This is a genomic window from Bacillus salitolerans (genome assembly GCF_042680805.1).
GTDB lineage: Bacteria > Bacillota > Bacilli > Bacillales > SA4 > Bacillus_CJ > Bacillus_CJ salitolerans.
On record NZ_JBHUEM010000046.1, the window covers coordinates 128,085 to 180,860 of the forward strand.

General features: G+C 36.8%; 67 protein-coding genes and 1 riboswitch (1 of these 68 cut by a window edge). Of the genes, 54 read left to right on the forward strand and 13 right to left on the reverse strand.

All coding sequences use genetic code 11. The annotated features are described in order from the left end of the window. The 3 genes from ACFSCX_RS19730 to ACFSCX_RS19740 all read left to right on the forward strand — a co-directional run. Positions 1 to 75: the 3' end of a hypothetical protein gene (locus ACFSCX_RS19730; protein WP_377929969.1), read on the forward strand. Its footprint begins 105 nt before the window's first position; only the last 75 of its 180 coding nucleotides appear in the window; the start codon falls outside the window, past its left edge; it ends in the stop codon at positions 73 to 75. Positions 76 to 201: 126 nt separating this feature from the next. Continuing rightward, complete coding sequence (locus tag ACFSCX_RS19735) at positions 202 to 1,464, forward strand: Y-family DNA polymerase (RefSeq protein WP_377929970.1); 1,263 nt, start codon at positions 202 to 204, stop codon at positions 1,462 to 1,464. An 18-nt stretch (positions 1,465 to 1,482) separates the two neighbouring features. Next, positions 1,483 to 1,809, forward strand: a complete 327-nt coding sequence (locus tag ACFSCX_RS19740; RefSeq protein ID WP_377929971.1) for a YolD-like family protein — start codon at positions 1,483 to 1,485, stop codon at positions 1,807 to 1,809. Positions 1,810 to 1,916: 107 nt separating this feature from the next. On the opposite strand, the gene ACFSCX_RS19745 is transcribed toward ACFSCX_RS19740, so the two are convergent. Then, positions 1,917 to 2,159, reverse strand: a complete 243-nt coding sequence (locus ACFSCX_RS19745) for an HPr family phosphocarrier protein (protein ID WP_377929973.1) — start codon at positions 2,157 to 2,159, stop codon at positions 1,917 to 1,919. Between the two features lie 288 nt (positions 2,160 to 2,447). Here ACFSCX_RS19745 and ACFSCX_RS19750 point away from each other — a divergent pair, with 288 nt between their 5' ends. From ACFSCX_RS19750 to ACFSCX_RS19760, 3 genes are all read left to right on the forward strand, one after another. Then, complete coding sequence (locus ACFSCX_RS19750) at positions 2,448 to 2,579, forward strand: hypothetical protein (RefSeq protein ID WP_377929974.1); 132 nt, start codon at positions 2,448 to 2,450, stop codon at positions 2,577 to 2,579. Positions 2,580 to 2,673: 94 nt separating this feature from the next. Beyond that, on the forward strand, positions 2,674 to 3,501 hold the full coding sequence (locus tag ACFSCX_RS19755) for a TIM barrel protein (protein ID WP_377929975.1): 828 nt from the start codon (positions 2,674 to 2,676) through the stop codon (positions 3,499 to 3,501). Between the two features lie 85 nt (positions 3,502 to 3,586). After that, a complete protein-coding gene (locus tag ACFSCX_RS19760) occupies positions 3,587 to 4,168 on the forward strand; it encodes a hypothetical protein (RefSeq protein ID WP_377929976.1) in 582 nt (193 codons plus the stop codon). A 422-nt stretch (positions 4,169 to 4,590) separates the two neighbouring features. Here the strand turns inward: ACFSCX_RS19760 and ACFSCX_RS19765 are convergent, their stop codons facing one another. The 6 genes from ACFSCX_RS19765 to ACFSCX_RS19790 form a co-directional block, all read right to left on the reverse strand. Beyond that, complete coding sequence (locus ACFSCX_RS19765; RefSeq protein ID WP_377929977.1) at positions 4,591 to 4,797, reverse strand: CDGSH iron-sulfur domain-containing protein; 207 nt, start codon at positions 4,795 to 4,797, stop codon at positions 4,591 to 4,593. A gap of 218 nt (positions 4,798 to 5,015) precedes the next feature. After that, positions 5,016 to 5,144, reverse strand: a complete 129-nt coding sequence (locus ACFSCX_RS19770; RefSeq protein WP_377929978.1) for a YjcZ family sporulation protein — start codon at positions 5,142 to 5,144, stop codon at positions 5,016 to 5,018. Positions 5,145 to 5,272: 128 nt separating this feature from the next. Next, complete coding sequence (gene hpaB / locus ACFSCX_RS19775; protein ID WP_377929979.1) at positions 5,273 to 6,730, reverse strand: 4-hydroxyphenylacetate 3-monooxygenase, oxygenase component; 1,458 nt, start codon at positions 6,728 to 6,730, stop codon at positions 5,273 to 5,275. 183 nt (positions 6,731 to 6,913) lie between these two features. Continuing rightward, positions 6,914 to 7,825: an alpha/beta hydrolase gene (locus tag ACFSCX_RS19780; RefSeq protein ID WP_377929980.1), complete on the reverse strand. Its 912-nt coding sequence runs from the start codon at positions 7,823 to 7,825 to the stop codon at positions 6,914 to 6,916. Between the two features lie 110 nt (positions 7,826 to 7,935). Continuing rightward, positions 7,936 to 8,076 (reverse strand): hypothetical protein, encoded by a 141-nt coding sequence (locus tag ACFSCX_RS19785; protein WP_377929981.1) that lies wholly within the window; start codon positions 8,074 to 8,076, stop codon positions 7,936 to 7,938. An 87-nt stretch (positions 8,077 to 8,163) separates the two neighbouring features. Further along, positions 8,164 to 9,048, reverse strand: a complete 885-nt coding sequence (locus ACFSCX_RS19790) for a hydroxymethylglutaryl-CoA lyase (protein WP_377929982.1) — start codon at positions 9,046 to 9,048, stop codon at positions 8,164 to 8,166. Between the two features lie 155 nt (positions 9,049 to 9,203). On the opposite strand from ACFSCX_RS19790, the gene ACFSCX_RS19795 reads away from it, so the two are divergent. From ACFSCX_RS19795 to murA, 11 genes are all read left to right on the forward strand, one after another. Continuing rightward, entirely contained in the window at positions 9,204 to 10,388 is a 1,185-nt protein-coding gene (locus ACFSCX_RS19795) for an acetyl-CoA C-acetyltransferase (protein WP_377929983.1), read from the forward strand. A 45-nt stretch (positions 10,389 to 10,433) separates the two neighbouring features. Continuing rightward, complete coding sequence (locus ACFSCX_RS19800; protein WP_377929984.1) at positions 10,434 to 11,123, forward strand: CoA transferase subunit A; 690 nt, start codon at positions 10,434 to 10,436, stop codon at positions 11,121 to 11,123. Between the two features lie 16 nt (positions 11,124 to 11,139). Next, positions 11,140 to 11,793, forward strand: coding sequence for a CoA transferase subunit B (locus ACFSCX_RS19805; protein WP_377929985.1), 654 nt, complete (start codon positions 11,140 to 11,142; stop codon positions 11,791 to 11,793). A 64-nt stretch (positions 11,794 to 11,857) separates the two neighbouring features. Continuing rightward, a complete protein-coding gene (locus ACFSCX_RS19810) occupies positions 11,858 to 12,112 on the forward strand; it encodes a YqkE family protein (protein ID WP_377929986.1) in 255 nt (84 codons plus the stop codon). 162 nt (positions 12,113 to 12,274) lie between these two features. Then, positions 12,275 to 12,682, forward strand: coding sequence for a hypothetical protein (locus ACFSCX_RS19815; RefSeq protein ID WP_377929987.1), 408 nt, complete (start codon positions 12,275 to 12,277; stop codon positions 12,680 to 12,682). Positions 12,683 to 12,716: 34 nt separating this feature from the next. Continuing rightward, positions 12,717 to 13,679: an ABC transporter permease subunit gene (locus tag ACFSCX_RS19820; protein ID WP_377929988.1), complete on the forward strand. Its 963-nt coding sequence runs from the start codon at positions 12,717 to 12,719 to the stop codon at positions 13,677 to 13,679. After that, positions 13,676 to 14,716 carry an ABC transporter permease subunit gene (locus tag ACFSCX_RS19825; RefSeq protein ID WP_377929989.1) on the forward strand — a complete coding sequence of 347 codons (1,041 nt, stop codon included), beginning with the start codon at positions 13,676 to 13,678 and terminating at the stop codon, positions 14,714 to 14,716. Before ACFSCX_RS19820 ends, ACFSCX_RS19825 begins: the two co-directional genes overlap by 4 nt. Positions 14,717 to 14,812: 96 nt before the next feature. Beyond that, positions 14,813 to 15,367 (forward strand): sigma-70 family RNA polymerase sigma factor, encoded by a 555-nt coding sequence (locus ACFSCX_RS19830; RefSeq protein ID WP_377929990.1) that lies wholly within the window; start codon positions 14,813 to 14,815, stop codon positions 15,365 to 15,367. A 2-nt stretch (positions 15,368 to 15,369) separates the two neighbouring features. Further along, a complete protein-coding gene (locus ACFSCX_RS19835; protein WP_377929991.1) occupies positions 15,370 to 15,582 on the forward strand; it encodes a hypothetical protein in 213 nt (70 codons plus the stop codon). An 843-nt stretch (positions 15,583 to 16,425) separates the two neighbouring features. Continuing rightward, on the forward strand, positions 16,426 to 17,220 hold the full coding sequence (locus ACFSCX_RS19840; protein ID WP_377929992.1) for a DeoR/GlpR family DNA-binding transcription regulator: 795 nt from the start codon (positions 16,426 to 16,428) through the stop codon (positions 17,218 to 17,220). A gap of 3 nt (positions 17,221 to 17,223) precedes the next feature. After that, positions 17,224 to 18,519: a UDP-N-acetylglucosamine 1-carboxyvinyltransferase gene (murA, locus tag ACFSCX_RS19845; protein ID WP_377929993.1), complete on the forward strand. Its 1,296-nt coding sequence runs from the start codon at positions 17,224 to 17,226 to the stop codon at positions 18,517 to 18,519. Positions 18,520 to 18,562: 43 nt separating this feature from the next. Here the strand turns inward: murA and ACFSCX_RS19850 are convergent, their stop codons facing one another. Beyond that, the gene (locus ACFSCX_RS19850) at positions 18,563 to 19,363 is read right to left on the reverse strand and encodes an MBL fold metallo-hydrolase (RefSeq protein ID WP_377930037.1); all 801 of its coding nucleotides are present in this window, start codon (positions 19,361 to 19,363) and stop codon (positions 18,563 to 18,565) included. A gap of 97 nt (positions 19,364 to 19,460) precedes the next feature. Here ACFSCX_RS19850 and ACFSCX_RS19855 point away from each other — a divergent pair, with 97 nt between their 5' ends. Further along, on the forward strand, positions 19,461 to 19,976 hold the full coding sequence (locus tag ACFSCX_RS19855) for a GrpB family protein (RefSeq protein WP_377929994.1): 516 nt from the start codon (positions 19,461 to 19,463) through the stop codon (positions 19,974 to 19,976). Between the two features lie 19 nt (positions 19,977 to 19,995). Here the strand turns inward: ACFSCX_RS19855 and ACFSCX_RS19860 are convergent, their stop codons facing one another. Next, positions 19,996 to 20,895: an aldo/keto reductase gene (locus ACFSCX_RS19860; protein WP_377929995.1), complete on the reverse strand. Its 900-nt coding sequence runs from the start codon at positions 20,893 to 20,895 to the stop codon at positions 19,996 to 19,998. Positions 20,896 to 21,027: 132 nt separating this feature from the next. Here ACFSCX_RS19860 and ACFSCX_RS19865 point away from each other — a divergent pair, with 132 nt between their 5' ends. Together ACFSCX_RS19865 and ACFSCX_RS19870 are read left to right on the forward strand one after the other, a co-directional pair. Beyond that, positions 21,028 to 21,567 (forward strand): cysteine hydrolase family protein, encoded by a 540-nt coding sequence (locus tag ACFSCX_RS19865; protein ID WP_377929996.1) that lies wholly within the window; start codon positions 21,028 to 21,030, stop codon positions 21,565 to 21,567. A 95-nt stretch (positions 21,568 to 21,662) separates the two neighbouring features. Further along, positions 21,663 to 21,977: a DUF5634 family protein gene (locus ACFSCX_RS19870; protein ID WP_377929997.1), complete on the forward strand. Its 315-nt coding sequence runs from the start codon at positions 21,663 to 21,665 to the stop codon at positions 21,975 to 21,977. On the opposite strand, the gene mciZ is transcribed toward ACFSCX_RS19870, so the two are convergent. After that, positions 21,974 to 22,153, reverse strand: coding sequence for a Z-ring formation inhibitor MciZ (mciZ, locus tag ACFSCX_RS19875; RefSeq protein WP_377929998.1), 180 nt, complete (start codon positions 22,151 to 22,153; stop codon positions 21,974 to 21,976). The two genes, ACFSCX_RS19870 and mciZ, sit on opposite strands and share 4 nt — an antisense overlap. Before the next feature lie 73 nt (positions 22,154 to 22,226). Here mciZ and ACFSCX_RS19880 point away from each other — a divergent pair, with 73 nt between their 5' ends. From ACFSCX_RS19880 to ACFSCX_RS19890, 3 genes are all read left to right on the forward strand, one after another. Further along, positions 22,227 to 22,787 (forward strand): NUDIX domain-containing protein, encoded by a 561-nt coding sequence (locus tag ACFSCX_RS19880; RefSeq protein WP_377929999.1) that lies wholly within the window; start codon positions 22,227 to 22,229, stop codon positions 22,785 to 22,787. Beyond that, positions 22,780 to 23,946 (forward strand): endonuclease Q family protein, encoded by a 1,167-nt coding sequence (locus ACFSCX_RS19885; protein WP_377930000.1) that lies wholly within the window; start codon positions 22,780 to 22,782, stop codon positions 23,944 to 23,946. The genes ACFSCX_RS19880 and ACFSCX_RS19885 overlap by 8 nt, the downstream gene beginning before the upstream one ends. A 403-nt stretch (positions 23,947 to 24,349) precedes the next feature. Beyond that, positions 24,350 to 25,180, forward strand: a complete 831-nt coding sequence (locus tag ACFSCX_RS19890; RefSeq protein WP_377930001.1) for a sugar nucleotide-binding protein — start codon at positions 24,350 to 24,352, stop codon at positions 25,178 to 25,180. Between the two features lie 154 nt (positions 25,181 to 25,334). Here ACFSCX_RS19890 and ACFSCX_RS19895 read toward each other — a convergent pair whose 3' ends face one another. After that, a complete protein-coding gene (locus tag ACFSCX_RS19895) occupies positions 25,335 to 25,895 on the reverse strand; it encodes a GNAT family N-acetyltransferase (RefSeq protein ID WP_377930002.1) in 561 nt (186 codons plus the stop codon). 149 nt (positions 25,896 to 26,044) lie between these two features. On the opposite strand from ACFSCX_RS19895, the gene spoIIM reads away from it, so the two are divergent. From spoIIM to lysA, 20 genes are all read left to right on the forward strand, one after another. Continuing rightward, positions 26,045 to 26,689, forward strand: a complete 645-nt coding sequence (spoIIM, locus tag ACFSCX_RS19900) for a stage II sporulation protein M (RefSeq protein ID WP_377930003.1) — start codon at positions 26,045 to 26,047, stop codon at positions 26,687 to 26,689. Between the two features lie 109 nt (positions 26,690 to 26,798). Continuing rightward, entirely contained in the window at positions 26,799 to 27,257 is a 459-nt protein-coding gene (gene fur / locus ACFSCX_RS19905; RefSeq protein WP_377930004.1) for a ferric iron uptake transcriptional regulator, read from the forward strand. Positions 27,258 to 27,368: 111 nt separating this feature from the next. Then, a complete protein-coding gene (locus ACFSCX_RS19910) occupies positions 27,369 to 27,596 on the forward strand; it encodes a YqzK family protein (RefSeq protein ID WP_377930005.1) in 228 nt (75 codons plus the stop codon). Between the two features lie 7 nt (positions 27,597 to 27,603). Further along, complete coding sequence (xerD, locus tag ACFSCX_RS19915; protein ID WP_377930006.1) at positions 27,604 to 28,491, forward strand: site-specific tyrosine recombinase XerD; 888 nt, start codon at positions 27,604 to 27,606, stop codon at positions 28,489 to 28,491. 261 nt (positions 28,492 to 28,752) lie between these two features. Then, positions 28,753 to 29,937, forward strand: a complete 1,185-nt coding sequence (deoB, locus tag ACFSCX_RS19920) for a phosphopentomutase (protein ID WP_377930007.1) — start codon at positions 28,753 to 28,755, stop codon at positions 29,935 to 29,937. Between the two features lie 12 nt (positions 29,938 to 29,949). Then, positions 29,950 to 30,777, forward strand: coding sequence for a purine-nucleoside phosphorylase (locus ACFSCX_RS19925; RefSeq protein WP_377930008.1), 828 nt, complete (start codon positions 29,950 to 29,952; stop codon positions 30,775 to 30,777). Beyond that, the gene (locus ACFSCX_RS19930) at positions 30,777 to 31,601 is read left to right on the forward strand and encodes a purine-nucleoside phosphorylase (protein ID WP_377930009.1); all 825 of its coding nucleotides are present in this window, start codon (positions 30,777 to 30,779) and stop codon (positions 31,599 to 31,601) included. The genes ACFSCX_RS19925 and ACFSCX_RS19930 overlap by 1 nt, the downstream gene beginning before the upstream one ends. 44 nt (positions 31,602 to 31,645) lie before the next feature. Then, the gene (locus ACFSCX_RS19935) at positions 31,646 to 32,956 is read left to right on the forward strand and encodes a pyrimidine-nucleoside phosphorylase (protein ID WP_377930010.1); all 1,311 of its coding nucleotides are present in this window, start codon (positions 31,646 to 31,648) and stop codon (positions 32,954 to 32,956) included. Positions 32,957 to 33,432: 476 nt separating this feature from the next. Then, positions 33,433 to 34,548, forward strand: coding sequence for a D-alanyl-D-alanine carboxypeptidase family protein (locus ACFSCX_RS19940; RefSeq protein ID WP_377930038.1), 1,116 nt, complete (start codon positions 33,433 to 33,435; stop codon positions 34,546 to 34,548). Positions 34,549 to 34,657: 109 nt separating this feature from the next. Beyond that, positions 34,658 to 35,008 carry an anti-sigma F factor antagonist gene (gene spoIIAA / locus ACFSCX_RS19945; RefSeq protein WP_377930011.1) on the forward strand — a complete coding sequence of 117 codons (351 nt, stop codon included), beginning with the start codon at positions 34,658 to 34,660 and terminating at the stop codon, positions 35,006 to 35,008. Continuing rightward, complete coding sequence (gene spoIIAB / locus ACFSCX_RS19950; RefSeq protein ID WP_377930012.1) at positions 35,008 to 35,448, forward strand: anti-sigma F factor; 441 nt, start codon at positions 35,008 to 35,010, stop codon at positions 35,446 to 35,448. The genes spoIIAA and spoIIAB overlap by 1 nt, the downstream gene beginning before the upstream one ends. Before the next feature lie 12 nt (positions 35,449 to 35,460). After that, the gene (sigF, locus tag ACFSCX_RS19955) at positions 35,461 to 36,222 is read left to right on the forward strand and encodes an RNA polymerase sporulation sigma factor SigF (RefSeq protein ID WP_377930013.1); all 762 of its coding nucleotides are present in this window, start codon (positions 35,461 to 35,463) and stop codon (positions 36,220 to 36,222) included. Positions 36,223 to 36,424: 202 nt separating this feature from the next. Then, a complete protein-coding gene (locus ACFSCX_RS19960; RefSeq protein WP_377930014.1) occupies positions 36,425 to 37,045 on the forward strand; it encodes a stage V sporulation protein AA in 621 nt (206 codons plus the stop codon). Continuing rightward, positions 37,035 to 37,457, forward strand: coding sequence for a stage V sporulation protein AB (locus tag ACFSCX_RS19965; protein ID WP_377930015.1), 423 nt, complete (start codon positions 37,035 to 37,037; stop codon positions 37,455 to 37,457). The genes ACFSCX_RS19960 and ACFSCX_RS19965 overlap by 11 nt, the downstream gene beginning before the upstream one ends. Positions 37,458 to 37,490: 33 nt before the next feature. Then, positions 37,491 to 37,934, forward strand: a complete 444-nt coding sequence (gene spoVAC, locus ACFSCX_RS19970) for a stage V sporulation protein AC (protein ID WP_377930039.1) — start codon at positions 37,491 to 37,493, stop codon at positions 37,932 to 37,934. Positions 37,935 to 37,946: 12 nt separating this feature from the next. Next, positions 37,947 to 38,969, forward strand: coding sequence for a stage V sporulation protein AD (gene spoVAD / locus ACFSCX_RS19975; protein WP_377930016.1), 1,023 nt, complete (start codon positions 37,947 to 37,949; stop codon positions 38,967 to 38,969). Next, positions 38,969 to 39,319, forward strand: a complete 351-nt coding sequence (gene spoVAE / locus ACFSCX_RS19980) for a stage V sporulation protein AE (protein ID WP_377930017.1) — start codon at positions 38,969 to 38,971, stop codon at positions 39,317 to 39,319. The genes spoVAD and spoVAE overlap by 1 nt, the downstream gene beginning before the upstream one ends. 5 nt (positions 39,320 to 39,324) lie before the next feature. Further along, positions 39,325 to 39,891, forward strand: coding sequence for a stage V sporulation protein SpoVABEA (spoVAEA, locus tag ACFSCX_RS19985; protein WP_377930018.1), 567 nt, complete (start codon positions 39,325 to 39,327; stop codon positions 39,889 to 39,891). Further along, positions 39,888 to 41,366 (forward strand): spore germination protein, encoded by a 1,479-nt coding sequence (locus tag ACFSCX_RS19990; RefSeq protein ID WP_377930019.1) that lies wholly within the window; start codon positions 39,888 to 39,890, stop codon positions 41,364 to 41,366. The genes spoVAEA and ACFSCX_RS19990 overlap by 4 nt, the downstream gene beginning before the upstream one ends. Positions 41,367 to 41,504: 138 nt before the next feature. Then, positions 41,505 to 42,827, forward strand: a complete 1,323-nt coding sequence (gene lysA, locus ACFSCX_RS19995) for a diaminopimelate decarboxylase (protein ID WP_377930020.1) — start codon at positions 41,505 to 41,507, stop codon at positions 42,825 to 42,827. Between the two features lie 215 nt (positions 42,828 to 43,042). Here the strand turns inward: lysA and ACFSCX_RS20000 are convergent, their stop codons facing one another. Then, entirely contained in the window at positions 43,043 to 43,909 is an 867-nt protein-coding gene (locus tag ACFSCX_RS20000; protein WP_377930021.1) for a DUF1002 domain-containing protein, read from the reverse strand. A 210-nt stretch (positions 43,910 to 44,119) separates the two neighbouring features. On the opposite strand from ACFSCX_RS20000, the gene ACFSCX_RS20005 reads away from it, so the two are divergent. From ACFSCX_RS20005 to ACFSCX_RS20035, 7 genes are all read left to right on the forward strand, one after another. Continuing rightward, positions 44,120 to 44,557, forward strand: coding sequence for a peptidylprolyl isomerase (locus tag ACFSCX_RS20005; protein ID WP_377930022.1), 438 nt, complete (start codon positions 44,120 to 44,122; stop codon positions 44,555 to 44,557). 79 nt (positions 44,558 to 44,636) lie between these two features. Then, the gene (locus ACFSCX_RS20010) at positions 44,637 to 44,759 is read left to right on the forward strand and encodes a hypothetical protein (RefSeq protein WP_377930023.1); all 123 of its coding nucleotides are present in this window, start codon (positions 44,637 to 44,639) and stop codon (positions 44,757 to 44,759) included. A gap of 96 nt (positions 44,760 to 44,855) precedes the next feature. Then, positions 44,856 to 45,007, forward strand: a riboswitch (FMN riboswitch). A gap of 327 nt (positions 45,008 to 45,334) precedes the next feature. After that, on the forward strand, positions 45,335 to 46,420 hold the full coding sequence (gene ribD / locus ACFSCX_RS20015; RefSeq protein ID WP_377930024.1) for a bifunctional diaminohydroxyphosphoribosylaminopyrimidine deaminase/5-amino-6-(5-phosphoribosylamino)uracil reductase RibD: 1,086 nt from the start codon (positions 45,335 to 45,337) through the stop codon (positions 46,418 to 46,420). A gap of 14 nt (positions 46,421 to 46,434) precedes the next feature. Further along, complete coding sequence (gene ribE, locus ACFSCX_RS20020; protein WP_377930025.1) at positions 46,435 to 47,085, forward strand: riboflavin synthase; 651 nt, start codon at positions 46,435 to 46,437, stop codon at positions 47,083 to 47,085. Between the two features lie 20 nt (positions 47,086 to 47,105). Next, a complete protein-coding gene (locus tag ACFSCX_RS20025; protein WP_377930026.1) occupies positions 47,106 to 48,299 on the forward strand; it encodes a bifunctional 3,4-dihydroxy-2-butanone-4-phosphate synthase/GTP cyclohydrolase II in 1,194 nt (397 codons plus the stop codon). Between the two features lie 92 nt (positions 48,300 to 48,391). Beyond that, entirely contained in the window at positions 48,392 to 48,859 is a 468-nt protein-coding gene (gene ribH, locus ACFSCX_RS20030; RefSeq protein WP_377930027.1) for a 6,7-dimethyl-8-ribityllumazine synthase, read from the forward strand. Between the two features lie 132 nt (positions 48,860 to 48,991). Next, a complete protein-coding gene (locus ACFSCX_RS20035) occupies positions 48,992 to 49,351 on the forward strand; it encodes a GNAT family N-acetyltransferase (RefSeq protein ID WP_377930028.1) in 360 nt (119 codons plus the stop codon). 15 nt (positions 49,352 to 49,366) lie between these two features. Here ACFSCX_RS20035 and ACFSCX_RS20040 read toward each other — a convergent pair whose 3' ends face one another. Further along, complete coding sequence (locus tag ACFSCX_RS20040) at positions 49,367 to 49,882, reverse strand: DUF309 domain-containing protein (protein WP_377930030.1); 516 nt, start codon at positions 49,880 to 49,882, stop codon at positions 49,367 to 49,369. Positions 49,883 to 50,068: 186 nt separating this feature from the next. Here ACFSCX_RS20040 and ACFSCX_RS20045 point away from each other — a divergent pair, with 186 nt between their 5' ends. The 4 genes from ACFSCX_RS20045 to ACFSCX_RS20060 all read left to right on the forward strand — a co-directional run bounded on the left by ACFSCX_RS20045 (position 50,069) and on the right by ACFSCX_RS20060 (position 52,449). Then, the gene (locus ACFSCX_RS20045; RefSeq protein WP_377930040.1) at positions 50,069 to 50,821 is read left to right on the forward strand and encodes a segregation/condensation protein A; all 753 of its coding nucleotides are present in this window, start codon (positions 50,069 to 50,071) and stop codon (positions 50,819 to 50,821) included. A gap of 20 nt (positions 50,822 to 50,841) precedes the next feature. Continuing rightward, positions 50,842 to 51,432, forward strand: coding sequence for an SMC-Scp complex subunit ScpB (gene scpB, locus ACFSCX_RS20050; protein WP_377930031.1), 591 nt, complete (start codon positions 50,842 to 50,844; stop codon positions 51,430 to 51,432). A gap of 45 nt (positions 51,433 to 51,477) precedes the next feature. Further along, the gene (locus ACFSCX_RS20055) at positions 51,478 to 51,894 is read left to right on the forward strand and encodes a hypothetical protein (RefSeq protein WP_377930032.1); all 417 of its coding nucleotides are present in this window, start codon (positions 51,478 to 51,480) and stop codon (positions 51,892 to 51,894) included. 63 nt (positions 51,895 to 51,957) lie between these two features. Beyond that, on the forward strand, positions 51,958 to 52,449 hold the full coding sequence (locus tag ACFSCX_RS20060) for a YpuI family protein (protein ID WP_377930033.1): 492 nt from the start codon (positions 51,958 to 51,960) through the stop codon (positions 52,447 to 52,449). The last annotated feature ends 327 nt before the right edge of the window (positions 52,450 to 52,776 follow it).

Here is a 52,776-nt window from a genome sequence, read left to right on the forward strand (position 1 = left end):
CGTGATTTTTGTCTAAGTTTTATTGTCATTCACTTAATTGTAAAAACGACTTTATTAAAACCGAAGGATTCTTGAAGTCACTTCCACTCCTAGAAGTGACTTCAGGAATCCTTCATTTTCCATTTGAAAACGAACGTATATTCGCTTATTATAGTGAATAGAATAAAATAAGAACATACATTCTTATTGAGGTGTTTGAAAATGAAAGTGGACTACAGTCAATTTCCACACGAGAGAATCTTGTGTGTGGATATGAAAAGCTTTTATGCGAGCTGCTCAGCGGTGATGTTAGGACTTGACCCAATGACATGTTATTTAGCAGTAGTAGGAGATACAGACAGGCAAGGAAGCATTGTCTTAGCTGCTTCCCCAAAAATGAAGGAAGAGTTTGGAATCAAAACAGGCTCCAGGCTTTTTGAGGTACCAAAGGATCCACGCATTCAGCTAGTCAATCCTAAAATGGGCACATACGTCCGAATATCAACTGAGATTACACGGCTATTTCATCGATATGTACCGAAGGAAGCGGTTCATACTTACAGCGTGGATGAAAGTTTTTTGAAGGTGGATGGTGTTGAGAGGATTTGGGGGGATGCCACGACCATCGCCCATAAAATTCGAAATAGTCTCCAAGCAGAGTATGGTCTTCCTTGTGCAATTGGAATAGGTCCTAATATGCTTTTATCTAAGCTTTGTTTAGATTTAGAGGCAAAGAAAAAGGGAGTAGCAGAATGGACATTTGAAGATGTAGAGAACAAACTTTGGCCCCTCTCCCCACTTAGCAAAATGTGGGGAATCGGCACTCGAACGGAGCGTAATTTAAATCGTATGGGCATTTTTTCAGTTGGCCAGCTGGCGAATTATCCGTTAGAGCTGTTAGAAAAGAAATTTGGTGTAATGGGAAACCAGCTCTATTATCATGCACATGGTGTGGACCTCTCCCAAATCGGCGCGCCTATTATGCAAGGTCAAATTAGTTTTGGTAAGAGTCAAATTTTAATGAGAGATTATCCAGACCCAAATGAAGTAAAGCATGTCATTTTAGAAATTTGTGAAGAAGTTGGAAGAAGGGCTAGGCAGCATAAAAAAGCGGGTAGAACCGTTAGTCTTGGTATCGGCTACAGTAAAGATGAATTTGGTGGGGGCTTTCATCGGTCAAGAACTGTTGATTCACCTACAAACATCACACTCGATTTGTACAAAGTGTGTCTTGAGCTGTTTGAGGAAAATTACCGCGGGAAAACCGTTCGGAAAATAGCGATTGCTTTATCAAACATTGTAGATGATGACCAGATGCAGCTCAATTTATTTGATAGGAATAAACCAAAAAGACGTGCACTTGGATACACGATGGATGCCATTCGTTCTAAGTACGGATCCAGTTCAATCCTGCGTGCGGTTTCCTATACAAATGCAGGAACGGCAAGACATCGAAATAAGCTAATCGGTGGACACAAAACGTAAAACGGGAGGAGGAGTCGAATGATTCGAGATCGTGGAAACATTAAATGGACCTCAATGATGCTTCCAGAGCATGTAAAACTATTAAGAGATTGGGCGAAAGAAGATGAATATGAAACAAAGCCTGAACTTGATGAGCAACAGCTAGAACAAATGAATGCTGTTATTTGTGAATCAATGGCATATGGTACGGAACTAGCTATTACTTATTTTGAACATACGAGACACTGTACGGTGCGAGGTGTAGTGCACTACGTAGATGAAGTTCGGCAAAAATTGCGAGTCGTAGATCAAAGTGGTCGGATTTATTATATTTCTCTGACAGCCGTTACGGAAGTTTCGGGATAGTTTTTCCAGGCTCGCTAAGTTCTCGAAACGAGAAAAAGAGTTTCGCTATAATTTATTTTTTTTAAAAATAAGAAGTTAGGGTAGAGAGCATCTCACCCTAACCATTCCTATTTTTTCTCCTCAAAAAGTCCAATTGATAAAATAGCTTCAATTGCTTCAGGATTTTCCTCTGATTCAATTTCTACCTCTTGCCCAGGCTGCAGGGACAAAGCCAAAATTCCAAGTAAACTTTTAGCATCGACTACCCAATGCTCTTTCTTCAAAAGGACGGTTCCAGGAAAAGTGTTTGTTGTTGCTACAAGCTGACTTGCTGCTTCAGCAAAAACCGGCTTTAGTACAGTAACATTCATTTGGATAACTCCTCTCTAACATTCAAATGTATATAGTTAAGTATAGAAGGAGTACGATCCAATAAACAAGCGGAAATGGGAAAAATTCATCAAAAAAGTTGCTTGGAAAAAGAACATAGTAAAGTCGAAAAACTAGTAATAAAAAATATAAAAACCAAAGGTCAAATGAAAAAAGAAGTGTGTAAAGTAGCGATAAAATGGGTATAAAGAAGGAAAACAATCCATTTAATAGATGAGATTTGAAATTCTCTATCAAAATATACTATGATGAGAATAGGAGGTGGATAAATGAGGAAAAGGGTAGCCAAAATGTTAATAGGCTTTGTTGCAATAGCCATCTTTATTGGGTTAGCTGAAACTAGTACAGATTCAGCAAAGAAGCAGGAAGAAGTAGTCATAACAACTGAACATAATTTATAATTGATTATATAATCCATGGGTAACCCCATGGTTTTTTATATGTATAATGTAGACAAAAACAAAAACCGACTGGAAGAATAAGGAGATGGGGAATGTGTCACATGCAATTGGTATTTCAGGAAGTGTGATTATGTCAGACCCAAGCAAATATACAGAGTTATTTTTAGATTACATAGAGCACATTGAAATAGGGGAATTTCAAGATGAAGAAGCATTCCAAAGCTTCTTAGAAGCAAAAGAATCTAGGAAGATGACGTTCGGATTGCACTCTCCATTATATCGAAATCAAAGTAAATATGATTTATTAGAAAAGGTGCATTATGATCCCGAAAGGGCCTGGAAGCAATTTGAGGAAGAAGTGAAAAGAATGGCTGAATTAAATGCAGCGTATATACTTGTGCACTTCCCCTATTTTAAAGAACAAGGGGAGGGGAGCTACTTCAAACAAATAAAAGCTGGCCTAGAAAAGCTAGCAACCCTTCAAGAAAAGTATAACCTTCCAATTATTTGTGAACCAAAGCTAGGCTTTAATCGATCATCGGTTGGAATAGAAGCACTGCACCAATTTCCGTTCGAGGAATGGAGAAAATATAATGTGAAGTTATGTATTGATATTGGTGACTACTTGATGGCAGTTGGAGATCGAGCCTTGCATTATATATCAAAATGGAGGGAATTCATTAAAGTCGTTCATTTGCATAATGTTGAGTTTCATGCATATAAATATATTTGGGCTCCAGTTCATCCATCACATGAAGAGGACGACACTCATTTTAAAGTAAGAGAAATAATAACCACATTAATAGCGAGTAAGGGTATATTTTTCGTATTTGAACACACTCCTCATTCGAAGCCAACTAAAAGATTTGTAGAAGAGGGGATAGAATGGGTTAGAAATCTGATAAAACAAGAATCTTCTTAATAGATTCCTTTCGTCTTGCCTCTATGTAGAAACTTTTTCGACAATCTAACGTACATATAAGTAAGCTGCAAACAGGAGGGGTGTAATGGCTCATATTATAACAGGTCTTATTTTATTGCTAACAGGTTTGCTATTTATTTTTATAGATCGATATTTCCCATATGTGGAGCTCATGTCAGGTTTTACAGAGAAGGGGTTTAAACGAATTATTGGATCATTAATAACAATAGGTGTACTTTTGGTTAGCTTTGGAGTTTATACCTATGTAACGTATCAGCCTCCATTTATTGAAGTAAGAGCAGCTGGAGAAAAGTACTTAATTGATGGAGAAATTGGAACAGTAGGATATATACTAAACGAGATGGACATTTATAGAGAACATAAAGAGACTAGTATACACCTTGTTTTTTGGGACAGTATTGATGTAGAGAAGGTTACTATTTCTCTTACAAGCCCGAGCGGTACGGTTATAGAGTCAAACGGGAAGTTCCACTTGGTTCAAAATGAAATGTCAAAAGCAGTTAAGGAACAAATACAATTTGCAAGCGTTTATGAGTGGTCCCCTGTTACATTTAGTCAGAGCGGTAAGTGGAAGGTAACTGTAACAGGAGATGGGAAACACATGGCAAGCTGGACAATAAGTGTATTTCAAGAAATCAGTAGCTAGGTAAACAGCTACTGATTTTTTTAAAAAGATAAGAAATTATAAGTGTTGGATTGTATCTTATTACGGGTGTGCTTAGTAATCAGCGCTCCAGCGCCCAACCAAGGTGAAATGGCGACGATCTTTGCCATTTCAACCTAATCGAGGTCAGATACAGTTCAACTAACCATCAGTGAATTTTTCTGATGATTAGTTGAACCAATCGGACTCCAACTCGGTTTTGTTTTTTAACCGCCAGTTGGAGTGGGGTAACCCTAAATGAGTAAAAGGGGAAAGCGCCCTTTTTCAATGCTCTGCCTGAGGCTAAACGAAACGCCCTGAGCCTTCTGTTCGACTACAGAATGTAGTCAGCAAGGGAATGGACTCGGACGCTTCGGTTTTAGCCTGGGCATCCTAACTATCAAGCACTCTAAACCTTTCGCTTATCAGTCACCCTTCTCAGCGCGGACACAGGAAACAAATTGTCCTTTATGTGTTCCATCACAATAAGGAAGCTTTGATGATTTTGTACAGCGGCATAACGAAAAAGCTGGTTTTGCCTCAAACACATTCCCTTCGGCATCAATAAGCTCTACATCCCCAGTAACACGGTAAGGACCATTATCCATAATTTTGATTTGAACCTTTGACATAGTTGATCTCCTCCTATATAAGACTTATGTTCATAGTAAAAGGAAATGGATAAAAATTCAAATACTAGGGTGTTATAAAAAAATAATGGCTGTTAGGGAATCAGCAGGCATAGGCATAAAAGTGATTGAAAAATCACCAAACGAAAAAAACCAGCTTCAGGGCGGGAAGCTGGTTATCAAAGGAGGCAAACATCATGACGGTTAAACCAAACTTTTAATTAGTGTACGAAAGCTGCGCCAACGATAATTAAAAGGATAAACAATACAACGATTAGCACGAAGCTGTTACCATAGCTATTGCCGCCATAGCCAGCACCTGCTACGTTACCACCATATCCATAACCCATATATAACACGCTCCTTGACTATAAATTTTAGATAATACAATTTTACGTATTATCCACTAATACAATATGATAAGGAAGATTAGTTTGTAATGGACAAAAACACATGAAAGGGAGAAATGGTTATCAGTCTATTCATCTATCTTTTCACTTCCTAGGAAGTCCTTTACTCTTTTTACACAATGACTTCGCTCATAGCTTTTATAGAGATTATTTCTTAGGCGAACTGGATCACCAAAGAAAAAGCGTTCATACAACGTTTGTCTAGACCCAAAGGCACTCATGGAAAAGTCCCAAGCAAGCCTGAAGAGCTGTACTCTTTCTTTTGCTGGAAGTGAAGTCGATTGTAAATAGCGCTCTAGATCACGCTTGTTTACAGAGGTGAAATCTTTTTCGGTTGGAATTGAAACAAGACCACTTGCTCCTAATAGCTGAAGTATTTCTGTGTATCTTGGATAAAGTGTTGGGAAAATGGTTGTTGCTACATATAAAGGATTTATGTCAGGTATAAAAGTGCCGAAGCGGTCTACTTTAGCATGTAATTCAGAGGAGTCTAGTAGAGATTTTATGGTTTCAAGACCAATAATGATCTCACTCATTTTTCCTTGAACATGCTCATACTCCCCAATGTGTATACTATCGATTAACGTTTGGGCAAGGCCAACAAGAAATTCAAGCTTCGTTTGTCTTCTTGTTGTAACTTGATGTAACACGAGAGGAAAGAAGCTACTTTCACTATATAGTTTACCAACAATCGTCAAATCATTGTGGAAGAAGATACGATTCCATGGAACGAGCACATGATCGAACACGACGATGGCATCAACCTCGTCAAACCGAGAAGCTAGTGGATGATCAAAAGGAGATTCGCGATAAGAAAATGATTCTCGACAAATAAATTTCAATCCCTTTGTATTACTAGGTATAGAGAAAGCATAGGACATGCTATGACTATTTAGTCCTCCGCCTGAAGGGAAGACGATAATTTCGTCAGTAATTCCTCCTTGGGTTGCAAGGAGTCTAGCACCTTTTATCACAATTCCTTCTTCATTTTGATCAATAACTTGAGCAGCAATAATCTCATCTTCGAATTCTTCAAAATAATACGGAGAGCGGTTTACTTGAGGATTCAAAAAAGTATGTGTAAACGATAAATCCTGTTCACGTGCCATTTCATAAAAATTCCATATATTTTCTTCCCATTTAGGATTATGATCCCCAAACAGTCCTTTAGAAGCGGCGAAGGTCATTAAGGCTGTATTCATATAGTCAGGAGATCTTCCCATACAGCCTCCTGAAAGAGCTGCCCACTCCATAATCATGGATCTTCTACATGATAAATCTTCCTTTGATTTCGGAATTAAATATGAAACGCCAACACGATTTCCTGTCAACGGTGAAGAATAGGTCATTTTGCTACTATAATTCGGATGAACCTGGAGATCATATAACTCTGCTTGACTTTTCATAATTCCCTTAAAGGCAGGATGTTCTGAAATTTTACCAGTTACTTTTTCTCCATCAATCCACGTGTTGGTGTTAAGTTGATTAATTCTGTGTATATACTCTTGGCCCGAAATTACAGACATAAACTCACCTCATTTTCTTCCTTTCTTAACCTATGCATAAAGAGAGTTCATGTTTACAGGATTTAGTGGAGTAAGGATCATAAAAAAACTTCCCTTATAAGGAAGTTTCTATGGGAGAGAATAGATCCTAAAAGCCAATATTAAGTATAACCAGTAACTGTCTTGATTGTTTGTTGAGAAACATCAACTAAAATGGTGTTCCTTTAGAAACTCATCTACTATATTTTCGTACATTTCTTTATTAGAACCTAATGAATACGCATGAGATCCTTTCGGAGCAATAAATAATTTTTTTGCGCCTCTTTTTTTCTCATAGAGTTTCTCTGACATATTAGGTAAAATGTAGTCGTCTTCTTTACTGTGTATAAATAGAATAGGATTTTTGATATTCTCAATACAAGAAATAGGAGAGACGTCTTTTAGTGAATATTTATCTCGAATTTTTATAAAGGCTTTACCAAATGGTAAGACTGCCTGTTTGGGAAGCTTAAAGTCTTTCTTTAATAAATAAGCAAGCTGCTCTTCGAAATCAGAAAATGGACAATCGGCAATATAAAAATCTGCTTCATCTTCAAGCAGCCCTGCGTATAAAAGCAAGGTAACAGCACCCATGGATTCACCGTGAATCCCGAGTGTAATATCGTCCCCAAATCTATTCTTTGCCCAGTGAACTACAGCCTGAAGATCGAATTTTTCATAGTGACCATAGCTTGTTGTACGTCCACCTGTTTCACCATGTCTCCTGTGATCGTACATGATGACGTTCCAGTCACGGTTATGAAATAAATACATATATTTAATCGAGTTAACTCGGTTCATCGTCACACCATGACAGAGAATAATATATCGATTGGATTCAATCTTACTTGGGACAAATGTACCTTTAATTTGATATCCGAAAGGAGAAGAAAGAACAAAATCCTCCTTCTTTAGTTTGTCATAATCCTCAGGAACAAACCTATTCTCTTTCACTTCTCTGTCATATATCGTTTCATACGGTTTCTTTTTTATGTACATGGTCCGATTACTAAAGAAAAGGCCAATTGAAATGATATAGGCAAATACAACTCCTAATCCGATAAACAGCTTCCTCATATGTTTCCTCCAATTCATACAAATGATTCTTCCATAGTTTATCACGCCTTGCGGGAAAATTAAAAAAAGCACACCTATTTTTAGGTATGCTTCTTATTGGTTCTCCGACTTTATTGCGGAGAGTTTTGACGTCCAGTAGGATGGATGGCTTTATCCATTTCTTCAGCAGCCATTACGTTCTTTGTATTAATTGCCTCATTGGAAGGCTGTCCCTTCTGTCCTTTTTGCTTAGATTTTTCAGATCTTCCCATTGTTGCACCGCCTTTATACATATTTTTGCTTTATATAAGATTCCCAATCATACGAATCATATGTAAAAAACTAGCCAATTTGAGTGGCTAGTTTAGTCGGTCGTATTTACTCTCGATTGGTTTAGAGATGTGTGGTCGTATGATATTAACTGCCTTTTTTACACCATCCAGGTGAATGCCTGTCTCAATACCCATTTGGTTTAGCATAAACACCACGTCCTCTGTTGCAACGTTACCAGTTGCTCCTTTTGCAAAAGGACAACCACCTAAGCCTCCGGCAGAAGTATCAAATCTTGTAATCCCTGCTTGAAGTGACGCCAGGACATTTGCAAGGGCCATTCCTCGGGTGTCATGGAAATGAGCCGTTACCAGTGTGTCATTGAAATGGCGTAGTAGCGTTGAAAATAATTGGAAAGCTTCTTTTGGATTAGCCATTCCGATTGTATCCGCAACACTAAGTTCATCAACACCATACTGAGCAAATCGAGTACATAATTGTAACACATCGTCCATTTCTATTTTGCCCTCATACGGGCAATAAAATGATGTAGAAATGCAAGCGCGAACAAATACACCTTTATCTTTAAGATCAGCAATAATTGGCTTCAATTCTTGAAGACTTTCCTCGGTTGATTTATTAATATTTTTTTGATTAAACGTATTGCTAACACCTACAAAGACAGCAACAGCCCGACAGTTCGCTTCTAATGCACGGTCGACCCCTTTGCGATTAGGTGTTAAGACAATATTGCGTGTATGATCAGAAATAGCCTCAACAATCTCCATTGCATCCTGCATTTGAGGTACCCATTTCGGGGATACAAAAGAGGTTAACTCCATTTCCTTAATGCCAGCATCCTTCAATGACTGGATAAATTGAATTTTTACAGGTGTAGGCACCAGATTTTGATCATTTTGTAAACCATCCCGAGGACCAACCTCAATGATGGTCACTTCTTTTGGTAAGTTCATCGAACCCCTCCACTATGAAATCTTCATCATATCTATTCTAGTGAATCAGTTAACTATAAAGCAAGAATAATAGAAAAATTGACAAAATTAAAGGAATTTTGCAAAGAAAAGAGAAGTATTTATAGATATTGAATGGCTGAAAAGGAGGACAACATATGAGTTCAAGAGAAGTAGTAATCGTTAGCGCAGTGCGTACAGCAATTGGGAATTTTAATGGGTCATTAGCATCTGTAAAGGCCACAACCTTAGGTGCAACCGTGATAAAGGAAGCGTTAAACCGCATCGGCCTAGACAAAAACCAAGTAGATGAAGTAATCATGGGGAACGTCCTACAAGCTGGATTAGGTCAAAATCCGGCAAGGCAAGCTGCAATAGAGGCAGGACTGCCAATTGAAACATCATCCATGACCATTAATAAAGTATGTGGTTCTGGATTAAAGGCTGTTCATCTAGCTACTCAAGCCATTCTGTCAGGGGATGCAGAGGTTGTAGTAGCAGGTGGAATGGAGAATATGAGTCAAGCGCCTTATCTTCTGCAAGGTGCAAGAGATGGATTTAAAATGGGAGATCAAAAATTAAAAGATAGCATGATTCAAGATGGACTTTGGTGTGCATTTAATGACTATCACATGGGAATAACAGCAGAAAATTTATGTGATAAGTATGAGCTTACGAGAGAGGAACAAGATCAGTTTTCGGCTTTAAGCCAGCAAAAAGCAGTGGCTGCAATCGAATCAGGAAAGTTTAAAGATGAAATTGTGCCAGTAGAAATTAAAACAAGAAAAGAAACGATTATCTTTGATACAGATGAATATCCAAAGGCAAACACAACGGTTGAAAAATTAGGAGGCTTACGTCCAGCGTTTAAAAAGGATGGTTCTGTAACAGCTGGAAACGCTTCGGGTATTAATGATGGAGCAGCGGTAGTTGTGGTGATGAGTAAGGAAAAAGCAAATGAACTTGGCATTCAGCCGCTTGTGACTATTAGAGCAAATGCAAGTGCTGGGGTAGACCCTTCTACGATGGGAATTGGGCCAGTTCCAGCTGTTAAGCGTGTGTTGGAAAAATCAAAGCTGAATCTTTCCGATATTGAGTTAATTGAAGCAAACGAAGCGTTCGCAGCCCAATCACTAGCAGTAGGTCGTGAGCTACAACTCAATCAGGAAATCCTAAATGTTAATGGCGGGGCAATTGCACTTGGACATCCAATAGGAGCAAGTGGAGCTAGAGTACTTGTCACACTTATTCATGAGATGAAAAGACGTAATTCAAAAACAGGTCTAGCGACTTTATGTATTGGTGGCGGTCAAGGGGTAGCTACCATTGTTGAAAACGTATAGAAATCAAAATAAAGTAAGCGTTTACAGGGGAGAGGGAGTGAAAGCATGAAGCAAATGTATACGTCTTTTGCTGAAGCTGTGAAAGAAATTCAAGACGGCGCAACGATTATGGTTGGTGGCTTTGGTCTTTGTGGAATACCAGAAAACTTAATTCTTGCATTAGTGGATACAGGTGTGAAAGATTTGACGGTTATTTCAAACAATTGTGGAGTAGATGATTGGGGTCTAGGCTTACTGTTAAAAAATAAGCAAATTAAAAAGATGATCGGTTCTTATGTTGGAGAAAATAAAGAATTTGAAAGACAAGTCCTTTCAGGAGAGATTGAGGTGGAGCTTGTACCACAAGGAACACTTGCGGAGAAAATTCGCGCGGGAGGAGCAGGGATTCCTGCTTTTTATACACCGGCTGGGGTAGGAACACCAGTTGCAGAGGGAAAAGAATTGAGAGTTTTTAATGGTAAGGAATACTTGCTGGAAGAAGCGTACACAGCAGACTTTAGCCTAGTTAGAGCTTGGAAGGCTGATAAGATGGGAAATTTAATTTATAACAAAACCGCACGAAATTTTAATCCTATGATTGCTGCTGCAGGAAAAGTAACGATTGCAGAAGTTGAGGAGCTTTACGAGATAGGTGACCTAAATCCAGACCATATTCATACACCAAGTATTTACGTTCAAGGTCTTATTATCGGTCAACAAGATAAACGAATTGAACGCTTAACGGTGAAAAACTAAGAAGGGAGGGACCAACATGAATACACGTGAAAAAATCGCAAAACGTGCAGAACGAGAAATTGAAAATGGCTTTTATGTTAACTTAGGAATTGGGATGCCGACACTAGTAGCAAATTTCATATCTGATAATAAACAAGTTGTCCTTCAGTCGGAAAATGGGTTACTTGGAATTGGACCTTATCCTGCAGAAGATGAGGTAGAAGCTGATTTAATAAATGCAGGAAAAGAAACAGTTACAGCTATTCCAGGAGCTGCTTATTTTAATAGCGCCGAATCGTTTGCAATGATACGTGGTGGGCATATCAATATCGCCATCCTTGGTGGAATGGAAGTTTCAGAATCAGGTGATTTAGCAAACTGGATGATACCTGGTAAGATGATTAAAGGAATGGGCGGGGCGATGGACCTCGTTCATGGTGTCCAAAAGATCATCGTGATTATGGATCATGTAAATCGTGACGGTGCTCCAAAAATTCTCAAAGAGTGTTCACTCCCTCTAACAGGTAAAGGTGTCGTTAATCGTATTATTACAGATCGGGCTGTTATTGATGTAACAGATAATGGCTTAAAACTAGTAGAAGTGGCAGAAGGCTATAGTGTGGAAGATGTTCAAGCTTCAACGGAGCCACCGTTAATCGTAGATGAGAATGTAAAGCTAAACTCTTATTAGACTCTACTTTTTCGCCACTCTCTGCTATAATGAGAAACACGCTGTTTGAAAGGAGCAATTAGTGATGGCGAAGAAAAAGAAGCAGCAGCAAGTGAGACCCAAAAATAATCAAGACGATAAAGTTCTCCTTAAAGAACGCCTTCAAGGCGATATCTTTGAACAACTAAAGGAGAAACAAAAATCTCTTAAAGAAGAAGAAGCACGTAAACAAGAGGAAGAACTAATCAGAAAGCGCGAGGAAGCTCGCCTTCGGGAAAAAAATAAATCATTTGAAGAATTGTTAAATGAAAGTAACATAGATTGGAAACAGTTTAAATAAACATGCCTCCTAGTATAATAGGAAGCTAACTATGATAGACCTCGATAACGAATAACGTGTCGAGGTCTTTTTTTATTCTTATAAAATGAACAAATAAATGGTTATCTCTCGTCTAAAGACGTGTTGACAGATGATTTACCTACATAGGAGGAGGGATGTAAGGTGCGAAGGTTAATCATTTTTTTACTGATTATAGCAAGTCCTATTATCATTCTTATACTTCATACAAATTACGTGGTTGGGTTAGATGATTTTAATGATGCCAACTTAGTTGAGTTGGTCGAAAACTTACAAAATAACGAATATTTCAGTCCATATTTTCAAGAGTTATCATTGGAACAAATTACGGAAGGAAGTTATGACAAAACCTCTACTTACCGGCTAACAGGAACCGGAACCGCTCTGTTTTCAAGTCTATCTAATATAGAAAAGCAAGGAATATTTTATGAGTTTTCGAATCAACAACGGATTAGCAAGGACGTGTCATGTGGACGGAGTAAGTTCTGCACCATTATAGAAGTTTTGATCAAAGATCAAGTTGAAGTGCAACCTTTTAAACGGAAACTATAATTTCGAATTTAATCACTAATGAGGGGGAAAGGCTATGGTAAGAAAAAAACTCACAAAATCCTTCTTGCAATTCGTATTGGCATTAATTGGGATATTTTGTTTAGGGGCGTTTCCTTATCTGTTTTTTGATTTGGAAATGAGAGAGAAGATATATAAAATACAAGTTTTACTGGATTCAGGAAAACTACGGAATACATTATTCTTATATCAATCCATTACATTTAATGTACAAGATTACTTTCATTCTATTAAATTGACAATTCATGAGTTTATCCATTACTCAGAGATGACCTACATTGACATTAGAAATTCTGAAAGACCACTGTTTCCTTTTTTTAATGAACTCTATGTCAATTCATTAAAGTATTTAAGCTTATCCATATTAGTTAGTTTTGTAAGTTCAATCATTTTTACATATTCTATTATGCTTTTACCCGTTAAGATAAAAAAAAGAATAAAGATGTGTTTTTTTATTCTTGAGTCGCTACCAGATTTGTTTGTTATTCTCAGTTTGCAAAGCTTAGTGATTTGGATGTACAAAAAAACAGGAATTTTATTATTTCAGACGGTTAGTACATTTGGAGATGAAGCCTTTATGATTCCTCTCTTAGTTCTAAGCTTCCTTCCAACCGTTTATATGACAAGGTATCTATTACTCTCCTTTGAAGATGAATATGAAAGCCTGTATGTTGAGCTAGCAAGAGGCAAAGGACTTACGAAGCTTGAGTTATTAGTTAAACATATTTTCCGTAATGCCTTTGCATCATTTATATTTCACTTTAAAACCATTTTTTGGTTTACAATATCCAACCTGTTGATGATCGAAATTATCCTAAATATTAACGGCTTTTTTCGATTTATATATGTAAATTCTGCCCGTAACCCTGAGCTATTGACACTTTGTATGTTATTTATGTTTGTCCCATTTTTTTTGATAATGACCCTCCTAGAAAGCATGGTCGGGCGTATATCCTTGAAGGGAGTGGATGAGTCATGAAAATAGGAAAACAACTCATTCATCACAATTTATTTATGATAGGGATAACTATACTCTTGTTTTTCTTAGTGGCAAGCTTTCTTTACTCTACCATTCTAGAAAAAATTCTACCTGCTCCTTATAAATACCTACACAATGAGAAGGGGGATATCATGGCACAGGCACCATTCCAACCATCACTGGAATTTCCCTTCGGTACAGATATAGTTGGTAATAGCTTGTTTTATATGGTTATAGATGGTGCAAAATACACAATTCTATTATGTGTACTTATTGGTATTGCTAGGGTAATTTTAGGGCTACTCTTTGGCTTCTTACTCATGTTACTGCCAATTAGAATAAAGTCAATGGTCAAAGGATTTTTTGATGGGCTTCACTTTATCCCATTGTCTTTATATACATTTATATTAATTGTGCCAGTCTTTTTGTTTTCATGGAGTTTTGGTGAAAAATCAACGATATATGCTCCCCTATTGGTTATAACCCTGTTATCAACGCCTATATTGGCAGTTTATCTTGCAGATGAAATTGGACAAATCTATCAGAAAGAATTTATTAAGAATGCCAAAATAATGGGAGGAAGTTGGTGGCACATTTTTAACAAGCATGTTAGACCATTCTTTTTTCCAAAGCTGATTATCGTGCTACTACAGCAAGTTGGACAAGTATTAGTTATTTTTGCTCATTTAGGTATCCTTGGCATTTTCATAGGTGGTGGAGATAGGAAGGAGGTTGGAGCAGACATAAAAACAGAGACTCCTATATTTGAAGTGTTTTCTGCTACAAATGAATGGGGTGGGCTTATAGCGAAGTATTTTCCAATCTTCTTTATTAGACCTTATTTTGTATTAATTCCTGTTGCTTGTGTAGCTTTAACAATCTTAGCTCTCAATTTTATTGTAGAAGGATTAAAAAATGTACTCATCGATGAAAATCCAAAGGAGGTATCGTTTTCAAAAAATGTGAAGAAAAAAGGAAAAAGCAATACCTTGAAAGAACCCTTTACAATGTTAAATAAAGTCAAGGATTTATCGTGAAATTGATCTTCATGATAGATAAGCGGCATGATTAGATTAGCTATTGAACAAAAAATAAAAGCAGCATCGTCTAAAGGTAAAAAATGGAGGCATTATATGGAACCAACAAAACATGAGATTCGATATAATGATTGGAATGTATTGTATCTGAAAAGGGAGGATATATTATCAGAGTTGATAGATGCCCTAGGAACAAAGGTAATGAGACTGGCTTATACATATGTAAAGGATAAGAAAATTTCCGAAGATATAACTCAAGAGGTATTTCTAAGATGTTATAAAAACTTAGACCGATTTAGAGCAGAGTCAAATATTAAAACCTGGATTTATAAGATTACTGTAAACCTTTGTAAAGATTATTTAAAAAGCTGGGCGTACCGAAAAATACTTCATTTCGAAAAGATACATAAAACAAATGAAAAGACGCCCCTTGATCACGTACTTGATACATTTGAGAAAAAGCAGTTGTCACTCTATGTATTAAAATTACCGATTAAATATAGAGAAGTCATAATTTTACACTATTATGAAGATTACTCAATTCAAGAAATCTCTGAGCTACTTCAAACGAGTCCAGATACAATTCGAACAAGGATGAGAAGAGCCAAAGAGAAACTTAGAGCTCATTTTGTAGAAGAGGGGCTGGATTAATAATGGAGAATCGATTACAGAAATTAAAAGAATCGATGAATGATCACGTCTTTACAGATATTTATATGGATAAAAAGCTTAAAGGGAAAATACTTAAAAATGTTTCGAAACATAATAAAGGTCGTACGATTATCGGGAAAAAGTGGAATATTCAAATTGTAACAGCAAGTTTGGTTTCTTTATGTTTACTATTTATCATTTTATTCAACAACTAATACTAGTCTGAATAACCAGAGAGTTGATTTGTTAAATTTCCAAAGTGATATCCTTTCCATCCTAAAGACGCAGGTTTTACTCGAGAAGAAAATATTAAACAAAATACAGAACAATGACTTCACAATTAAAGAATTATACGAGTTAAAGGAAGAGGCTGCAAAAATTCAAGGTTGATTGCAATTCAATTAACCACATTGAGTGTACCTGCTACTTTGGTTGACTATGAATCACAAATTACTAGCAGTATTGAGTATTAAAGAGAGTCTTATTATAGCAAAAGTAGTTACTTGCACAATACTGACTTAGAGTTATGGATCCAAATCTTTCTATGAACACGAGAAACCCTTCAAAGAACTTAGAGTATCAACAATCTTTCTACCAATTTGAACATAATGTGAGTAACGTCTATAAGAAACTTCAGTTACTTGAACCTAGTTATTGTATTGAAATAGAAACACAGATCCTGATTGATGAACAATCTATATATTGGTTGCAGAATATGAAGCGAGAAGACCAAGCTACACTTTCAAAATAGTAGAACAAAGGGCAAACGTACCTCAGATTTGAAACTACCTGAAGTACTTTTTTTTTTGGTTAATAAACAGTCTGGAAAATGTAGGGGGAGATATCACCAAAAATGAATGTCTACTTAACCACTAAAAATCTTGAGCATCCAGAACCTTACGATAGATGCTTACTTAATAGAACCATTCCTCCACAAAAAAACAGAATAAAAACGAAGTAAAGTGAAAAAAAACGCAACCGACACTTGACTAACATGAAAGAAACGGAATAAAATAAGTGATATGTTAAAATCATTTAGGCCTTTGAGGTGTTAAAAAATGTTAGCAGAAGAACGTAGACAACAGATATTAGAATGGATTAGGAAAGAAGGAAAGGTCATAGCAAAAGACCTTTCGGAAAAGTTCGAGATGTCGATTGATTCAATCAGAAGAGATTTAACCATCATGGAGGATCAAGGTCTTTTGAAAAAGACATATGGAGGGGCGATTTTAAATACTCCAAGCCCCAAAGTCAGGACTTTACCCATGCCAGATTCCAATCGATATGGTGAAAGTGCAGCACATCAAGATGCGATTTCAAAAAAGGCAGCTTCCTTTATTAACCATCATGATACGGTTTTTATTGGGGGAGCAGGAATCCAATATGGAATGCTTAAGCACCTTCCGACAGACTTTCCGTTTACTGTTATTACAAACTCAATCAAGATTGCTGAAGACATTCGAAAACTTGAGAATATTACTTCCTATTTAATTGGAGGTAGATTAAGGTTTGAATCAAGTGGGATTATTGACACACTTGCAATTGAAATGATCAGTAAGTTTACAATAGATACATGCTTTTTAACTGGTGGAGGAATAACAGAAAACGGTATAAGTACAGCAACACCTGAAGGAGCAGCCTTTACACGAGCAGTATCAAAGGTCTCAAGACAGAGAATTTGTTTAGCACCACATGAAAAAATGGGACATCAAATGTTTGTTGTATCGATTCCAATCGAAACAATCGACATTATGATTACAGATATCGAAGCATCAGAGACAACGATACAACATATTCAAAGACGTAAAGTTAAAGTAACGTTCGCTAATAAACAAGACACGAAAGAGGTATAACAGATGAAATGTCTAAAGGTGGAACAAACGAAGGGGTTACAGGGTACGATTCAAATACCAGGATCAAAAAATAGTTCACTCGCTTTATTGGCTGCTGCATGCATGGCAGATTATCCAGTAACTTTGCTGGGGATCCCGAATATTTCTGACATTCGAGTAATTACTAAGATTGTACACGAGATGGGAGGGAGGATTTATCAAAATGTAACAGGGGAAGTCATTGTTGACCCCACTCAAATCAATCAGACAATCCTTGATCCAAAGAAATCTTCATCTTTTAGAACTGCCTATTATTTTATTGGTGCATTACTTGCGAAATATGGGAGAGTTTCCGTTGGGTATCCAGGAGGAGACGATTTTGTTAGCAGGCCGATTGATCAACATGTTAAAGCTCTACAAATGATGGGAGCAACCTTTACCTTTCATCCAAATCATTACGTGGTAGAAGCAAAGGAATTAAAGGGTGCAACCATTTTTTTTGATAAAATCACCTCCGGGGGAACGATCAATGTAATGTTAGCAGCGGTATTAGCAAAAGGAGAGACGGTCTTGTTAAATGCAGCACGAGATCCGGAAGTGGTGGATACTGCTATTCTACTTAATAGCATGGGAGCTAGTATTAAAGGTGCAGGTACTCATACCATTCGGATTACCGGTGTTAAAGCATTAAAAGGTTGTACTCATACAGTAATCCCAGATCGATTGATAGCGAGTGCATTCTTGATATCAGTTGGATGTACAGGTGGGTCTGTAACAGTTGAAAATATCATACCTGAACATTTACAAGCTTGTCTTTCAAAATTAAAAGAAATGGGTCTACATATTGAGTTTAGTTCGAATTCCGTAACCGCACACTCAAATGGAATAGTAAAAGCAACTAGGATAAGAACAGGAATGTATCCTGAATTCCCAACAGATGTCCAGCAACCATTAACAGTATTACTAACACAAGCACAAGGTAAAAGCATTATTGCTGAAAAAATCTATCCGAATCGTTTTAACCACGTTCAACAATTAGCAAGAATGGGGGCTAATATAAAGGTTCGCTCAGGTGTTGCTTACATCAAAGGCAAATCGCAATTATATGGATCGAATGTTCATGCATCTGATATCCGAGCAGGTATAGCCTTAATCTTAGCCGGAATGGCGGCTGAAGGAACTACTACGATAAGGGGTGTAGAGCATATTGAGCGCGGGTATGGAAATGTCGTGGAAGCCTTTCAAACGATTGGGGCAAAGATTGAATTACAATCAGAAAAATACACTCAAAATATGAATAAACTAGAAAATGCACGTTAAACTAAATCCATTCTCGTGTAACAAGAGAATGGATTTAGCTTGATCACTTTCTATTATCAGGAACTTCTGTTTCATAAAATCTTTGCGATAATGAATGTAAGTTACTCGTCAATTCTTCACCTGACATCGGTAGTCCATGTCCTGTAATAGCGATACTAGGTGAAAGGTCAGCTAACTTTCTAACTGAGTCACCAGCAGCAGTCCAATCGATTGTAAAATAAGCTGGTGGACCGTGGATTTCTTGTTTTTGAGTAAGAACTTCATATAGCGATTCTTGTTCGACTGTCGTAAATGCATCTCCTGCAAGTAATACCTTGTCTTCTTCTCGAAACAGGGAAATATGACCAGGTGTATGCCCTGGAGTATGTACCGCCTTCCAGCCTGGTAAAACGGGAATTGAGCCATCTTCAGGAATAATTTGTAAGTGATCAGTTATGTCGATACTATGCCGAGGGAAAAATGTGGACATCTTGGCAACGAGTCCAGAACTAGCCTCTGTATTTGGCTCTGGATAATGCGTCTTCCCTGTCAGGTACGGAGCTTCAAGCGAATGGGCATATACGGGTACATCCCACTTTCTCAATAGTTCTTGAAGGGCGCCAATATGATCAAAGTGTCCGTGTGTAAGTACGATAGCTTTCATCTTACATCCTTCACCGAAACGTTTTTCACAAGCTTTGATGATCATTTCTTGAGAATCTGGCATACCTGCATCTACTAGAATAAACTCATTGGATACAGTTGGATTTCCAATCAAACAAAGATTTACAATTTGAACAGGTAAACAAAACACATCAGACAGGATTTCCATCCCTACTCCACTCGTTATGGATGTGATAGGCATCTTTGTCAAAGTAAAAAAACCTCCCATTTTTCCTAAGTTTCTATTGTAGTATGACTGTTATATGAACAAATTATGTTATACAAAAAGGTGGCTTATAATGAGAACAATACAAGTAGTTCCTTACAATCCTATGTGGAAAAATGAGTTTGAAAAAGAAGCAAAACAATTAGAAGGTATACTAGGAGAAGAGTGTGTTAAGATTCATCATATTGGAAGTACGTCAATACCGGGTATGTCTGCCAAACCTATCATAGATATTTTGATTGAGGCAAGGGATTTACATGAAATTGATAAGAAAAATAATCAGTTCCATGAATTAGGATATGAACCAAGGGGGGAATTTGGAATTCCTAATCGACGTTACTTTCCTAAAGGAGGAGACGAGAGAACACACCATGTTCATATTTTTCCGACTGGTCATGAAGAGGTTATGAGACATATTGCCTTTCGTGATTATTTAATTGAACATCCTTGTGACGCGGAAAGATATGCAAACGTAAAGATCGAATTAGCCTATAAATATAAAACAAATCCTTATAAATATGTAGAGGGTAAAGACAGCTTAATAAAAGAGATAGAGGGAAAAGCAAAACGGTGGTATCTGGAGAAGTAACCACCGTTTACACACTACATTATCTATGATCATGATAAATATCAGCACGTACTAAGTTTTGAATGAAGTGAATATCATCCTCTGATAGTGGATTTGATAGAGCGGCCCTTACATTGTCTATTAATTGATCCTTTTTACTAGCTCCGGGAATAATGGCACCTACTGCTCTAGGAAATAAGCAATATTGTAAGGCAATTTCGTTTACACTACGATCAGGAAAGTGTTCTTTTATTTTTTCTAAAGCTGTTTTTATTTCCTCAGGCGTTAAATGTATATATCCATTTGATTGTGAGTTAGATGATGTTAATATCCCTTTTGCAACAGGTCCTCTGGCAATCAAGCTTATCTGATTGTCTTCTAATATGCTCATAATTTCTTCTTCTGGTCTTCGGTCAAGGATGCTATATTGCATCATCACACTTATAATGGATGACTTCTTTATGTATTCCTTTATGACATTTGGACGGATCGAAGAAATTCCATAATAACGAATCACGCCTTCTTGTTTAAGTTCTTCAAAAGCCTCGATTATTTCGTCGATAGGATCATCAATGGTCCCGCCGTGTAATTGATACAAATCAACATAATCTGTTTGAAGTCTTTGAAGACTCTGCTTAACCGCTTCCTTGATATACTGTTTACGAGGATCCCAAACCCACCCTTCTTCACCTGGAATTCTACGATTCCCTACCTTTGTTGCCAAAATAATATTACTTCTTTTATGTTTAATCGCTTTTCCCACATATTCTTCATTCAAGCCAAAATCATATAAATCCGCAGTATCAAAGTAATTGATCCCAAGCTCAAGTGCTTCATCGATGATTGAAAGGGCATGTTGTTCCTCTGTTCCAATTGACATACAACCAAGGCCAATCTGACTAACTTGTAAGTTGGAATTCCCCAGGTTACGATATTTCATGTTAGGACACCTCATTTCCTTCATTTTATTCTATTGTATCTCTACCAAATTTTCTTTTCCATTAAACTACATCATTGAAAATCTAATTTCTTTAGTGATATTCTATTTCTATGAAGGAAGAGGAGGGGTAGTTTGAGTAAAGAAGCATTGTTAATTATTGATATGAGTAATGATTTTGTTTCAGATGAAGGGAATTTAACAGTTGGAAAACCTGCACAAGATATTGTTGCTTCAATAGTAGAAGCAGCAAACGATTTTCTACACCGTGATCAAGTAGTAGCTATATGCATGGATGAACACGCAGAAGATGATGGGCATTTTGAATTATGGCCGGCTCATAATGTTAAAGGGACATGGGGGCAAGAGTTATATGGTGAACTGCAAACATGGTTTGATGAACATAAACACCACCCAAATGTGATTTATATTGCTAAGCCTGAATATGATGCTTTTTTCAACACGAACTTAGATGATAAGTTAAAAGAAAAAGGAGTCGAAAAGGTACATCTCGCAGGTGTTTGTACGGATATTTGTAACTTTTTGACCGCATATGGAGCGTATGCAAGAGGGTATAAAACAGTTGCCCATCAAGATAAGATGGCTACTTTTACGAATAATCACAATGTGTTTGTTAAACATATGGAGACAGTGTTTAAAACTGAATTAAAATAATAAAAGAAAAGTGAAGCGACCAAAATCGTTTCACTTTTTTATTTATTTAAGTTGGGCACACTACATATAAATTCAAACAGTAGGAGTGAAAAACAATGAACTTTACGCCAAGAGAAGAAATTATGAATTACTTTGTCCACTCATTAGAAAGTGTGATGGATAAATACGATTTAGATGACATTGGTATCTATGAAGAAGAAGGTGCAGGTAGTCATTATTATATGGGCTACACGGTTAGAAAAGGAGATAAGGTGTACATGATTAATCAGCCGTATGTAAAAAATGATCAAAAACACCTTGCGATTGAACATGAAGAATGGACAATTCAAAGTGATGACGGGAAGGAAGTGAAAGGAATTGCTACTTTAGATGAAGTCTTTCATCAGATTAATAAGGGTGTTTTGCATTAACGGTTATTTTTAGGGAACGGAATGATAGTACTCGATTTTCCGTGACTTTTCTTTTTTTCGTTATGAATCCAATCTGAAACAGTTTGATAATACTCACCGTACTCTTTTAACTTTCTTTGGATTTCCCAATGCTTCCCAACAAGAGAAATACCTTGTCTATGTAAATAGATTTTCATGTTCGATTCCTCCATTTGTTCTATGATAGAATGTATGAAGGACTTGATTAAGTTAGAACGAGGAGCGATTGAGATGAAAAAGTTTGAGGAAAAAACTCTTTTATCACAAACATTATACGAAGGTAGAATTATTAACCTTGATTTGGAAGAGGTTCTCCTTCCAAATGGCAACAAGAGTAAAAGGGAAATCGTAAGGCATCCCGGGGCTGTTGCCGTAATACCCATTACAGTTGATGGGAAGGTTGTCATGGTGGAACAATATCGCAAAGCGCTTGAGAGAGCAATCGTGGAAATCCCTGCTGGAAAGCTTGAACGTGGTGAAGAACCGGAACTGACGGCTAGACGTGAACTAGAAGAGGAAACTGGCTATGAATGTAAACAATTAACTCATCTCATCTCCTTCTACACATCACCAGGTTTTGCAGATGAAATTGTTCATCTATATGTTGCTGAGGGTTTAAGTAAAAAAGACCATAAACTAGACCTAGATGAGGATGAGTTTGTAGAAGTGTTAGAATTGACAGTAGAGGAAGCTCTAGAATATATACAGGAGCAAAGAATTTTTGATGCTAAAACTGCTTATGCGATCCAATACCTACAACTAAAAAGGCAGATGGACCAAAACAATGGATGAATATTTTGTAGACTTACATATACATATAGGAAGAACATTAACTGGAAAGCCAGTCAAAATAACAGCTGCAAAATCCTTAACAATTGAAAATATCTTAACCGAGTCAACAGAAGTGAAGGGAATGGACATGATTGGCGTTATTGATTGTCATGTCCCTGAGGTCCTAGATGAACTTGAGAGATTAATACAGGCTGGCGAAGTATTGGAACTAGAAGACGGAGGGATCCGTTTCAAGAATGTTACACTGATTCTAGGAAGTGAATTGGAAATTTATGATGAAGATTGTAAAGGTCCGATCCATGTCCTTGCATTCCTGCCAAACATACAAAACATGAGGGAATTCTCCCACTGGATGTCTAAGCGTCAAAAAAATATTACCTTAAGCTCTCAAAGAATATATGAAACGGGGAAAAATCTTCAAAGGAAGGTTCGTGAATTAAATGGTCTCTTTATCCCCGCTCATATTTTTACCCCCTATAAAAGCTTGTATGGAAGAGGAGTCACAGCTAGTTTAATAGAAGTATTTGACCCAGAACTCATTGATGCAGTCGAACTTGGATTAAGTTCCAATACGGAAATGGCAGACCAAATTGCTGAACTACATCGGTATAGTTTTGTGACAAATTCGGATGCACATTCTTTACCGAAGATAGGAAGAGAATATCAAAAGATAAAAATGAATTCACCAACGTTTGAGGAATTGAAAAAAGCGTTAAGGCAGCAAGAAGGTCGGAGAATTGTTACCAATTATGGGTTGGATCCAAAGTTAGGTAAATATCATAGAACGACCTGTGATCAATGTTTAACTATTGTAGAGAAAGTAACAGAAGCATGTCCAAAATGTGGCCACTCTCAAATCGTTAAAGGAGTGTATGATCGGCTACTTGAATTAAAAACAAACGAAGGTCAACTTTCAAGCAGACCTCCTTACGTCCATCAAGTTCCACTTGAATTTATTCCTGGACTTGGTCCGAAGACGTTGACAAAACTAAGAGACTATTTTAAAACTGAGATGTCTATACTACACGATGCACCAGCTGATGTGCTTCATTCCATTCTCACACCAGCTATTGCAGAAGCCATCATACGAGCTAGAAATGGTACATTAACATTTCAAGCAGGTGGTGGAGGAAAATACGGAAGGGTAAATATACATTAAATGAACCTCTCAAAAAGGACCTTACCGGTTATAATCAGGAAGTAAATATCCTCATTCACGCTATGGTTTTCACATTGGAAATCTCAGCTTTTTTTTATGAATATACAAGGTTTTATCCTCTTTACAAGTGCTAAGTGAAGTTTTCGCAACTCGGAAATAGTCATTTACATCTATGTAAAAAGGATTTGAATAACTAAGTCATTGTTTACTTTGGTATTATCTATATTTGTAGGGTTTCAAAAATATCACTTCATATAGGATTATTGGGTTTTTCAGTAGAACTAGCAGGCGATATCCTAATAATGCAGAATGTATATAATAACCTTCTTTATAAAAGTAAGGAAGGTTAGTTTAAATTCCTAAACAATTAATGACTCTAGAAGTCTTCATGGGGGATCGAATTTTGAGAATTCTAATTTTAGGAGCCACTGGTTTTCTAGGCTCAACATTATTTGGTTTAGCTGAAAGTTTAAATTATACAGTATTTGGCACTTCAAGATATTCAAATGGTAAATCAACTATTTTAAAAATGGACGTAACCGAAAAAAATTCTATAGTACAAATTTTACAAGAATATGTTCCCGATGTAGTTGTTTGGACATTGTTAAGTGGGGATGAAGAGGATGTCCTAATAAACATGGGTCTGACAAATCTACTGTCAGTCATAAGCAAAAAAACGAAACTTATTTTTATTTCTACTGATGGTGTTTTTTCAAAAGGGAATGGAGACTATACAGAGTTTGATAAACCAATATCAATCTCTGAAGAAGCTCCTTTAGCTCCATATATAAATTCAAAAATAATAGGAGAAAAGAAGATTCAAGAGGGGCATCCAAACCACATAATTATTCGTACAGGACCTCTTTATGGAAAGGATTCAAATCAGAACATTGAACAGCGAACTCAAACGATAATTAGGGAAGTAAAGGAAAAAGGTTTTTTTTATGCAGCTACAAATATGTATAGGACATTTGTTCATATTGAGGATTTATCCAAATCCATATTAGAGCTTAGTACCATGAATTATTACGGATTGTTACATGTAGGTCCATTACAAAAAGAAAGTTATTTTACGTTTTACAAAAATCGACTAAGACATTTTGGATTTGATGAAAATGTGATAAAACCAACCGAAATAAATCCAAATGTAAATCCTTATATACTACTAGATACTTCATTAAATACGCAAAGAGCAAATGGTTTGCTTAAATCACAATTTAGAAATATAAAATAACTGATTATAAAAGCACGATCTGAAAAGGCTTAGAAAAATATATTCTAAGCCTTATTAATGTTAATTGAATTGAGATAACTATGTAAGCATCATTCTGTATTGTCTATTTAGCATTTTACAGCTAAAGAGTAAATCAAGTAGAGATCTAAGAAGGTCATTTCACTTTTGCATAAATACATGTATCACGGACTTCTGTTTCGTCAATGGATAAACTATTGCTTATTAGTATTCCTTCTAATACAAAACCGAGTTTTTCAGGTATTGCACGACTTTTGCTATTTTTAGAATCACATCGAATTTCTACTCTTCTAGCCTGTAGTTCAGAAAAAGCAAAGGAGGCAATACCTTGAACAGCTTCTGTCATGTATCCATTTCCGCTATAACGTGTATCAATCCAATAACCGATTTCAAATTTCCGGACATTCCAATCGATTCTATGAAGTCCAGACGATGCTACAAATTCCATCGTATCTTTTCGGAAAACTAGTAATCTCAGATCTTCCCGTGATAAAAACTGAACATACGACTGCCTAATATTTTCCTCTACTTGTTCATCAGTTTGCTCTTGACGAGCGAACGGCATCCAAGGCTTAAGCTCTGACATAGATGCTCGAATAGCATCCGAAACTGCCTTACCGTCACCTGGTTTAGGTGAGCGAATGAGTAAACGCTCTGTTTCAAATTGATCAGAAAATTCTAAAAGAATAGGTTTCATATCCAAACCTCCTAACATTTTCAATGAGTATAGCATAGTTAATTAAATGGTGAATACAAAAATAATAGAATTACTTTTCATCTATTAATTTGTCATAGATTTGAAAAAATTTCATAAGATGCAGTAACAGTGTTTTTAGGGGGAGAAATATGAAGAGACATCCTTTGAGAAATATCATTAAACTGCATATAAAAGAACATTCATCTATCTACTTATTTGTATCGATCCTTTTTATGATGGGCATTATTTTTGGGGCGATTGTTGTTAATAGTATGAGCATTAGCCAAAAGCAAGATTTATTTCTTTATTTAAGTCGTTTTTTTGGACAAGTATCTCAAGGGGAGTTTGCAAGTGCAAATGAAATGTTCCTGCAAAGTTACTTTCATCAGCTCAAGTATATTGGTCTCATGTGGATTTTAGGAATATCCATTATCGGATTACCTGTAATTTTAGTTCTATTGTTTTTAAAAGGAATTGTTGTTGGATTTACAGTTGGATTTCTAGTCAATCAATTAGGATGGAATGGATTTGTTCTTTCTGTTGTAGCAGTCCTACCTCAAAATATCATCATCATACCAGCTTTCGTTATTATTGGGACAGTAGCTATTTCATTTTCTTTACGCTTAATAGGTCAACTATTTGTGAAGCGAACAAACTTACCGTTCAAACAGCTATTTGCAAAGTACGTAGGACTTGCCTTTGTTATTTGCTGTGTTGTCGGTTTTGCGTCAGCTTTCGAAGCATATAGCTCTCCGATGTTAATGAAGCAGGTAATAGGAACTATTATAAAATAATTAATATAAACAAATAATTAATATTAAATTAACTTTATAATGATTTTATTTTGACAGTTCTCTCTCTTTTGCTATAATTAATTATTGAATGGCGTGGGAGGGAATAAATATGGAAAATCGCATTGACCGGATAAAAAAACACTTGCATTCTTCTAGCTATAAACTGACACCGCAACGTGAGGCTACTGTGAGGGTGCTACTTGAACACGAAGCAGACCATTTAAGTGCTGAAGATGTTTACCTCCTCGTTAAGGAAAAGTCTCCGGAGATTGGCCTTGCAACTGTTTATCGTACACTTGAACTTTTAACTGAACTCAAGGTAGTTGATAAGATTAATTTTGGTGATGGAGTATCAAGATACGACCTTAGACAAGAAGGAGCTGCGCATTTCCATCATCACTTAGTATGTATGGAGTGTGGAGCCGTTGATGAAATCCAAGAAGATTTACTTGAAGATGTTGAACAAATAGTTGAGAAAAACTGGAATTTTATAATTAAAGACCATCGATTAACTTTCCATGGTATTTGTCATAGATGTCATGACAAAGTGCAGGAAATAGAAGAGTAAAAACCTTTCATACTTGGAGAGGTTTTTTTCTTTTTCAAGTATAAAGTTTGTCCGAACTGGCATACCTTCTATTATAGAGGACTGATTTTATCATTTAGGGGGCTATTTCCTGTGAAAACATGGTTACAACTCGTGTTTAATACGATTAAAGTATTTATCTTGTTTACGGGATGTACAATTTTATTTTATTATGGACTTATGTGGATCAATCAAGAATATCAAAGCTATCACCGTTATGATGAGCCTGAGGGCCAATCAGTAAAAGTTGCGGCGATGGTTACAGAATCGAAACCAAGTTTTATGGATCGGTTGAAATTATTTTATCACATTGGGGAGTAGAGCCAAGTTGGAAGAGCAGCTACATGATTTTTTACAGTATCTTATAGAAGATAGAGGGCTAGCGAAAAATACGATACTTTCATATGAAAGAGATATAAAGAAATATATAAAATATATAAAGGAAGTTGAACAGTTAGGAACATTCGATGATGTAACAAAAGTGCATATTGTGAACTTTTTAAAACATGGTAAAGTAAATGGACTTTCCACACAAACCCTAGCTAGAAACATAGCATCTATTCGTTCGTTCCATCAATTCATATTGAGAAGTCATAAGGTGACACATGACCCCTCTGTTCACATAGAAACTCCTCAATCGGAGAAAAAGCTTCCAAATATTCTTTCCTTGCAGGAGGTCGAATTATTATTAGATTCGCCAAAACAAGATAACGTTTATGGTGCTCGTGATAAGGCTATGATTGAGGTGCTGTATGCAACAGGTATACGTGTGTCCGAACTTGTATCCTTAAATGTAAACGACATACACCTAACAATGGGGTTTTTAAGATGCTATGGAAAAGGGAAAGAGAGAATCATACCTATTGGAAAAAAGGCAACTTTAGCAATAGAACGTTACCTAGAGAATAGTAGAGTGGAGCTGATCGGAAAGAAATCTACAGAAGCATTATTTCTTAATCATCATGGAAATAGACTGACAAGACAAGGGTTTTGGAAAATCCTGAAACGTCTATCTCAAGAAGCAAAAATCCAAAAAGATTTAACTCCACATACATTAAGGCATTCGTTTGCGACCCACTTGATTGAAAATGGAGCGGATCTTCGGGCAGTTCAAGAGATGTTAGGCCACTCAGATATTTCTACAACACAAATATATGCACAAGTTACAAAAGCTAGATTAAAAGATGTATATAATTCTTTTCATCCGAGAGCGTAGAAAAGAGCTATACATTCTCTAGCTTTTTTATATAGGACTTTTGATTAGATAATGATTGAAAGAATGAAATAAGAAAGCTATACTTTAGTTGTCTGACATCTGACTAATTAAATGTATTTTTTCTTAATTCTTGGACCCTTACTATTAGAATTTCAAATGTTTAAATAATGATATCTATGGGAGTAAATATATAGAGAAGTTCTGTTAAATGTATTGGAATGGGGAATAAATACATAGAGGGAAATAAAGGAGGTTTGTAAAATGAACAACTATCCATTTAGACGAATTTTTCTTATTGTAATGGACTCTGTCGGCATTGGAGAGGCTCCAGACGCACTGGAATTTAATGATGTTGGAGCTGATACGTTAGGACATATAGCTCAGTATCGGAATGGCTTACATATGCCCAATATGGCAAAATTAGGATTGAGCAATATACGTGAAATAGAGGGGATTCCGGTGCAGGAACAACCATTGGCATTTTTCACAAAAATGAAAGAGGCTTCTAACGGTAAGGATACGATGACAGGTCATTGGGAGCTTATGGGCTTACATATTGAAACACCATTTAAAACATTTCCAGATGGTTTTCCAGATGGGCTCATACATGACTTAGAAGAAAGAACCGGAAGGAAAGTAATCGGAAATAAACCAGCATCTGGTACAGAAATACTTGATGAACTAGGTAAACAGCATATGGAGTCAGGGGATCTCATCGTGTATACGTCAGCTGACTCTGTTCTGCAAATAGCAGCCCACGAAAAGATCATTCCCATCAAGGAACAATATGAGATTTGCAAGATCGCTCGGGAGTTAACACTGGATGAAAAGTATATGGTCGGACGTGTAATTGCTCGTCCGTTTGTTGGAGAGCCTGGTAACTTTCAAAGAACATCGAATCGTCATGATTACGCCTTGAAGCCATTTGGTCGAACAGTCATGAATGAAATGCAGGATCACAAACTTGACGTAATTGCAATTGGTAAAATCTCAGATATTTATGATGGGGAAGGTGTAACAAAAGCCTTACGTACAAAATCCAATATGGATGGAATGGATAAGCTGTTAGAATCTTTGGACATGAACTTTACAGGCCTAAGCTTTCTAAATTTAGTTGATTTTGATGCAGTTTATGGACACCGCCGTGACCCTAATGGCTATGGAGATGCTCTTGAAGAGTTCGACCAACGCATGCCAGAGGTGATGGATAAGCTAAATCAAGACGATTTGTTAATCATCACTGCTGATCACGGAAATGACCCTACTCATCATGGGACTGATCATACAAGAGAATATGTACCTTTATTAGTGTACAGTCCTTCATTTTCCATCGGTAAAGAAATAAAGGTTCGTTCTACATTCGCAGATGTTGGAGCAACCATTGCAGAAAATTTTAACATCCCATTACCAAAACACGGAACAAGTTTCCTAGCAGAACTTAAATAAGGAGGACAGTCAATGAATAAAGCTAGTATATCTAAAGCTGTAACTTATATTAAAGAGAAGCTTTCAGACACACCCAAAGTTGGCTTAATATTAGGATCTGGTTTAGGGGTTTTGGCAGACGAGATAGAAAACCCAGTAAAGATTCCCTATCATGAAGTCCCAGAATTTCCAGTTTCTACAGTTGAAGGACATGCAGGACAATTAGTAATCGGTAACTTAAATGGTATACCAGTTGTGGCCATGCAGGGTCGCTTTCATTTTTATGAAGGCTACAGCTTACATAAAGTAACATTTCCAGTCAGGGTAATGAAAGAATTAGGTGTTGAAACCATTATCGTTACGAATGCAGCCGGTGGAGTAAATACAGAATTTGAACCAGGTGATTTAATGATTATTACGGATCATATTAATAATATGAGCGTAAATCCTCTTATTGGTCCAAATGATTCCGAGCTAGGTGTTCGTTTTCCAGATATGTCATCAGCGTATACACATGAATTGAGAAAGCTAGTAAAAGATGTTGCAGCAAGGTTAGGTATAAAGGTACAAGAAGGTGTGTATTTAGGAAACACCGGTCCATCGTATGAAACACCTGCCGAAATTAGAATGATTCGAAAACTTGGGGCAGACGCTGTAGGGATGTCAACTGTCCCAGAGGTTATCGTTGCGAGGCACTCTGGTATGAAAGTGTTAGGCATATCATGTATTTCTAATATGGCAGCCGGGATATTAGACCAACCATTAACACATGATGAAGTTATGGAAACAACAGAACAAGCAAAAGCAAGCTTTTTAGCTTTAGTAAAAGAGACGGTTAAAGAAATCGGGGGGGCAATGTAATGGAACACATTTTAGCGAAAATGAAAGAAGCGGTATCATACATTGAAGGAAAAGTGAATGTTAAACCCGAGTTTGGTCTAATCCTAGGTTCAGGTCTTGGAGAATTAGCGAACGAAATTGAAGATGCTGTGAAAATTGATTATAGTCACATTCCTAATTTCCCTGTCTCAACAGTAGAAGGACATGCAGGTATGCTAGTAATTGGAACCTTACAAGGAAAAACTGTTGTAGCGATGCAAGGTCGCTTTCATTTTTACGAAGGTTACTCCATGCAAGAAGTAACCTTCCCAGTTAGAGTGATGAAGGGACTAGGTGTTCATTCAATTGTTGTGACAAATGCTTGTGGTGGAATGAATAAGAACTTTGAACCAGGAGATTTAATGATTATTGAAGACCATCTAAATATGACGGGGAATAATCCTTTAATTGGTCCGAATGAAAGTGAGTTTGGTCCACGCTTCCCGGATATGAGTCGGGCGTATACTCCTTCTTATATTCAAACAGTAAAAGAAGTAGCAGCTCGATTAAATATCAAGGTTCAGCAAGGCGTATATGCCGGTATTACAGGGCCAACTTATATGACACCGGCCGAGTTAATTATGCTTCGCAATTTAGGTGCTGATACAATCGGTATGTCCACGGTACCTGAAGTCATTGTCGCAAGCCATATGGGTCTTAAAGTATTAGGAATATCTTGTATTACAGATATGGCCATTGGTGAAGAGCTTGAGCCATTAACACACGAGCAAGTTGTGGAAGTAGCAAATAGAACGAAGCCAAAGTTTATCCAGCTTGTCAAAGAGTTTCTTGCTTCTGCTAAATAATAAAGAATTTTTATACACTGTTAGAAGTTAAAGGTGGTCACTATATGAGAATGGTAGATCTAATTCAAAGAAAGCGCGATGGGCAAACATTATCAGCTGACGAAATTAATTTTATAATTAACGGATACACAGATGGAATTATTCCAGATTATCAAATGAGTGCATTTGCTATGGCTGTTTATTTCAAAGATATGAGCGATCAAGAGCGAGCTGATTTAACAATGGCAATGGTTGAGTCTGGTGAAAAAATTGATTTGTCTAATATTTTTGGAATTAAAGTTGACAAACATAGCACGGGAGGAGTCGGAGACACAACGACACTCGTATTAGGTCCACTTGTTGCATCTGTAGGTGTACCGGTTGCTAAGATGTCAGGTAGAGGTCTTGGTCATACAGGTGGTACAATTGATAAATTAGAGGCGGTCCCTGGGTTTACTGTGGAAATTACAAATGAAGAATTTGTCAAACTGGTCAATCAAAATAAAATAGCTGTAATTGGTCAAAGCGGGAATTTGACGCCAGCTGATAAAAAGCTGTATGCACTTAGAGACGTCACAGCAACTGTTAATACTATTCCACTTATTGCTAGCTCGATTATGAGTAAAAAAATTGCAGCTGGCGCAGATGCTATTGTCCTTGATGTTAAAACTGGGGCTGGAGCATTTATGAAAAATTTGGATGAAGCGAAAGAGTTAGCACAAGCGATGGTTGACATTGGCAACAATGTTAACCGCAAAACAATGGCTGTTATTTCAGATATGAGCCAGCCATTAGGATTTGCTATAGGAAACGCTTTAGAGGTAAAAGAAGCAATCGATACTTTAAAGGGAGAAGGTCCTAAGGATTTAGAAGAACTTTGTTTAACATTAGGCAGCTACATGGTGTATCTCGCAAACAAAGCAGACACCCTTGAAGCAGCAAGAAATATGTTAGAAGAAGTAATTCGAAATGGAAATGCTCTAGAGACATTTAAGACATTTCTTCGAGCACAAGGCGGAGATGATTCAGTCGTTGACGATCCATCAAAACTTCCACAAGCCCAGTACAAAATAGAGTTACCTGCTAAAGAAGATGGTTATGTATCAAGTATCGTTGCTGACAGTATTGGAACAGCTGCCATGATTCTAGGGGCTGGGCGTGCAACAAAAGAATCTACCATTGATTTGGCTGTCGGTCTTGTATTAAATAAAAAAATTGGAGATTCAGTGAAAAAAGGTGATTCATTAGTTACTATTCATAGTAATCAAGAAGACGTTGAACAAATTAAAGAAAAAATCTATAGTGCCATTCAAATTGAGAGTAATAAAGTTAAATCACCCATATTAATATACGATACAATCACTGCTACAACTTAACCGAGGGCTACGCTCCTCGGTTTTTTTTTGTCCACTCGGCGGGGTACTTAACAAATGTTGACAGTTAACAAGTAAATATGCGCCACTAAATTGACCGGTAAAAAGTCCAAAATCGGTTGATAAATAACCAAAATCGGCTTGTAATTTTAAAATGGATTGGTATTTTGGTAAATTGGCGATTGTAACTTAATCAATTCTTTGGCCAGTAAACAATACTTGTAAACATAAGCCGTCAGATTGGGAGATTACTCTTCAGTAAACAGGCCAAATGGTCCTCAGTGAAGCCCCTTACTTGGAACAATTAAGCATTGCAACCTTCACATCTAAAAAAGATGGCTCCATTTATTAATTTATCTTACCAAATTGTATAAAATTCCCGCCATTGGTAAAAATGTCTTCTATAAAGAATGGAGGGGTTCTGTATGATAAAACATGTTTTACTACGGATAGTATATATGACATTAGCGTTTTCATTGATGTTTCCTGCGTTTGCTTACGGTGAAGAAACACAAGTTAATTTAGCTGAAAATGCAAAATCTGCTGTTTTAATGGAACGTGATACTGGAACAGTGCTATATGACAAAAATAGTCATGAAAAGCTTCCACCGGCCAGTATGACAAAGATCATGACTATGGTTTTAATTATGGAAGCCATTGATAATGGAAGCTTGACCTTAAACGAAAAAGTTAGAACAAGTGAATATGCAGCGTCAATGGGAGGCTCACAAATCTTTCTTGAGCCTGGAGAGGAAATGACTGTTGAAGAAATGTTGAAGGGAATTGCAATTGCATCCGGAAATGATGCATCAGTCGCAATGGCTGAAAGAATTGCAGGCTCTGAAGAAGCATTTGTACAAAAAATGAATGAAAAAGCAAAAGAACTCGGTTTAAAAAATACAAACTTCGTCAATCCAACCGGACTTCCTGCTGAAAATCATTACAGCACAGCCTATGATATGGCTGTCATGGCAAAAGAATTGCTGAAATATGATTTAATTACAAAATATACGAGTATGTATGAAGATTACTTAAGACAGGACACAGATAAAAAATTCTGGCTTGTCAATACAAATAGGCTTGTGAAGTTTTATCAAGGTGTTGATGGATTAAAAACAGGCTACACAAGTGAAGCGAAGTATTGCTTAACTGCAACAGCGAAAAAGGATAATATGCGTGTAATTGCGGTTGTAATGGGTGCCCCAACACCGAAAGAACGAAATGCTCAAATTACGAAAATGCTCGATTATGCATTTAGTCAATACAAGACTCATCCTATGTTAGAGAGAAACGCAGTTGTTGCGAAGGTGAAAGTTGGTAAAGGAAATCTTAGACAAGTAAATGTAGCAACTTCTGAATCCATTTCTGTGCTAACAAAAAAGGGTGAATCCATTGATGATGTAACTCAGGAAGTTAAATTAAACGAAAATGTTAAAGCACCTGTTCAAAAAGGGGATGAACTTGGAAAACTTATCCTAAAAAAGAATGATAAAGTCATTGTTGAAAGTCCACTAGTTTCAGCAGAAGATGTTCAAATCGCAAGCTGGTGGCAATTGTTCAAAAGAACATTCGGATCCTTTACGAAAGCCTCATAAGAAAATTGACTAATAATAACGAATTACCACTAGTTTTGTCACCTTGAAGGAATTCAAAATAGAAATATCGAAATGACTCACTAGACTTAGAAACAAGGAGGAATACATAGTGAGTCTTTCCATTGACTTAGAGGTAAAACACAATGTGCTTTGCATCCGTCTTGCAGGTGAATTAGATCATCATACTGCAGAGGATTTACGATCACAGGTTACTGATTATTTAGAAAAGAATTCTATCAATCATATTATTTTAAATCTTGAGCATTTATCATTCATGGATAGCTCAGGCTTAGGGGTCATTTTAGGACGTTATAAGCAAATTAAAAATAATGGTGGAGAAATGGTTGTATGTTCAATCTCCCCAGCTGTCAAGAGATTGTTCGATATGTCAGGGTTGTTCAAAATTATTCGCTTAGAAAAAAGTGAAAGTTTTGCACTTGAAACATTGGGGGTGGCGTAATGAAAAACGAAATGCACCTTCAATTTTCTGCACTCAGTCAAAATGAATCCTTTGCACGTGTTACAGTAGCTGCATTTATTACTCAATTAGATCCAACGATGGACGAATTAACAGAAATAAAAACGGTCGTTTCTGAGGCTGTTACAAACGCAATAATCCATGGTTATGAAAATAATCCAGAGGGCATTGTCTATATTTCCGTTACGTTAGAGGATGGAACTGTACACTTAACGATTCGAGATGAAGGAATTGGCATACTTGATATTGAAGAGGCCCGACAGCCATTGTTTACAACAAAACCTGAACTGGAACGTTCTGGAATGGGCTTTACGATAATGGAAAATTTTATGGACCATTTTGAAGTCGAATCTCATGAAACGCAGGGTACTACCATCCGCCTAACAAAGCATTTAACGAAAAGCAAAGCGCTTTGTAATTAAGGGAGAATGTGTATGGATGTGGAGGTCAAAAAAAACTCACAAAATGAAACGTACTTAAAAGATCATGAGGTTAAAGAATTAATAAAAAGAAGTCAAAATGGTGAGCAAGCTGCTAGAGATTTAATCATACAAAAAAATATGAGGCTCGTATGGTCTGTCGTTCAGCGTTTTTTAAACAGGGGCTATGAGCCGGATGATTTGTTTCAAATAGGAAGTATAGGTCTTTTGAAATCGGTCGATAAGTTTGATTTATCCTATGATGTAAAATTTTCAACCTATGCTGTTCCGATGATTATTGGAGAAATTCAACGGTTTATACGAGATGATGGTACGGTCAAGGTGAGCAGGTCATTAAAAGAAACGGGTAATAAAATTCGTAAGGCAAAAGATGAACTTTCTAAAATACTTGGCAGGGTTCCCACTATTCATGAGATTGCGGAGCGATTAGAGATTACGCCAGAGGATGTGGTACTAGCTCAGGAAGCTAGTAGAGCTCCTTCTTCCATCCATGAAACAGTGTATGAGAATGATGGGGATCCCATCACATTGCTTGACCAAATCGCTGACGATACTGAAACAGGTTGGTTTGATAAAATTGCCTTACAAGAAGCGATCAGAGATTTGGATGAACGAGAAAGATTGATTGTTTTTCTAAGATACTATAAAGACCAAACACAGTCTGAGGTTGCTCTCCGGCTAGGTATCTCACAGGTACAGGTCTCAAGATTAGAAAAGAAAATACTACAACAAATGAAAGATCGAATGGGTGTTTAGCCTATTTGATCTTTTTTTATAGGTTAAAAAAGAAGAGTATCTGGTGTTTAGTTTAAACAATTTTACGGCTAAATCCGGCTCCTGCGCCTTTTGCTCTTTGGTCATGGTAATTAATGGTGGTCATGGATAGAAAGTATTTCAGATACCTTAAACAACCATACTACATGTTACAAGGAAATTGCCCGAGTAGGATGTGATACCGATGGATGAAATCATTACAATTCGAATGAGGCACAAAATTGAAGTACAACCCAATCACACGGTTACAATCGGGGATCTCGCACAAATTATTGGTAAGGAATCTTTGAAGGAAGAAGTATGTAACACGATCATTTATCACGTAAATATGAGTGATAAAAATATAGTTGTGATCGATGTCATGAAGGTGATTGATAAACTACAAAGTGTTCTTCCGAATGTAGAAGTCCAAACAATTGGCTCTTCTCAAACCATCGTTGAAATAATGTATAAAAAGAGGAGTTTTTCGGCGGTTTACTTTGTAGGCGTATGGCTCTTATTATTTATCGGTGCTGCTCTAGCTATCATGAATTTTCATGAAGATGTAAGTATGAGAGAGGTTCACCAACGTATTTATTACATTATCACCGGTGAAGAAAAGGAGAAGCCGCTTATGTTTCAAATACCATATTCCATTGGTTTAGGACTTGGAATGGTGTTGTTTTTTAATCATTTATTCAGAAAGAGAATTAATGAAGAGCCAAGTCCACTCGAAGTAGAGATGTTTAACTACCAGCAGGATTTAGACCGTTATGTCATGATGAATGAAAACAAAGAAAGTACGAAAAAAATACATGATCATTAAAGTTTTGATTGTTCTTTTTGTGGGTCTAGCTGGTGGTATTGCAGTCGGTGCTGGATTTGTAGCATTTTTATCAGTTCTAGGTGTAATTCCTCGGTTAACACAATTAACAAAAACCACTAAATTCATTCAAGCGTATGAATGGGGGATTGTGTTCGGTGCAATATCTGGTGGAATTGTCAGTCTCCGTGATATTTCATTTGGGATGACCCCATTTGTTCTTATCATACTTGGAACCTTTGCTGGAATATTTGTAGGAATGCTAGCAGCCGCACTCACCGAGGTATTGAATGTGCTTCCAATCCTTGCTAAAAGAATTGGCATCTTTGATAAAATTGTCATTTTACTAATGGCAATTGTGTTAGGGAAAATAGTTGGTTCATTATTTCATTGGATATACTTTGTTGACCTTTAGAAGGAGATGTTCAATATGAAAGAACATTCAAAAATGAAAAAGGACTATCATCATCACATAAAAAGCTTTCAACCAAAAGTTCCTTACATTTCAAATGGAATAAAGGCTTTCCTAGTGGGAGGCTTTATTTGTCTAATTGGTCAAGGGATTCAAAATTTTTTCATTACCTATTTTGGCTTTACTGAGAAAACAGCTGGAAATCCAACCATTGCTACACTAATTCTAATCTCCTCATTATTAACTGGATTTGGAGTATACGATAAAATTGGTCAATTCGGAGGTGCAGGTTCTGCTGTTCCAGTGACTGGATTTGCTAATTCTTTAACAAGTGCAGCATTAGAACATAGAAGTGAAGGGATTGTCTTAGGTGTAGCAACCAATATGTTCAAACTAGCAGGTAGTGTGATTGTATTTGGTGTAGTAGCGGCGTATGTTGTAGGTGTTATTAGATATTTTTATAAAATGCTCTTTTTATAAGGGGGAATATTCATGAAATTAGTAGGAAAACAATCGTGGGTATTTCAACAACCTCTTTTTGTACAATCTACAGGTACTGTAGTTGGACCGAAGGAGGCAGCTGGTCCATTGAGTGAACATTTTGACCATACGTATTCGGATCTTTATTGTGAACAAGATAGTTGGGAGTTAGCTGAACGTCATCTTATGAATCAAGCCATTGAATACTGTCTCCATAAGGCGAATATTACGAAGCATGAAGTAGATTTCTTTTTGGCTGGAGACCTGTTGAATCAGAATGTAACCGCTAATTATGTAGCGAGGAGCCAGCAAATTCCGTTTTTATGCATGTTCGGTGCTTGTTCAACATCAATGGAAACATTAGCTGTAGGTGCTGCTCTCATTGATGGTGGCTTTGCGAATCAAATAATAGCAGCCACTAGCAGTCATAATGCTACTGCTGAGAAGCAATTTCGAAATCCAACTGAATATGGTGGACAAAAACCAGATACTGCAACATTTACTGTAACAGGTGCTGGAGCAATACTAATAGGAAAGAAAAAAAGTCCAATTAAGATCACTAGTGCAACGATTGGCAAGGTTGTTGACTACGGAATAAAAAATCCTTTCGACATGGGATCTGCTATGGCGCCAGCAGCAGCTCAAACAATCAGCCAGCATTTACAGGATTTAAATAGGAGACCAAGTGACTATGATTTAATTGTAACTGGTGATCTTTCATCCATTGGTTCACCCATTTTAAGAGAATTATTACTGGAAGAAAATATTGACATTTCGAGTGTGCACAATGATTGTGGATTAATGATTTACTCACCTGATCAAAGAGTGTTTGCAGGAGGAAGTGGTTGTGCATGTTCAGCGGTTGTAACGTTTAGCTACTTAGTTAAACTCTTAGCTGAACGGAAATTTTATCGGATATTAGTTGTAGCAACAGGAGCTCTGTTAAATCCAACAATGATTAAGCAAAAAGAAACCATACCTTGTATTGCCCATGGCGTAGTATTTGAATCCAACAACGAAGTAGGTGATTCTTGATGGATTATTTAGTAGCCTTTCTTGTAGGAGGCTTCATCTGTCTAATTGGCCAAGTGCTCCTCGACTTTTTCAAATTTACTCCGGCACATGTCATGAGTATTTTTGTCGTAACGGGGGCAATTTTGGATGGTTTTGGATTATATGACAAATTAATTGAATTTGCAGGGGCAGGGGCAACTGTACCCATAATAAGCTTTGGCCACTCACTTTTACACGGTGCAATGGAAAAATCGGAACAACACGGGTTTCTTGGGATAGGTATGGGAATATTCGAATTAACTTCTGCGGGAATATCGTCAGCTATATTATTTGCGTTTATCATTGCCATTATTTTTAAGCCGAAAGGATAAATGATATGGAGAGAAAGAGAAAGGTTATTTTAGTTACAGACGGAGATGAATATGCTCTTAGGGCAGTTGAGTATGTTTCTAATAAAATTGGTGGGAGATGTATTTCACAGTCCCAAGGAAACCCAACTCTGCTTTCTGGCAAACAACTTGTTAACCTTATTATACAAACTCCATATGATCCTGTATTTGTATTATTTGATGATTGTGGATATATAGGTGAAGGGGCAGGGGAGCATGCCTTACTTTATGTTGCCAATCATGAGCAAATAGAAGTAGTAGGTGTAATTGCAGTTGCTTCAAATTCTCACAGTATTGAATGGACCAAGGTTGACGTTTGTATTGATCGATTCGGAGAATTGACAGAGTTTGGCATTGATAAAGGTGGACTACAAGAACTAGAAGTTGGAAGAATAAATGGTGATACAGTGTATTGTTTGGACCAACTAGACGTCCCCATCATTGTTGGAATCGGTGATATTGGTAAGATGGCGGGTAGGGATGATATCACAAAAGGATGCCCAATCACGTTAAAAGCAGTTGAAGTCATTTTAGAAAGGAGTGGAATAAAATGACCGAACAAAATACAACTTCTAATAGGCCAATATCTTCAAAGTTAGCTGAAAATGAGCAGTTTTTTAAAGACAGAATAGGTGTAGGCACTAGCTTCGATTTAGGTATTCGAAAATTCAAAGTATTAGACACCAATATACAAATGCTTTACTTAAATGGAATGTGTGACACCCAGTTCATCATTAATATCTTAAGAGAAGTAATCAATTTAAATGAACGGGAAAAGGCTAAAGGCAATGCGTTTGAAATTATTGAAAACAGAGTTAATCATCAATCTGTGGAAACTGTTAAGAATTTAGATGAAGTTGTCGATAAAGTAATGGCTGGACTCATTATCTTTTTTGTTGAGGGTGAATCAAAAGCTTTAGTTGTCGATGTTCGAAGTTATCCAGGGAGGAATCCTCAAGAACCTGATACAGAAAAGGTAATTCGTGGTTCTAGGGATGGATTTACAGAAAATATTATCATTAATACTGCATTAGTTCGGAGAAGGATTCGAGATGAAAGAATTAGACACGAAATTCTCCAAGTAGGTGAAAGATCAAAAACAGATGTCTGTATTGCTTATTTACAGGACGTTGCAGATCCAAACCTTGTGAAGATTATTAAAAAGGAAATTGAATCGATTCAAACAGATGGTTTGACAATGGCGGATAAAACGATCGAGGAATTCCTTGTGAAACAAGGCTATAATCCATATCCTCTTGTAAGGTATACGGAAAGACCTGATGTAGCAGCTTCACATATGCTAGAAGGTCACGTGATCATAATTGTAGATACTTCACCAAGTGTCATCATTACTCCTACTACTTTTTTTCATCATGTCCAGCATGCAGAGGAATATAGACAAGCTCCTGCCGTTGGAACCTTTGTAAGATGGGTTCGTTTTATTGGAATATTAGCGTCAGTGTTTTTACTGCCATTATGGTTTCTGATGGTTTTAGAACCATCATTATTACCTGAGAATCTTAGCTTTATTGGTCCAAGTGAAAAGAAAAATATTCCGATTGTCGTGCAGTTATTTTTAGCTGATCTAGGGATTGAGTTCTTAAGGATGGCGGCCATTCATACACCAACACCACTTGCAACAGCTATGGGTTTGATTGCAGCTGCATTAATTGGACAAATTGCCATTGATGTAGGGCTATTTGTCCCAGAAGTTATACTTTACGTTGCTGTAGCTGCTATTGGGTCATTTGCAACACCAAGCTATGAACTAAGTATCGCCAACAAAATATCAAGACTAATTTTACTAATTCTAGTCGCCATATTCCATGTGCCGGGATTAGTTGTAGGATCAACTTTATTTATCCTATTTTTAGCAAGTATCCGCTCGCTAGACACACCTTACTTATGGCCATTTTTACCGTTTGACCCGGTCGCATTTTTAAAGATTCTTGTAAGGTCATCTGTACCTGGTTCAACATTACGTCCAAGCATTGCAAAACCACAAAACAAAAAGCGTCAACCTGCATAATCTATTGCACGAAAGATGACAATATGATAAAGTTTTGTTTAATAAATTAAAGAATAAAAGTAAAAACAGTTAATAGCATCCTATGCTATTAACTGTTTTTTTAAACAATAAATGATGTCGGAATGAGGGGAATATAGCATGTATTTTCATGGGACAAGTACAGTTAATGAAAAGGGTCATCTAGAAATTGGTGGAGTAGATACAGTAGCGCTAGCAGAGCAATATGGGACACCACTATATGTGTATGACGTTGCATTAATAAAAGAGCGTGCACGAGGATTTTGTAAAACATTCGAAGACTTGCAGGTGAAAGCACAGGTTGCATATGCAAGTAAGGCGTTCTCATCTATCGCCATGTTCCAACTTATTGAGGAGGAAGGCTTAAGTTTAGACGTCGTTTCTGGGGGTGAATTGTACACGGCATTAACAGCGGGTTTTCCTGTGGAACGAATTCACTTTCATGGAAACAATAAAAGTCAACATGAAATAGAAATGGCATTAAAAGCTGGAATCGGTTGTTTTGTCGTAGATAACTTTTATGAATTAACCTTACTAGAAGAGACATGTCGGGACCTTCAGATTAAGACAAATATATTAATTCGAGTGACACCAGGAATTGAAGCTCATACTCACGATTACATTTTAACAGGACAGGAAGATTCAAAGTTTGGCTTTGATTTGCAAAGTGGACAAGCAGATGAAGCAATAAAGCTTATTCAAACGTTTGAATATGTAAGCCTTTTAGGTATTCATTCACACATTGGATCACAAATCTTTGAAACGACTGGATTTGTCATGGCCGCTGAAAAACTGCTAGAAAAAGTAAAGACTTGGAAAGAGGAGCTTAACTATATTCCAAAGGTACTAAACTTAGGAGGCGGATTTGGAATTCGCTACACGGCAGAAGATGATCCAATACCAGTAGCTGATTACGTGAAAGAAATTGTTTCTGTAGTGAAGTCAAAGGTTGACGAGATGAAGATTGAACTTCCTGAAATCTGGATTGAACCAGGTAGATCGTTAGTTGGAGATGCAGGGACAACACTCTATTCGATTGGTTCTAGAAAAGAAATACCTAACGTGAGAAAGTATGTTGCAGTAGATGGGGGAATGAGTGATAATATTCGTCCCGCATTATATGAAGCTAAATATGAGGCTATATTAGCTAATAGAGTTAATGATACGAAGGATGAGGTCGTATCAATAGCAGGTAAGTGCTGTGAATCGGGTGATATGCTGATTTGGGATTTACCTTTACCAAAGAGCTCATCTGATGATATACTAGCTGTCTTCTGTACAGGAGCTTATGGATATTCAATGGCGAATAACTATAATCGAATCCCACGTCCACCTGTATTATTTGTTGAAAATGGGAATATTGATCTCGTTGTTAAAAGAGAAACCTATGAAGATATCATTAAATTGGATCTACCAATGAAACAAACAATACAACAAAAATAAGAGCCAATTGGCTCTTTTTTTGTTGTATAAGAAATGATAAAAGTTTTTATTGTGAATAATTTGGCAAGCAAATCTGAATCTGGCTTCACCGCCCAGCCCGCCTGAGGTCAAATAACCTAAAGTTAATAATGGGAAAAAGCGCCCTTTTCTCATTTCAAAACATTTGCTCTGCCTTAGGTACCCTGGCGCATGCGCCTTTTGTTCTTGGTTCAAAATTATTTAAACAAAGCTTTAATTGCATCAATGAGACTAACGAAAAAGTCTTGAAGTTTTGTTAAAAAATTTTGTCCTTCTTCAGATTGCAGAAAAGTAGTCAGTTTTTCCTTTGCAATGTTTAGTTGTTCCCCCACTTGATTCCAATCGATATTTAGTTCTTTCATTTTGTTAAATAGTGCAAGTAGACTCGAAATATGTTCTTCTGTGAGGGTAATACCTAATTCCTTTGCCGCTGCTTCAATAATGGCACGTAATTCAGCATCAGTTTGTGGTGCATTCTCTGCCATCTTTTCTTTAATGAGTGCCATTAATGCGGCTGCATCCTCCGTTCCAATGACATCACCAAGCTCTGCTGTTTTCACCATTTCCTCATTGGCAATTTGCTTAACGTCTTCTGGAATAGCTTGTTCAGAAGATAACTCATACGCTTTTAATAGACCTGTGAGAGCAGCTGTACCCGATACAGGAAATGGGGCTGTAATATAAATTTTAGCATCTTTTACACCGGCAGTAATCAAAGCATTTGTGTACATAGCTTCTGTTACCCATGTTATATTATTTGTCTCAACAATTAACCCAGAATCAGGATCTGTAATGGTAATAATTGATGAAGATAGTGCTTTTGTACCTATTTGACTTTTAGGTATATACTCTCCTAGATATTTATGTTCTTCAGTATTGGATACCGTTACAATCTGTGCCTCTTCAGGCGCATTCATTTCAGATAATAACGCTTGTTTTTGCTCTTCAGTTAAGTTTTCTCCTAGTGTGATGATGCTATCTCCCACTACAACATCTGCTAGAGCATGTAGAGGAAGGGCAAACAAAGTAACCAATACAAATAGAGCTAAAAACCGTCTTCTCAAGAAAACATCTCCCTTCAAAAATAAAACCTACTAATAATTATATACACCTAATTGATAAGAATATAAACAAGAAATAAAAAAATACTAATTTAGTTAAAGAGTATTACTATTTATTGCTTTTCCTATCACTAGATTTCCATTTTATTTTTCTTTATCGTATAATCAATAGGAATAGCTTACATACATAGGAATTGAAAGGAGTACGTACATATGAGTAAATATGCAGTTATTGATTTAGAAAAAGGTGGACAAGTAAAAATTGAATTGTTTCCAAATGAAGCACCGGGTACAGTTGAAAATTTTGAAAAACTAATTAAAGAAGGTTTTTACAATGGCTTAAATTTCCACCGTGTCATACCTGGTTTCGTGGCACAAGGTGGTTGTCCACATGGTACTGGGACGGGTGGGCCTGGTTATACGATTAAATGTGAAACAGAAGGAAATCCTCATAAACACGAACGAGGATCCTTGTCAATGGCTCATGCTGGTAAGGACACAGGTGGCTCACAATTTTTCATCGTTTTTGAGCAACAACCACACTTAAATGGTGTTCATACCGTATTTGGAAAAGTAGTAGAAGGTATGGAATACGTGGATGATATTGGACAAGGCGACAAAATGAAAGAAGTGAAAATAATCGAGGAATAAGACGTATACCAATAGGTACCGATTAAATTCCATTAAATTGCATAAACTATGTGAGAATCCTCTAAAAGGAGTGTCTCATATGGCAAAAAGAAACGAGAAAACTTCCAAAGAAGTGGATCAAAAAGCATTAGTGAATAAGAAGGCTAATCGCGAGAATGATCACATTAGACAAGTGGGACCTAGAGGTGTCCCTAACCAATAAGGAGCCTATTAGGCTCCTTATTTTATTCACTAAACCCACTTCTAGACACGAATGCTTTTAATTGTGTTATAATGAGAAAAATTAATAAGTTCAGTCGAAATCCTTCGGGGCTGGGTGAAATTCCCAACCGGCGGTGAGGAGAATGTTGTTCATTTTCTAAGCCCGTGAGCCTTTTATTGTACTACATATTAGGTTGATCTGGTGAAATTCCAGGGCCGACAGTATAGTCTGGATGGGAGAAGGATGTTAAGACGCAAAAAGGAAAATAGGATAAAAATTCTGCGAGTCTGTCCACTTTAGAAAGAGGATAGTTATTTTCTATGCAGAAAAAGCTTATCAGCCTTATTGTGACCTTCACATCACCCTTAGGAATCCATTCTTAAGGTTTTTTTATTTGCTATTGGATGTAAAAGCTTATATAAGAAAGAAATGATTAAACACCCTCTCGATTGGATTTCTCCTTTTAACGTTTCAGAAAGAATTCTCGTTTGAGGGGCGTAGCCCTACGATAAGGCTAGTTGTTTTTCAAATAGAGTAGGATAACGATAAATATTGTTCATAATGGGGGGATTCCTTTGACAGATATAGAATACATGCGTATTGCCCTATCTCTTGCATCAAGCGTAAAAGGTCAGACTAGACCTAATCCGCCAGTTGGTTCAGTCGTTGTAAAAGATAATAGAATTGTTGGATTAGGAGCCCATTTAAAGGCAGGAGAGGCACATGCTGAAGTTCATGCCATTCAAATGGCTGGTAATCTAGCGGAAGGGTCCGATGTTTATGTAACTCTAGAGCCATGTAGCCACTATGGCAAGACACCTCCTTGTGCCAATTTGTTGGTAGAGAAAAAGGTTAAACGGGTTATTATTGCAACCACAGATCCAAATCCACTTGTGTCTGGAAAGGGAATTGAGATTCTTCAAAAGGCTGGAATTCAGGTAGATGTAGGAGTATTACAATACGAAGCACACGATCTTTATGAAGAATTTTTCTATTATATAACAAATAAAAAGCCGTATGTAACTTTAAAAACTGCGCTAACTCTTGATGGAAAGACAGCGGCTTTTACAGGCGATAGTAAATGGATTACAGGGGAAGAAGCAAGAGAAGACGTCCATCGTTATCGTCATACTCACGATGCCATTCTTGTTGGGGTTAATACGGTTATACAGGATGATCCAAGTTTGACTACGAGACTCCCAGGTGGAGGTGGGCGTCACCCTATCCGCATCGTCTTAGATCATCGACTACGAACACCTATACAATCAAGACTACTAACAGATGGTCTTAGTGATGTTTGGATATTTACGGGATCTTCTGTAACAGAGGAGCAAAAACTCCCTTTTATTGAGAAGGGAATTAGAATCTTTCAGTTAGATCAAGAGAGAATAAACATTAAAACAATGTTACACCGTCTAGGTGAAGAGTCCATCACCTCTCTACTAGTTGAAGGTGGTTCTGAGGTGAATGGAAGTTTTCTAAAGGAGCATGCTTTTAATCAAGTAATAGCGTATCTTGCACCTAAACTTATTGGAGGGAAACATGCCCCAGGGTTTATTGGTGGAGAAGGGTTTGAATTGATGAGTGAAGCATTACAGCTTGAGTTTAGATCAGTAGAGACACTAGGTAATGATATAAAAATCGTAGCAATACCTAGGTAAAGGGGGACCCAAAATTGTTTACTGGAATCATCGAAGAAATTGGAATGATTGATAGAATGGTCGGGCAAGGTGAAGCGATAGAGATGACCATTAAAGCTCAGACTATTTTAAAGGATGTAAAGCTAGGCGATAGTATTGCAGTGAATGGTGTCTGTTTGACAGTCACGTCTTTTTCAAAAAGTCAATTCACAGTTGATGTAATGCCTGAAACGGTTAGAGCTACTTCTTTAAAAATGCTAAAGAAAGGTTCTAACGTTAATCTTGAACGTGCTATGGCTGCAAATGGAAGGTTTGGGGGCCATTTTGTATCTGGTCATGTCGATGGACTTGGAACCATTTTGAAAAAGACAAAAGTCGCGAATGCGGTCTACTATGAAATCGAAACATCTGAATTAATCAGTCAGTATATCATGCTTAAAGGTTCTATAGCAGTTGATGGAACAAGCTTAACGATTTTTGGTGTAACTGATCAAACGTTTACAATATCATTAATTCCACACACTCTTTCAGAAACCGTCCTAGGAATAAAAGATGTTGGAGATGTCGTTAATTTAGAATGTGACATGCTAGCGAAGTATGTTGAGCGGTTTGTGAATAAAAAATCAGCTCTAGGTAAACAATCCTCTCTTTCAGCAAGTTTTTTAGAAGAGCATGGATATTTGTAAATACAAAAGGGGTGTTATACATGTTTGATCGTATAGAAGAAGCAATCTATGAACTAATGCAAGGGAAGGTGGTTATCGTTTGTGACGATGAAGATCGTGAAAATGAAGGGGATTTCGTTTCCTTAGCAGATAGAACCACACCAGAAGTAATTAATTTTATGATTAAACATGGCAGAGGTTTAGTTTGTGCTCCAATATCCCAAGAGACAGCAAAAAGATTAGACCTTGTACCAATGGTGAACCATAACACAGATTCACATGGGACAGCTTTTACTGTAAGCGTTGATTATAAAACGACAACAACTGGAATTAGCGCGTTTGAACGTTCAGAAACGATACAAAGACTTATTGATCCTGATGCAAAAGCGGGTGATTTTAAAAGACCTGGGCATATATTCCCTCTTATTGCAAAAGACGGCGGAGTACTAAGGCGTGCGGGCCATACAGAGGCTGCTGTTGATTTAGCAAAATTATGTGGTTCAGCACCCGCTGGAGTCATTTGTGAAATCATTAATGAGGATGGAACAATGGCGAGGGTTCCTGATTTGCGAAAAATTGCTGATGAACATGATCTGAAAATGATTACAATAAAGGATTTAATCTCATATCGACGAAAGAAAGAAAAACTCATTAACCGAGAAGTAGAAATTAATCTTCCGGGAGAATTCGGTGAGTTTAGAGCAATTGGTTACTCTAATGTGATAGATCAACAAGAACACATCGCAATTGTTAAAGGAGAAATTGTCGAGGATGAACCGGTTCTAGTTCGAGTTCATTCTGAATGTTTAACGGGTGATGTTTTTGGCTCTTATCGTTGTGATTGCGGACCTCAATTGCATGCTGCTCTTGCCCAAATTGAAAAAGAAGGCAAAGGCGTTTTATTATACATGCGCCAAGAGGGCAGAGGTATAGGGTTACTAAATAAGATGCGAGCATATAAGCTTCAAGAAGAAGGCTATGATACGGTTGAAGCAAATGAAAAATTAGGATTTGCTCCTGATTTACGAGATTATGGAATAGGAGCGCAAATCTTAAAAGACCTTGGAATCACAAAAATGAGATTATTAACAAATAATCCAAGGAAAATTGCAGGGTTAAATGGGTATGGTCTTGAAGTAGTAGACAGAGTACCATTACAACTGCCGTTGAAGAAAGAAAATGAAAGCTATTTGAAGACAAAGCATCAAAAACTAGGGCATATGCTCCATTTTTAAGATTTCTTCGACTTTACGAATAGAAAAGGGTTTATGTATGATAGCAACATACATAAATCGACATAACCTAATGGAAGGGGTTCACATATAATATGGGAAAAGTATTTGAAGGTCATTTAGTCGGGTCTGGTCTAAAGGTAGGAATTGTAGTTGGGCGATTCAATGAGTTTATTACAAGCAAGCTACTAGGTGGTGCACAAGATGCACTTAGAAGGCATGGTGTCTCTGAAGAGGATGTCGACATTGCATGGGTACCTGGTGCATTTGAGATACCACTTATTGCAAAAAAAATGGCAGAATCGAAAAAGTATGATGCGGTTATTACGTTAGGAACAGTTATTAGAGGTTCAACACCTCATTTTGATTATGTTTGTAATGAAGCTGCAAAAGGAGTTTCGGCAGTTGGCCTGCAATCTGGAGTACCTGTGATTTTTGGTGTATTAACAACAGATACCATCGAACAGGCTGTCGAACGTGCAGGTACAAAGGCGGGAAATAAAGGTTGGGAAGCAGCAGCTTCTGCAATTGAAATGGCAAACTTAACTCGTTCCTTTGAATAATGTTTTAAGTAGCGGTTCTTTGGAGATAATGAACCTTTAGAAGCATAAGGGAAAAGCTTACTATGTATGACTTGCTTGTTGTTTTTGTATAATTATTAATCATGAAAGTTATTTCGATAATGAGGGGTTACTATGTTAATTCGATATAAGAAAAATTTTGAAAAAATAGCAATGGGTCTTCTTTCTTTTATGCCAACTGAAAAAGATTTGAAAAAGCTTCAACAATCAATGCGACAATATGAAACTGATGAGAATTGGCAACTGTTTTTATGGAAAGAAGAGGACATTATCGGGATAATTGGTGTTATAAGTAATGATCATAATAATATAGAAATACAGCATGTTTGTGTGAATCCATCACATCGTCACCAAGGAATTGGAAAGAAGATGGTACTAGCATTAAAAGAAGTAATGCCCGATAAAACCATTGTACCAACAGAACATACAGCTGCTTTTTTAGAAAAATGTCACCGTATAGAAGAAGGGGAGTAGCCCCCTTCTTCGTTTTTATTTTCTCTTTTTTTCTTTTTGTCTTTCACGCTCCATAATCACATCTGAGCGGTCTCTAAGAGTGTGTTTATTAAGTAAGTACTGGTTTGTTAAATCACTATCACTTCCCCAAATCACTTCCCTTAATGAGCATTCTTTTAGGCATGCTTGCATTAATGCATGGTCGGAAATCGGGATGTTTAAGCTTTTATACGGATTTCTGGCTTTTATGTCACTAAGACGCTCTTTTAAAGTAGATAGAAGCTTTCTGTCATCGATTCCTAAAGAGTGCACTTGAACTCGTTCGTCTTCCAAAATTGAAATTGCTTTTTCAAGGGTTCGCTGGGCACCAGGAAAATTTCCTCGTCTGTGGTGATAGAAAGAAACAGCAATCTGTATAAATCCTACCCAAAATTGATCACGTGCTCCACGCTCTTTTTCTTTCCAAAATTCTTCTAATACTTCATGGCATTCAAAATAATCTCGATCACCGTGAAAATGCACTAAATAATCTATGAAAGCTTGAGGATACACAATAATGCTCCCTTCATGTATTGTTTATTCCACTTAATAGTAACATACCAAACAATAAGTTGAGGTCTTTCCAAGATTCATAAGAAATATATGGAATGAAATGATTGTAAAAAACTTATTGGACTCGATTTGAATATAGAATATACTTATTATAACTTAAGTATGAATGGAACTAGATTTGGTGGGATGTTTGTGCAATACAATGTAAAGCTTGATGCATTTGAAGGACCATTAGACCTTCTTTTGCACTTAATAAATCGATATGAAATTGATATATACGATATTCCAATGGCGGAGTTAACGGAACAGTATCTTCTGTATGTGTATGCCATGCAAGAACTTCAGCTTGATGTAGCAAGTGAATATTTGGTTATGGCTGCGACGCTTTTAGCTATAAAAAGTAAAATGTTACTACCAAAGCAAGAAGAGGTTCTATTAGACGATGAACTTGGATATGAGGTGGGGGAAGATCCAAGAGAAGAGTTAATGAGAAGATTAATTGAGTACCGTCGATATAAAGAGGCTGCTCGAGATTTAAAAAGCCTTGAGGAAGAGCGAGGACAAATGTTTACTCGTGCCCCAAGTGATTTAAGTGAGTACCAGGGAGCTTTTGAAGTAGAGAGAAAAGTAGTGGATGTAAGCGTTTATGATATGTTAGGTGCATTTCAAAAGTTATTACGACGAAAAAAACTACAAAGACCATTACAAACTAAAATTGCTAGGCAAGAAATCTCGATTGAAACAAGAATGGGTCAAATCAAAGATGAACTTTCGTTACTTCAGCCTAACGAACGAAAAAATTTCTTGGATTTATTTCCTTACGAGGATAAACAACACATTGTTGTAACTTTTTTAGCATTATTAGAATTAATGAAGCAAAATTCAATTGTGATTGAGCAAGAAAATAACTTTTCAGACATATTTCTTTCCATGAAATAAAATGAAAGGAGAGGCAGCATATGAATATACATAGTTGGAAAGCGATTATCGAAGGTATATTGTTTGCGGTTGGGGATGAAGGATTAACCCTTAAGCAACTATCAACAATATTAGAATTGCATGAAGATACAGTTTCAGATATTATTGATCAAATGAAACTGGATTATAACGAAGAAACAAGAGGACTTCAGATTCTTGAGCTCGCTGGCACATTCCAACTAGCAACGAAAAAGGAACATGCTCCTTTTTTTCAAAAGCTAATGGAAACACCTTCAAGCTCTACATTGTCACAAGCTGCACTTGAGACATTAGCAATCGTTGCCTATCGTCAACCCATTACTCGTGCAGAAATTGAGGAAATTCGAGGTGTTAAAACGGAAAGACCTATCCAAACGCTAGCTTCAAAGTTATTAATAAAAGAGGTTGGGCGTGTAGAAGGTACAGGTAGAGCCATACTTTATGGAACGACAAAAGAGTTTCTTGATTACTTTGGATTAAAATCAATTGAAGAGCTTCCTAAACTTCCAGAGAGTACAGATGAAGATTTTGTACAGGAAGAAGCAGATTTATTTTTTGAAAAATTTGCAGAAGCATTTGAAGATATATCTTAAACATATGATAAGATGAAGGTAAAATACAGATGGAAAGGTGAGAGTATGAAAATTATAGAATGTAGAGGGTATGAGCTTGAGAAGGCTCAACCAAATACCTCTGAAGATTTTTTTAATCGTTCTGAAGTGACATTTATCGAAGACGGTGAACAGAAAACGTTTCATCTCTTATACGTTAGATATTTTGATGAGCTTTATTCACAATTCACACCATTTACGGAAGATCCGATCTTTACTGTAAATGGGGAAGAGGTTTATTTTAAAGACATCGTTGCGCTTGTGTGCTTATTAAAGAATCCTAGTTTTTTAAACAGAAAACGAGTTTATATTAACACTGAAAAGGAATTTTCACAATATTTTAAAGAGGTTAACTTTGAAAAAGTAAAGGAATTATTTCAGCAATTAAAAAGTAAAGGGAGTTATGAATTATCATCTCCATTACTACTGATTGAACAACCATAAAGGAAGTACTCACCTAGATAGAATTATACATATTGGCTCGCAGATGAAGGGGAGGATATTGACATGGGGAATACAATAGTACAAAATCAGCTAAAACAAGTAGAGAGCTTCTTACAGGACACTGTCACATTAATATCAGCTTATCTTGATGATACAACCATTTCATCACTTCAAAGTGAATTAAATAGTACTACGAACGGAGATTACTGTAAGCTGCTTCTAAGTGGACTAAGAAGGCTCGTTGTTTTTTGTGAGGAAGGACTTGACGCTTGCCAAGTAGTACTTAGAAATGAACCATTCCGCAAGCCTGCTGCTGAAAAGACTCTTTATAAGATTTACCATCAGTGCATTGAAGAATTTTTTTCTCCTAAAAATGATGTTTGGCATGAAAACAGTCGTTCTGCATATACAGGAAAGAATGCCATAAAATTTGCTGAAGAGGCTCCTAGCTCCACTCAACTGCTCTTCTCTAAGCTTGAAGGGAAATTTCAAGGTGTACGTGAAGAGCTTGAATATTATGAAACTGATTATCGAACAAAAATGGCACAGTCATAAGTGTAATAGGCTTAATTGCATGACAAAAGGGATCCCGGTGGATCCCTTTTTTGTTGAAAAACCTTCTCAAAAGATATTTTTAGTATGTCCAGCTCTGTTAATGAACATTTCACACGTTAATCCACATTAAAATGTCGAATAACTCCTGTTAATGAACATTTCACACGTCAAACCACATTAAAATGTCGAATAACTCCTGTTAATGAACATTTCACACGTCAAACCGGGTTGGCCCCCTTATTTAGGACACTTACTTTAAATATCTCTTTTTATCTTAGTTTTTCATTTTTTCTTATAAAGAGGAAATTGCCCCCACTATTTTACTCT

Excerpts from the sequence above, each read along its gene's own strand:
- ACFSCX_RS19780 (WP_377929980.1), bottom strand. The coding sequence starts at position 7,825 with ATGAGGAAGCTGTTTATCGGATTAGGAGTTGTATTTGCCTATATCATT.
- ACFSCX_RS19935 (WP_377930010.1), top strand. The coding sequence starts at position 31,646 with ATGAGAATGGTAGATCTAATTCAAAGAAAGCGCGATGGGCAAACATTA.
- mciZ (WP_377929998.1), bottom strand. The coding sequence starts at position 22,153 with ATGAAAATCTATTTACATAGACAAGGTATTTCTCTTGTTGGGAAGCAT.
- ACFSCX_RS20035 (WP_377930028.1), top strand. The coding sequence starts at position 48,992 with ATGTTAATTCGATATAAGAAAAATTTTGAAAAAATAGCAATGGGTCTT.
- spoIIM (WP_377930003.1), top strand. The coding sequence starts at position 26,045 with ATGAAGAGACATCCTTTGAGAAATATCATTAAACTGCATATAAAAGAA.
- ACFSCX_RS19850 (WP_377930037.1), bottom strand. The coding sequence starts at position 19,363 with ATGCCTATCACATCCATAACGAGTGGAGTAGGGATGGAAATCCTGTCT.
- ACFSCX_RS20055 (WP_377930032.1), top strand. The coding sequence starts at position 51,478 with ATGAAAATTATAGAATGTAGAGGGTATGAGCTTGAGAAGGCTCAACCA.
- ACFSCX_RS19750 (WP_377929974.1), top strand. The coding sequence starts at position 2,448 with ATGAGGAAAAGGGTAGCCAAAATGTTAATAGGCTTTGTTGCAATAGCC.
- spoVAE (WP_377930017.1), top strand. The coding sequence starts at position 38,969 with ATGGATTATTTAGTAGCCTTTCTTGTAGGAGGCTTCATCTGTCTAATT.
- hpaB (WP_377929979.1), bottom strand. The coding sequence starts at position 6,730 with ATGTCTGTAATTTCGGGCCAAGAGTATATACACAGAATTAATCAACTT.
- ACFSCX_RS19765 (WP_377929977.1), bottom strand. The coding sequence starts at position 4,797 with ATGTCAAAGGTTCAAATCAAAATTATGGATAATGGTCCTTACCGTGTT.
- deoB (WP_377930007.1), top strand. The coding sequence starts at position 28,753 with ATGAACAACTATCCATTTAGACGAATTTTTCTTATTGTAATGGACTCT.
- ACFSCX_RS19830 (WP_377929990.1), top strand. The coding sequence starts at position 14,813 with ATGGAACCAACAAAACATGAGATTCGATATAATGATTGGAATGTATTG.
- ACFSCX_RS19810 (WP_377929986.1), top strand. The coding sequence starts at position 11,858 with ATGGCGAAGAAAAAGAAGCAGCAGCAAGTGAGACCCAAAAATAATCAA.
- ACFSCX_RS20060 (WP_377930033.1), top strand. The coding sequence starts at position 51,958 with ATGGGGAATACAATAGTACAAAATCAGCTAAAACAAGTAGAGAGCTTC.
- ACFSCX_RS20045 (WP_377930040.1), top strand. The coding sequence starts at position 50,069 with ATGTTTGTGCAATACAATGTAAAGCTTGATGCATTTGAAGGACCATTA.
- sigF (WP_377930013.1), top strand. The coding sequence starts at position 35,461 with ATGGATGTGGAGGTCAAAAAAAACTCACAAAATGAAACGTACTTAAAA.
- ACFSCX_RS19795 (WP_377929983.1), top strand. The coding sequence starts at position 9,204 with ATGAGTTCAAGAGAAGTAGTAATCGTTAGCGCAGTGCGTACAGCAATT.
- spoIIAB (WP_377930012.1), top strand. The coding sequence starts at position 35,008 with ATGAAAAACGAAATGCACCTTCAATTTTCTGCACTCAGTCAAAATGAA.
- lysA (WP_377930020.1), top strand. The coding sequence starts at position 41,505 with ATGTATTTTCATGGGACAAGTACAGTTAATGAAAAGGGTCATCTAGAA.
- ACFSCX_RS20005 (WP_377930022.1), top strand. The coding sequence starts at position 44,120 with ATGAGTAAATATGCAGTTATTGATTTAGAAAAAGGTGGACAAGTAAAA.
- ACFSCX_RS19870 (WP_377929997.1), top strand. The coding sequence starts at position 21,663 with ATGAACTTTACGCCAAGAGAAGAAATTATGAATTACTTTGTCCACTCA.
- ACFSCX_RS19885 (WP_377930000.1), top strand. The coding sequence starts at position 22,780 with ATGGATGAATATTTTGTAGACTTACATATACATATAGGAAGAACATTA.
- murA (WP_377929993.1), top strand. The coding sequence starts at position 17,224 with ATGAAATGTCTAAAGGTGGAACAAACGAAGGGGTTACAGGGTACGATT.
- ACFSCX_RS19790 (WP_377929982.1), bottom strand. The coding sequence starts at position 9,048 with ATGAACTTACCAAAAGAAGTGACCATCATTGAGGTTGGTCCTCGGGAT.
- ACFSCX_RS19805 (WP_377929985.1), top strand. The coding sequence starts at position 11,140 with ATGAATACACGTGAAAAAATCGCAAAACGTGCAGAACGAGAAATTGAA.
- ACFSCX_RS19965 (WP_377930015.1), top strand. The coding sequence starts at position 37,035 with ATGATCATTAAAGTTTTGATTGTTCTTTTTGTGGGTCTAGCTGGTGGT.
- ACFSCX_RS19800 (WP_377929984.1), top strand. The coding sequence starts at position 10,434 with ATGAAGCAAATGTATACGTCTTTTGCTGAAGCTGTGAAAGAAATTCAA.
- ACFSCX_RS19770 (WP_377929978.1), bottom strand. The coding sequence starts at position 5,144 with ATGGGTTATGGATATGGTGGTAACGTAGCAGGTGCTGGCTATGGCGGC.
- ACFSCX_RS19840 (WP_377929992.1), top strand. The coding sequence starts at position 16,426 with ATGTTAGCAGAAGAACGTAGACAACAGATATTAGAATGGATTAGGAAA.
- ACFSCX_RS19880 (WP_377929999.1), top strand. The coding sequence starts at position 22,227 with ATGAAAAAGTTTGAGGAAAAAACTCTTTTATCACAAACATTATACGAA.
- ACFSCX_RS20010 (WP_377930023.1), top strand. The coding sequence starts at position 44,637 with ATGGCAAAAAGAAACGAGAAAACTTCCAAAGAAGTGGATCAAAAAGCA.
- spoVAEA (WP_377930018.1), top strand. The coding sequence starts at position 39,325 with ATGGAGAGAAAGAGAAAGGTTATTTTAGTTACAGACGGAGATGAATAT.
- ACFSCX_RS19745 (WP_377929973.1), bottom strand. The coding sequence starts at position 2,159 with ATGAATGTTACTGTACTAAAGCCGGTTTTTGCTGAAGCAGCAAGTCAG.
- spoVAD (WP_377930016.1), top strand. The coding sequence starts at position 37,947 with ATGAAATTAGTAGGAAAACAATCGTGGGTATTTCAACAACCTCTTTTT.
- ACFSCX_RS19825 (WP_377929989.1), top strand. The coding sequence starts at position 13,676 with ATGAAAATAGGAAAACAACTCATTCATCACAATTTATTTATGATAGGG.
- ACFSCX_RS19940 (WP_377930038.1), top strand. The coding sequence starts at position 33,433 with ATGTTTCCTGCGTTTGCTTACGGTGAAGAAACACAAGTTAATTTAGCT.
- scpB (WP_377930031.1), top strand. The coding sequence starts at position 50,842 with ATGAATATACATAGTTGGAAAGCGATTATCGAAGGTATATTGTTTGCG.
- spoVAC (WP_377930039.1), top strand. The coding sequence starts at position 37,491 with ATGAAAAAGGACTATCATCATCACATAAAAAGCTTTCAACCAAAAGTT.
- ACFSCX_RS19855 (WP_377929994.1), top strand. The coding sequence starts at position 19,461 with ATGAGAACAATACAAGTAGTTCCTTACAATCCTATGTGGAAAAATGAG.
- ACFSCX_RS19835 (WP_377929991.1), top strand. The coding sequence starts at position 15,370 with ATGGAGAATCGATTACAGAAATTAAAAGAATCGATGAATGATCACGTC.
- ribH (WP_377930027.1), top strand. The coding sequence starts at position 48,392 with ATGGGAAAAGTATTTGAAGGTCATTTAGTCGGGTCTGGTCTAAAGGTA.
- ACFSCX_RS20025 (WP_377930026.1), top strand. The coding sequence starts at position 47,106 with ATGTTTGATCGTATAGAAGAAGCAATCTATGAACTAATGCAAGGGAAG.
- ACFSCX_RS19860 (WP_377929995.1), bottom strand. The coding sequence starts at position 20,895 with ATGAAATATCGTAACCTGGGGAATTCCAACTTACAAGTTAGTCAGATT.
- ACFSCX_RS19925 (WP_377930008.1), top strand. The coding sequence starts at position 29,950 with ATGAATAAAGCTAGTATATCTAAAGCTGTAACTTATATTAAAGAGAAG.
- ACFSCX_RS19735 (WP_377929970.1), top strand. The coding sequence starts at position 202 with ATGAAAGTGGACTACAGTCAATTTCCACACGAGAGAATCTTGTGTGTG.
- ACFSCX_RS19820 (WP_377929988.1), top strand. The coding sequence starts at position 12,717 with ATGGTAAGAAAAAAACTCACAAAATCCTTCTTGCAATTCGTATTGGCA.
- ACFSCX_RS19960 (WP_377930014.1), top strand. The coding sequence starts at position 36,425 with ATGGATGAAATCATTACAATTCGAATGAGGCACAAAATTGAAGTACAA.
- ACFSCX_RS19740 (WP_377929971.1), top strand. The coding sequence starts at position 1,483 with ATGATTCGAGATCGTGGAAACATTAAATGGACCTCAATGATGCTTCCA.
- ACFSCX_RS19760 (WP_377929976.1), top strand. The coding sequence starts at position 3,587 with ATGGCTCATATTATAACAGGTCTTATTTTATTGCTAACAGGTTTGCTA.
- ACFSCX_RS19785 (WP_377929981.1), bottom strand. The coding sequence starts at position 8,076 with ATGGGAAGATCTGAAAAATCTAAGCAAAAAGGACAGAAGGGACAGCCT.
- ACFSCX_RS19990 (WP_377930019.1), top strand. The coding sequence starts at position 39,888 with ATGACCGAACAAAATACAACTTCTAATAGGCCAATATCTTCAAAGTTA.
- ACFSCX_RS19930 (WP_377930009.1), top strand. The coding sequence starts at position 30,777 with ATGGAACACATTTTAGCGAAAATGAAAGAAGCGGTATCATACATTGAA.
- fur (WP_377930004.1), top strand. The coding sequence starts at position 26,799 with ATGGAAAATCGCATTGACCGGATAAAAAAACACTTGCATTCTTCTAGC.
- ACFSCX_RS19895 (WP_377930002.1), bottom strand. The coding sequence starts at position 25,895 with ATGAAACCTATTCTTTTAGAATTTTCTGATCAATTTGAAACAGAGCGT.